The 56,453-nt window shown below is 49.8% G+C and carries 58 protein-coding genes, 1 tRNA gene and 1 other RNA gene (2 of these 60 running past the window's edge); 33 read left to right on the top strand and 27 right to left on the bottom strand.

Annotated features, from left to right (window positions below; all coding sequences use genetic code 11):
• Window positions 1-1,042, top strand: the 3' portion of a protein-coding gene (gene bamB, locus LG200_RS06545) for an outer membrane protein assembly factor BamB (RefSeq protein WP_226756770.1). The gene continues 125 nt to the left of window position 1, outside the view; 1,042 of the gene's 1,167 nt are visible here — the last part of the coding sequence; its start codon lies off the left edge, out of view; the stop codon is at window positions 1,040-1,042.
• Between the two features lie 4 nt (window positions 1,043-1,046).
• Window positions 1,047-2,549, top strand: coding sequence for a ribosome biogenesis GTPase Der (gene der / locus LG200_RS06540; RefSeq protein WP_226756769.1), 1,503 nt, complete (start codon window positions 1,047-1,049; stop codon window positions 2,547-2,549).
• Between the two features lie 60 nt (window positions 2,550-2,609).
• Here der and LG200_RS06535 read toward each other — a convergent pair whose 3' ends face one another.
• Window positions 2,610-3,413 carry an outer membrane protein assembly factor BamD gene (locus tag LG200_RS06535; RefSeq protein ID WP_226756768.1) on the bottom strand — a complete coding sequence of 268 codons (804 nt, stop codon included), beginning with the start codon at window positions 3,411-3,413 and terminating at the stop codon, window positions 2,610-2,612.
• Window positions 3,414-3,512: 99 nt separating this feature from the next.
• Here LG200_RS06535 and rluD point away from each other — a divergent pair, with 99 nt between their 5' ends.
• Together rluD and pgeF are read left to right on the top strand one after the other, a co-directional pair.
• Entirely contained in the window at window positions 3,513-4,571 is a 1,059-nt protein-coding gene (gene rluD / locus LG200_RS06530; RefSeq protein WP_226756767.1) for a 23S rRNA pseudouridine(1911/1915/1917) synthase RluD, read from the top strand.
• Window positions 4,561-5,295 carry a peptidoglycan editing factor PgeF gene (pgeF, locus tag LG200_RS06525; protein WP_226756766.1) on the top strand — a complete coding sequence of 245 codons (735 nt, stop codon included), beginning with the start codon at window positions 4,561-4,563 and terminating at the stop codon, window positions 5,293-5,295. Before rluD ends, pgeF begins: the two co-directional genes overlap by 11 nt.
• Before the next feature lie 10 nt (window positions 5,296-5,305).
• On the opposite strand, the gene LG200_RS06520 is transcribed toward pgeF, so the two are convergent.
• From LG200_RS06520 to LG200_RS06460, 13 genes are all read right to left on the bottom strand, one after another.
• Window positions 5,306-5,701 (bottom strand): cupin domain-containing protein, encoded by a 396-nt coding sequence (locus LG200_RS06520; protein ID WP_226756765.1) that lies wholly within the window; start codon window positions 5,699-5,701, stop codon window positions 5,306-5,308.
• A gap of 108 nt (window positions 5,702-5,809) precedes the next feature.
• On the bottom strand, window positions 5,810-6,175 hold the full coding sequence (locus tag LG200_RS06515; protein WP_226756764.1) for a VOC family protein: 366 nt from the start codon (window positions 6,173-6,175) through the stop codon (window positions 5,810-5,812).
• A gap of 10 nt (window positions 6,176-6,185) precedes the next feature.
• Window positions 6,186-6,974 carry a heme ABC transporter ATP-binding protein gene (locus LG200_RS06510; protein ID WP_226756763.1) on the bottom strand — a complete coding sequence of 263 codons (789 nt, stop codon included), beginning with the start codon at window positions 6,972-6,974 and terminating at the stop codon, window positions 6,186-6,188.
• A 9-nt stretch (window positions 6,975-6,983) separates the two neighbouring features.
• Window positions 6,984-8,084 (bottom strand): FecCD family ABC transporter permease, encoded by a 1,101-nt coding sequence (locus tag LG200_RS06505; RefSeq protein WP_226756762.1) that lies wholly within the window; start codon window positions 8,082-8,084, stop codon window positions 6,984-6,986.
• On the bottom strand, window positions 8,081-8,920 hold the full coding sequence (locus LG200_RS06500) for a heme/hemin ABC transporter substrate-binding protein (RefSeq protein WP_226756761.1): 840 nt from the start codon (window positions 8,918-8,920) through the stop codon (window positions 8,081-8,083). The genes LG200_RS06505 and LG200_RS06500 overlap by 4 nt, the downstream gene beginning before the upstream one ends.
• An 18-nt stretch (window positions 8,921-8,938) precedes the next feature.
• The gene (locus LG200_RS06495; protein WP_226756760.1) at window positions 8,939-9,982 is read right to left on the bottom strand and encodes a hemin-degrading factor; all 1,044 of its coding nucleotides are present in this window, start codon (window positions 9,980-9,982) and stop codon (window positions 8,939-8,941) included.
• Window positions 9,983-10,019: 37 nt separating this feature from the next.
• The gene (locus LG200_RS06490; RefSeq protein ID WP_226756759.1) at window positions 10,020-12,299 is read right to left on the bottom strand and encodes a TonB-dependent receptor domain-containing protein; all 2,280 of its coding nucleotides are present in this window, start codon (window positions 12,297-12,299) and stop codon (window positions 10,020-10,022) included.
• Window positions 12,300-12,429: 130 nt separating this feature from the next.
• Entirely contained in the window at window positions 12,430-13,056 is a 627-nt protein-coding gene (locus tag LG200_RS06485) for a PEP-CTERM sorting domain-containing protein (RefSeq protein ID WP_226756758.1), read from the bottom strand.
• A 40-nt stretch (window positions 13,057-13,096) separates the two neighbouring features.
• Window positions 13,097-13,720 (bottom strand): PEP-CTERM sorting domain-containing protein, encoded by a 624-nt coding sequence (locus LG200_RS06480; RefSeq protein WP_226756757.1) that lies wholly within the window; start codon window positions 13,718-13,720, stop codon window positions 13,097-13,099.
• An 81-nt stretch (window positions 13,721-13,801) separates the two neighbouring features.
• Window positions 13,802-14,461, bottom strand: a complete 660-nt coding sequence (locus LG200_RS06475; protein ID WP_226756756.1) for a PEP-CTERM sorting domain-containing protein — start codon at window positions 14,459-14,461, stop codon at window positions 13,802-13,804.
• A 149-nt stretch (window positions 14,462-14,610) separates the two neighbouring features.
• Window positions 14,611-14,829, bottom strand: a complete 219-nt coding sequence (locus LG200_RS06470) for a hypothetical protein (protein ID WP_226756755.1) — start codon at window positions 14,827-14,829, stop codon at window positions 14,611-14,613.
• 107 nt (window positions 14,830-14,936) lie between these two features.
• A complete protein-coding gene (locus tag LG200_RS06465; protein ID WP_226757318.1) occupies window positions 14,937-17,192 on the bottom strand; it encodes a TonB-dependent receptor domain-containing protein in 2,256 nt (751 codons plus the stop codon).
• Between the two features lie 142 nt (window positions 17,193-17,334).
• Window positions 17,335-17,985, bottom strand: a complete 651-nt coding sequence (locus tag LG200_RS06460; RefSeq protein ID WP_226756754.1) for a PEP-CTERM sorting domain-containing protein — start codon at window positions 17,983-17,985, stop codon at window positions 17,335-17,337.
• Between the two features lie 279 nt (window positions 17,986-18,264).
• Between LG200_RS06460 and LG200_RS06455 the strand changes: the two genes are divergently transcribed.
• Complete coding sequence (locus LG200_RS06455; RefSeq protein ID WP_226756753.1) at window positions 18,265-19,062, top strand: ZIP family metal transporter; 798 nt, start codon at window positions 18,265-18,267, stop codon at window positions 19,060-19,062.
• A 91-nt stretch (window positions 19,063-19,153) separates the two neighbouring features.
• The gene (gene rimO / locus LG200_RS06450; RefSeq protein WP_226756752.1) at window positions 19,154-20,479 is read left to right on the top strand and encodes a 30S ribosomal protein S12 methylthiotransferase RimO; all 1,326 of its coding nucleotides are present in this window, start codon (window positions 19,154-19,156) and stop codon (window positions 20,477-20,479) included.
• Between the two features lie 57 nt (window positions 20,480-20,536).
• Here the strand turns inward: rimO and LG200_RS06445 are convergent, their stop codons facing one another.
• Together LG200_RS06445 and LG200_RS06440 are read right to left on the bottom strand one after the other, a co-directional pair.
• Window positions 20,537-20,866: a hypothetical protein gene (locus LG200_RS06445; RefSeq protein WP_404809788.1), complete on the bottom strand. Its 330-nt coding sequence runs from the start codon at window positions 20,864-20,866 to the stop codon at window positions 20,537-20,539.
• A 100-nt stretch (window positions 20,867-20,966) separates the two neighbouring features.
• Complete coding sequence (locus LG200_RS06440; RefSeq protein ID WP_226756750.1) at window positions 20,967-21,587, bottom strand: TetR family transcriptional regulator; 621 nt, start codon at window positions 21,585-21,587, stop codon at window positions 20,967-20,969.
• 106 nt (window positions 21,588-21,693) lie between these two features.
• Between LG200_RS06440 and LG200_RS06435 the strand changes: the two genes are divergently transcribed.
• From LG200_RS06435 to LG200_RS06345, 19 genes are all read left to right on the top strand, one after another.
• Complete coding sequence (locus LG200_RS06435) at window positions 21,694-22,911, top strand: efflux RND transporter periplasmic adaptor subunit (protein WP_226756749.1); 1,218 nt, start codon at window positions 21,694-21,696, stop codon at window positions 22,909-22,911.
• Between the two features lie 12 nt (window positions 22,912-22,923).
• Window positions 22,924-26,037: an efflux RND transporter permease subunit gene (locus LG200_RS06430; RefSeq protein ID WP_226756748.1), complete on the top strand. Its 3,114-nt coding sequence runs from the start codon at window positions 22,924-22,926 to the stop codon at window positions 26,035-26,037.
• Complete coding sequence (locus LG200_RS06425; protein ID WP_226756747.1) at window positions 26,034-27,479, top strand: efflux transporter outer membrane subunit; 1,446 nt, start codon at window positions 26,034-26,036, stop codon at window positions 27,477-27,479. Before LG200_RS06430 ends, LG200_RS06425 begins: the two co-directional genes overlap by 4 nt.
• 138 nt (window positions 27,480-27,617) lie before the next feature.
• A complete protein-coding gene (gltX, locus tag LG200_RS06420) occupies window positions 27,618-29,012 on the top strand; it encodes a glutamate--tRNA ligase (RefSeq protein WP_226756746.1) in 1,395 nt (464 codons plus the stop codon).
• Window positions 29,013-29,271: 259 nt separating this feature from the next.
• Window positions 29,272-29,517: an RNA chaperone Hfq gene (gene hfq / locus LG200_RS06415; RefSeq protein ID WP_226756745.1), complete on the top strand. Its 246-nt coding sequence runs from the start codon at window positions 29,272-29,274 to the stop codon at window positions 29,515-29,517.
• Between the two features lie 22 nt (window positions 29,518-29,539).
• On the top strand, window positions 29,540-30,667 hold the full coding sequence (hflX, locus tag LG200_RS06410) for a GTPase HflX (protein WP_226756744.1): 1,128 nt from the start codon (window positions 29,540-29,542) through the stop codon (window positions 30,665-30,667).
• A 24-nt stretch (window positions 30,668-30,691) separates the two neighbouring features.
• Window positions 30,692-31,867: an FtsH protease activity modulator HflK gene (gene hflK / locus LG200_RS06405; RefSeq protein WP_226756743.1), complete on the top strand. Its 1,176-nt coding sequence runs from the start codon at window positions 30,692-30,694 to the stop codon at window positions 31,865-31,867.
• Window positions 31,867-32,748, top strand: a complete 882-nt coding sequence (gene hflC / locus LG200_RS06400) for a protease modulator HflC (protein ID WP_226756742.1) — start codon at window positions 31,867-31,869, stop codon at window positions 32,746-32,748. Before hflK ends, hflC begins: the two co-directional genes overlap by 1 nt.
• 17 nt (window positions 32,749-32,765) lie before the next feature.
• Window positions 32,766-32,951, top strand: coding sequence for a DUF2065 domain-containing protein (locus LG200_RS06395; RefSeq protein WP_226756741.1), 186 nt, complete (start codon window positions 32,766-32,768; stop codon window positions 32,949-32,951).
• A 30-nt stretch (window positions 32,952-32,981) separates the two neighbouring features.
• Window positions 32,982-34,154 carry an ATP phosphoribosyltransferase regulatory subunit gene (locus LG200_RS06390; protein WP_226756740.1) on the top strand — a complete coding sequence of 391 codons (1,173 nt, stop codon included), beginning with the start codon at window positions 32,982-32,984 and terminating at the stop codon, window positions 34,152-34,154.
• An 18-nt stretch (window positions 34,155-34,172) separates the two neighbouring features.
• The gene (locus tag LG200_RS06385) at window positions 34,173-35,495 is read left to right on the top strand and encodes an adenylosuccinate synthase (RefSeq protein WP_226756739.1); all 1,323 of its coding nucleotides are present in this window, start codon (window positions 34,173-34,175) and stop codon (window positions 35,493-35,495) included.
• 9 nt (window positions 35,496-35,504) lie between these two features.
• Window positions 35,505-36,053 carry a flavoprotein gene (locus LG200_RS06380; protein ID WP_226756738.1) on the top strand — a complete coding sequence of 183 codons (549 nt, stop codon included), beginning with the start codon at window positions 35,505-35,507 and terminating at the stop codon, window positions 36,051-36,053.
• Window positions 36,029-37,522, top strand: a complete 1,494-nt coding sequence (locus LG200_RS06375; protein ID WP_226756737.1) for a DUF6513 domain-containing protein — start codon at window positions 36,029-36,031, stop codon at window positions 37,520-37,522. Before LG200_RS06380 ends, LG200_RS06375 begins: the two co-directional genes overlap by 25 nt.
• Window positions 37,519-38,094, top strand: coding sequence for a DUF447 domain-containing protein (locus tag LG200_RS06370; RefSeq protein WP_226756736.1), 576 nt, complete (start codon window positions 37,519-37,521; stop codon window positions 38,092-38,094). The genes LG200_RS06375 and LG200_RS06370 overlap by 4 nt, the downstream gene beginning before the upstream one ends.
• On the top strand, window positions 38,091-38,801 hold the full coding sequence (locus LG200_RS06365) for a (5-formylfuran-3-yl)methyl phosphate synthase (protein ID WP_226756735.1): 711 nt from the start codon (window positions 38,091-38,093) through the stop codon (window positions 38,799-38,801). Before LG200_RS06370 ends, LG200_RS06365 begins: the two co-directional genes overlap by 4 nt.
• 81 nt (window positions 38,802-38,882) lie before the next feature.
• A complete protein-coding gene (locus tag LG200_RS06360) occupies window positions 38,883-39,974 on the top strand; it encodes an OmpA family protein (protein WP_226756734.1) in 1,092 nt (363 codons plus the stop codon).
• A gap of 58 nt (window positions 39,975-40,032) precedes the next feature.
• Window positions 40,033-41,409, top strand: coding sequence for a TRZ/ATZ family hydrolase (locus LG200_RS06355; RefSeq protein WP_226756733.1), 1,377 nt, complete (start codon window positions 40,033-40,035; stop codon window positions 41,407-41,409).
• Window positions 41,376-42,095, top strand: a complete 720-nt coding sequence (gene ubiG, locus LG200_RS06350; protein WP_226756732.1) for a bifunctional 2-polyprenyl-6-hydroxyphenol methylase/3-demethylubiquinol 3-O-methyltransferase UbiG — start codon at window positions 41,376-41,378, stop codon at window positions 42,093-42,095. Before LG200_RS06355 ends, ubiG begins: the two co-directional genes overlap by 34 nt.
• 3 nt (window positions 42,096-42,098) lie before the next feature.
• A complete protein-coding gene (locus tag LG200_RS06345) occupies window positions 42,099-42,785 on the top strand; it encodes an HAD family hydrolase (RefSeq protein ID WP_226756731.1) in 687 nt (228 codons plus the stop codon).
• A 53-nt stretch (window positions 42,786-42,838) separates the two neighbouring features.
• Here the strand turns inward: LG200_RS06345 and recR are convergent, their stop codons facing one another.
• From recR to ffs, 4 genes are all read right to left on the bottom strand, one after another.
• Window positions 42,839-43,438: a recombination mediator RecR gene (gene recR, locus LG200_RS06340; protein WP_226756730.1), complete on the bottom strand. Its 600-nt coding sequence runs from the start codon at window positions 43,436-43,438 to the stop codon at window positions 42,839-42,841.
• 17 nt (window positions 43,439-43,455) lie between these two features.
• Window positions 43,456-43,782 (bottom strand): YbaB/EbfC family nucleoid-associated protein, encoded by a 327-nt coding sequence (locus LG200_RS06335; RefSeq protein WP_226756729.1) that lies wholly within the window; start codon window positions 43,780-43,782, stop codon window positions 43,456-43,458.
• A 27-nt stretch (window positions 43,783-43,809) separates the two neighbouring features.
• Window positions 43,810-45,606 carry a DNA polymerase III subunit gamma/tau gene (gene dnaX, locus LG200_RS06330; RefSeq protein ID WP_226756728.1) on the bottom strand — a complete coding sequence of 599 codons (1,797 nt, stop codon included), beginning with the start codon at window positions 45,604-45,606 and terminating at the stop codon, window positions 43,810-43,812.
• A 151-nt stretch (window positions 45,607-45,757) separates the two neighbouring features.
• An RNA gene (gene ffs / locus LG200_RS06325) (signal recognition particle sRNA small type) lies at window positions 45,758-45,855 on the bottom strand.
• 143 nt (window positions 45,856-45,998) lie between these two features.
• On the opposite strand from ffs, the gene LG200_RS06320 reads away from it, so the two are divergent.
• Together LG200_RS06320 and LG200_RS06315 are read left to right on the top strand one after the other, a co-directional pair.
• Window positions 45,999-47,252, top strand: coding sequence for an adenylate/guanylate cyclase domain-containing protein (locus LG200_RS06320; RefSeq protein ID WP_319004540.1), 1,254 nt, complete (start codon window positions 45,999-46,001; stop codon window positions 47,250-47,252).
• Between the two features lie 396 nt (window positions 47,253-47,648).
• Window positions 47,649-47,894, top strand: a complete 246-nt coding sequence (locus LG200_RS06315; RefSeq protein WP_226756727.1) for a hypothetical protein — start codon at window positions 47,649-47,651, stop codon at window positions 47,892-47,894.
• A gap of 25 nt (window positions 47,895-47,919) precedes the next feature.
• On the opposite strand, the gene LG200_RS06310 is transcribed toward LG200_RS06315, so the two are convergent.
• Complete coding sequence (locus LG200_RS06310; RefSeq protein WP_226756726.1) at window positions 47,920-48,090, bottom strand: hypothetical protein; 171 nt, start codon at window positions 48,088-48,090, stop codon at window positions 47,920-47,922.
• A 509-nt stretch (window positions 48,091-48,599) separates the two neighbouring features.
• Window positions 48,600-48,689: transfer RNA gene (locus tag LG200_RS06305), tRNA-Ser, on the bottom strand.
• A 152-nt stretch (window positions 48,690-48,841) separates the two neighbouring features.
• On the opposite strand from LG200_RS06305, the gene LG200_RS06300 reads away from it, so the two are divergent.
• From LG200_RS06300 to ykgO, 4 genes are all read left to right on the top strand, one after another.
• The gene (locus LG200_RS06300) at window positions 48,842-49,426 is read left to right on the top strand and encodes a Yip1 family protein (RefSeq protein ID WP_226756725.1); all 585 of its coding nucleotides are present in this window, start codon (window positions 48,842-48,844) and stop codon (window positions 49,424-49,426) included.
• 98 nt (window positions 49,427-49,524) lie between these two features.
• The gene (locus LG200_RS06295; RefSeq protein ID WP_404809787.1) at window positions 49,525-50,040 is read left to right on the top strand and encodes a glutathione peroxidase; all 516 of its coding nucleotides are present in this window, start codon (window positions 49,525-49,527) and stop codon (window positions 50,038-50,040) included.
• A gap of 86 nt (window positions 50,041-50,126) precedes the next feature.
• Window positions 50,127-51,131, top strand: a complete 1,005-nt coding sequence (locus LG200_RS06290) for a serine/threonine protein kinase (protein ID WP_226756724.1) — start codon at window positions 50,127-50,129, stop codon at window positions 51,129-51,131.
• Window positions 51,132-51,217: 86 nt separating this feature from the next.
• On the top strand, window positions 51,218-51,343 hold the full coding sequence (gene ykgO / locus LG200_RS06285; protein WP_226756723.1) for a type B 50S ribosomal protein L36: 126 nt from the start codon (window positions 51,218-51,220) through the stop codon (window positions 51,341-51,343).
• Between the two features lie 64 nt (window positions 51,344-51,407).
• Here the strand turns inward: ykgO and LG200_RS06280 are convergent, their stop codons facing one another.
• On the bottom strand, window positions 51,408-52,664 hold the full coding sequence (locus tag LG200_RS06280; protein ID WP_226756722.1) for a CynX/NimT family MFS transporter: 1,257 nt from the start codon (window positions 52,662-52,664) through the stop codon (window positions 51,408-51,410).
• Between the two features lie 145 nt (window positions 52,665-52,809).
• On the opposite strand from LG200_RS06280, the gene LG200_RS06275 reads away from it, so the two are divergent.
• Window positions 52,810-53,106, top strand: coding sequence for a hypothetical protein (locus LG200_RS06275; protein WP_226756721.1), 297 nt, complete (start codon window positions 52,810-52,812; stop codon window positions 53,104-53,106).
• Between the two features lie 50 nt (window positions 53,107-53,156).
• The gene (locus LG200_RS06270) at window positions 53,157-53,672 is read left to right on the top strand and encodes a hypothetical protein (protein ID WP_226756720.1); all 516 of its coding nucleotides are present in this window, start codon (window positions 53,157-53,159) and stop codon (window positions 53,670-53,672) included.
• Between the two features lie 77 nt (window positions 53,673-53,749).
• Here the strand turns inward: LG200_RS06270 and cyoE are convergent, their stop codons facing one another.
• The 4 genes in view from cyoE to cyoB are tightly spaced (at most 12 nt apart) and all read right to left on the bottom strand, a layout consistent with a single transcriptional unit that may run on beyond the window.
• Entirely contained in the window at window positions 53,750-54,670 is a 921-nt protein-coding gene (cyoE, locus tag LG200_RS06265; protein WP_226756719.1) for a heme o synthase, read from the bottom strand.
• 12 nt (window positions 54,671-54,682) lie between these two features.
• Window positions 54,683-55,015, bottom strand: a complete 333-nt coding sequence (locus tag LG200_RS06260) for a cytochrome o ubiquinol oxidase subunit IV (protein ID WP_226756718.1) — start codon at window positions 55,013-55,015, stop codon at window positions 54,683-54,685.
• Entirely contained in the window at window positions 55,016-55,633 is a 618-nt protein-coding gene (locus LG200_RS06255) for a cytochrome o ubiquinol oxidase subunit III (RefSeq protein WP_226756717.1), read from the bottom strand.
• 2 nt (window positions 55,634-55,635) lie between these two features.
• Window positions 55,636-56,453: the final stretch of a cytochrome o ubiquinol oxidase subunit I gene (gene cyoB, locus LG200_RS06250; RefSeq protein WP_226756716.1), read on the bottom strand. It continues 1,162 nt past the right edge of the window; the window shows 818 of its 1,980 coding nt (coding positions 1,163-1,980); the start codon falls outside the window, past its right edge — the gene reads right to left on this strand; the stop codon is at window positions 55,636-55,638.

Raw genomic sequence — 56,453 nt, 5'->3', positions numbered from 1 at the left:
GCTGGTTGACTTCAAGGCAACATTACAACCCAAGATTGTCTGGTCTGCACGCGTAGGAGAGGCAGGAGATGCTGATTTTACCCCGGCCAACGACGACGGCTTTGTCTATGCAGCCGGTAGCACAGGGGAGATATCCAAGCTTGATGCCATGAAAGGCAAGCAGGTTTGGCGTATCAATGCTGGTGAGAAATTGTCTGGCGGAGTAGGGCTGGGTGGCAACCTCGTCTTGGTTGGCACGCCTAAAGGCTATGTTCTGGCCTACGACCAGGCCGGCAAGCTGCTGTGGAAATCCAAGGTAAGCAGTGAGGTGCTGAGTGCACCACAAGTCGATAATGGCGTCGTCGTCGTGCGTTGTGGCGACAGCCGGATTTTTGGCCTCAATGCCAAGGATGGTGCGCGTAAATGGGTTTATGAGCGTGCCACGCCCACCTTGAGCCTGCGCAGCAGCGCAGGCGTGGTGATCAACGATGGCGCTGTATACGCTGGTTTTGCCGGTGGCAAGTTGGTAGCCTTGCGTGCCGAAGACGGAAAGATTGTATGGGAGGCTTCTGTTGCCCAGCCTAAAGGTACGACCGAAATTGAGCGTATAGCAGATATCACCAGCCTACCTGTTGTTGATGGATCATTGGTTTACGCCGCCGCCTATCAGGGTCGAGTAGCGGCAGTTGAACGCAGCACCGGTCGCGTGAGCTGGAATCGGGATATTTCAAGTTATACAGGGTTGGGGGCTGAAGATGCCCGCGTCTATGTCTCTCATGCTACAGGCGCAGTCTTTGCCCTGGATTATTCCAGCGGCCGTACGTTCTGGCGCCAGGCTGACCTCAAGAATCGCCATTTAAGTGCACCGTTGCCAATGGGCGGCGTGGTTGCCGTAGGCGACGTTGAGGGCTATGTACACTTGATGGAGCGTGACGATGGCTCGTTTGTTGGTCGTATCCGTACCGAGGATAGTCCGGTCATGGCACAGCCGGTGGCGCTGGGAACTAATGGTTTCCTGGTTCAAACCCGTAAGGGCGGCTTGTTTGCCGTATCTATAAAGTAATTTCATGCTGCCAACCATAGTACTCGTGGGCCGACCAAATGTCGGGAAATCCACATTATTCAACCGCCTGACCAAGACACGTGATGCCTTGGTAGCGGACCTTCCTGGCCTGACGCGTGATCGCCATTATGGACGCGGCGTGGTCGGCAGCAAACCTTATCTTGTTGTAGATACTGGTGGTTTCGAGCCACTGGTGGATAGTGGCATCCTCAAGGAAATGGCACGCCAGACATTGCTGGCCATTGATGAAGCCGATGTCATCATTTTCCTGGTTGACGGACGCAATGGCTTGGCACCCCAGGACAAGGTGATTGCAGACCGGTTGCGCAGAAGCCAGCGGCCTGTCTTGCTTGCGGTCAATAAAACCGAAGGTATGCAACGTGCCATTGTGAGCGCCGAGTTTCATGAACTGGGCCTTGGTGATCCGCTTTCAATCTCCTCGGCGCATGGCGAAGGCGTGCGTGACCTGGTTGAGCTGGCGCTTGAAGGATTTTCCGAGCCGGAAGAGGATGAAGAAGAGGCTGCCGGCAAGGTGCCCAAGGTGGCAATTGTTGGCCGGCCGAATGTAGGAAAATCTACGCTGGTGAACGCCTTGCTTGGTGAAGAGCGCGTCATTGCCTTTGACCAGCCGGGCACCACGCGTGATTCGATTTATCTGGACCTGGAACGCAACGGCAAGCATTACACCATTATTGATACCGCTGGCGTACGCAAGCGCGGCAAGGTGTTTGAGGCGGTTGAAAAGTTCTCTGTCATCAAGACCATGCAGGCCATTGAGGAGGCCAATGTGGCCATTCTTGTGGTAGATGCCCAAGAGGGCATTACCGAACAGGATGCCCACGTTTCAGCCTACATTCTTGAGTGTGGCCGGGCCCTGGTCGTGGCCGTCAATAAATGGGATGGCCTGGAGGAAGACAAGCGCGAGTGGGTGAAGCGCGAGATTGACCGCAAATTGCAATTCCTGGATTTTGCCAAGTTCCACTATATTTCAGCCTTGCGCAAGAAAGGCCTGGGGGAGTTGTTTGGTTCTGTGGACGACGCTTACAAGGCGGCGATGGCCAAGCTTTCCACACCGCAACTGACCCGTGTGCTGGCTGATGCCACGATGCAGCATCAGCCTCCCATCAGCAAGGGGATACGTCCCAAGTTGCGTTATGCACACCAAGGGGGCAGCAACCCGCCTATTGTGGTTATTCACGGTAACCATGTGCAAGGCATCAAGGATAGCTACAAGCGTTTTCTGGAAGGCATATTCCGCAAGGCGTTCCAACTGACGGGCACACCCTTGCGGGTGCAGTTCAACCAGGGTGAAAACCCGTTCGCCGAACCCGATGCACGCAAGCAGGGCGAGGGAATTGTCAGCATGCGCAGACGCAAGACAGCCGAACGCGCGGCCTTGAATGCACGCAAGAACGAGGAAACAGGCAAGGTGAAGAAAAAGCCTGGTGTGGTTGCCAGCGCCCGTAACCTGCCTGCCACAAAGAGAAAGCCGGCCCCCAAGAAGTAATCCTGGGTCCCGGCTTTATAAGGATCAACTGAAAAGAGCGGCTAAGCTGCCCTCTGCGTTTTAGTACAGGCTCTCCCAGAATTTCCACCATACTTTTTCATCTGTAGGCACATTGTTGCCGAGCATGGGGCTGTTAGGATAGTTCTGCGCGAGTACACGACGTGTGTCATCGCGGAGGTCATTCATATTCATCAGGTCATAGGCGCTGATCAGGATGACCAAGGCTTCTTCGATGTGCGGGCTGTCAGGGTAGAATTCCAGCACGTATTTGCAGCGGTTTGCCGCAGCTACATAAGCCTGGCGCTTCATGTAATAACGGGCGACATGCAGTTCATGCTGTGCCAGTGAGTTGACCAGATAGCTCATGCGCAATGTTGCATCTTTAACGTAACGGCTGTTTGGATAGCGGTTTACCAACTCCTTGAGAGACAGAAAGGACTCACGCAGCGATTTGGGATCACGATCACTAATCTGCTGCTTGGTCAGTTTTTCCACAACGCCGCGCTCATTGAAAGTGGCCAGGCCTTTCATGTAGTAGGCATAATCAACATTTGGGTGGTTGGGATGCAGTTTGATGAAACGGTCTGCTGCTGCCATCGTGGATGCAGGGTCGTTTTTCTTGTAATGGGCGTAAATCACTTCAAGTTGGGACTGGGTGGCATAACGCCCGTGCGGGTAGCGGGACTCAAGAATCTGGAAATACTTGATGGCTTTTTCATAATCGCGGGTGTTCATGTTTTCTTCAGCCGCGGCGTAGATACGTTGTACAGGCCAGCCCTTGGTTTCATCCAGTTCTGTAGGAGCGCCGAAAATGGCGCAGCCTGTGAGCCAGAGTACTGCAATTAACGCTAAACTATGCTTCATTTACCAAAGTCCATGTGTAAGGTTTGTGGATTTCATTTTTCATGCTTCATGACAACTGATCACCCTGGAGTCCAGGGCGACATTTTTTGATTATAACCGATGAGCCATTCCACTACTCCTATTACTCTCACAATTACTCAAGAGCTCGGCGGCCTGCGCCTGGACCAGGCCCTGCAGAAGCTGATGCCTGAGCATTCCCGCTCGCGCATACAAGGCTGGATCAAGGATGGCCTGGTGACGATTGCCAATGAAACACCGACGGCAAAATTAAAGGTGTGGGGCGGAGAAAAGATAGAGATTATTCCTCAGGCGACCCCTGAATCTACGGCTTTCAGTGCCGAGGATATTGCCATAGATGTAGTCTATGAAGATGACCACATTATAGTGATCAATAAACCGGCTGGCCTCGTGGTTCATCCGGCAGCTGGTAACTGGGAGGGCACTTTGCTCAATGCATTGCTGCACCACGCACCGCAGCTGAAGGATATTCCACGGGCGGGTATTGTGCACCGCCTGGACAAGGATACCAGCGGCTTGTTGGTCGTTGCCAAGACATTGGCCGCCCAGACCCATCTGGTACGCCAGTTGCAGGCCCGCACAGTGAAGCGGGAATACCGTACGATAGTCTGGGGGCAGGTCTGGCGCAATGGCAAGATAGACCAGCCGATTGGACGCCATTCTCATGCCAGGACCAAGATGGCGATCAATCGCATGGGCAAGCCTGCCGTCACCCAGTATGAAGTGCTGGACCGGTTTGGCGTGCATACCTATATGCGGTGCATGCTGGAAACCGGCCGTACGCACCAGATCCGCGTGCACATGCAGCACCTCAAGGCCCCTATAGTAGGAGATCCGGTCTATGGTATTCGCGGCATATTGCCTTTACGCCATATGTCACAGAACTTGCGTGAAGTATTGCTCAATTTCAAGCGACAGGCATTGCATGCCATTCGCCTTGGCCTGATTCATCCTGCTACAGGTGAGCCCATGGAGTGGCAGGTGGAGCTGGCTGCCGATATGAAGATCCTGTTGGAAGCCATGAGACAAGAGAATCTGCCACAAGAGGAAGCAGAGACTGTCTTTGTCTATGAGTATGACGAGGATGAGGCATATGCAGATGATGAAGAGTGGCTAGACGAAGACGAAGATGCTGAGTGAATATAACCTGATCATTCCCGACTGGCCTGCGCCTGCAAATATAAAAGCCGTGCAGACCACGCGCCTAGGCGGTATCAGTCAGTTTCCTTACCAGAGTCTGAATCTTGGCATGCATGTGGGCGACAATGCCTTGCATGTTGCCGCCAATCGCCAGTTGCTCAATATTCATGTGCCTACTGAGCCAGTATGGCTTAACCAGGTGCATGGCATACGCGTGATCGATGCAGCTACTGCTAATTGTGTCCCGGATGCCGATGCCTCCTTTGCCAGAACCAGAAACACGGTGTGTGCGGTGATGACAGCAGATTGTTTGCCTGTTTTGCTTTGTGATCAAGCAGGTAGTGTCGTTGCGGCGGTGCATGCTGGTTGGCGAAGTTTGCTGGATGGGGTGATAGAGGCATCGGTTGCTGCCATGGCTAGTCCTGGAACAGAGCTTTTGGCATGGCTTGGCCCTGCCATCGGCCCGGAGGCTTTTGAAGTGGGGGATGACGTCAGGCTGGCTTTCATTGCCAGGGATGCGGCGGCAGAGCAGGCATTCAGGCCAGGCTCAGAAGGCAAGTGGCTGGCCGATATTTTTATGCTGGGAAGGCAACGCCTTGCGAATGTTGGTGTGACCAGAGTATATGGAGGAGGTCAATGTACCTACAGTCACCCGGAACGCTTTTTCTCATTCCGCCGTGATCAGGCGACTGGCCGTATGGCCAGCCTGATCTGGCTTGAATGAAAGTGGGAAGTTATTGTTGTTCTACCAGGGGAATACCTTCCCCCCCTGCATAAAATACAATCAGCTCCGCTGGACTATTTCCGGTATAGCCACGGTGCACGCTGTGCACCATTTCTGGCAAGGCATCACCTTGTTTCAGATGCATGGTCTCCCCAGTGGTCTGTTTTTCCACCGTAATTTCACCGGAAAGAATGTAGGCGACATTAGGTACGGGATTGCTATGCCAAGGCAGAGATGTGTTGGGCGGTATGACATATCGCAACACGCTTAACTCTGGTTTTCCACCAGGATATTTGGCATAGGATCTGCCATCCCAGGCAGTAAAGCTTCTCAGTAGCGGTTCGACTTTTAACTCAGGCTGAGCTTCAGCAGCGATCACATTACTGCCCATAAAAAGTGCAGACATGCACCAAAATGACCATATCGTTTTCATCAGGCCTACTCCTTTATGTTGATGCCATGCGATCATGGATATACATAAGGGAAGTAAGCAAGGATCAAGCCATAAAATGAGTCATATATTTTGGCCGATTCGCCACAACACGCCGCTTGGATCTGAAAACACAAAGTCACGCATACGCCAGGGTTGATCTACCAGATCTGATATTTTGCTGCCATATTTTTCTGTAATGCCTGATTGCTGGATGTGTTCGTACCAGGCGGAGACATCCTCCACTAGCAAATGCATCATGAAATTGTCGGCATATGGCTGGACATAAAAATCCTGCAGCAAGAAGGCGCAATGTTCAAAACAGAAGTAAGCGACACCACCGCCTTCTGAGCGTTTTTCAAAGCCAATATCCTGATAGAACTGTTGTGAAACGACAAAATCCCTAGCTGGGACGAATGTCTTGATTTCGACAGCTTTCAAATTGCTCATTTGCCTGCCTTCAGTGATTGCGCCTGGCGGCTATCATGGGTGTGCCGCCATCGGGATGTTTGAGTAAAACGCATGGCAGGTCAAAACATGCCTCTACCGCGTCCGGATTCATGACAGCCTCTACACCATCCATTTTTTGAAGCCTGCCATCACGCATTAATGCGATGCGGTCGGCATACTGCGCCGCGAGGTTGAGGTCATGCACGATGGCAACCACTGCGACATCGCCTTTATTGGCCCAAGTTCTTGCGATGCCAAGGATGCGATGTTGCTGACGCGGATCCAGTGCCGCTGTTGGCTCATCCAGCAATAAGAGCCTCGGGCCCTGTGCGGCTTCCCAGATTTGGGCAAGTACGCGAGCCATTTGCACTCTGGCCTGTTCGCCGCCCGACAAAGTGGAATATATCTGATGGGCCAAGTGAATGGCATCCACCTCAAACAGGGCAGCCTCTGCAATCCTGCTGTCCATTTCTCGGGCGGCACCCTGGTGATGCGGGTGGCGGCCCAGTAATATGACTTCAAGAGCCGTATAGTCAAAACCTACTTCGCCACGTTGCTGCATCAGCGCACGTTGACGAGCCAGTTGCAGCAGATTCCAGTCATGCAGAGCTTTGCCATTCCAGCGCACTTGCCCACGAGTGGGAGGCAATTCGCCGCACATCAGGCGAATCAGTGAACTCTTGCCTGCCCCATTAGGGCCACAGATGGCGACGAATTCGCCAGGGGCAATCGTAAAGCTGATGTTGTCCAGCAGGGTTTTTCCGCCAATGTCCAAACCGGTGTCGATGATTTCCAGCATGTTGGTTTCCTATAACCCTATCTTGCGCCGCATGCGGAAAAGCAGAGCCAGGAAGAAAGGTACGCCGAGCAGGGCGGTAATGATACCTACGGGGATCTCAGTAGGGGCTGCAATCGTGCGGGCCAGCAAGTCAGACAGCAATACGAGAATAGCACCGACCAAGCCGCAGGCAGGCATGACAACACGCTGGTCTGGGCCAACGGCAAGCCTGACAAGGTGTGGTGCCACTAAGCCGATAAAGCCTATGATGCCAGTCACTGAAACGACAGCTCCCACGGCAAGTGCAATGCAGGTGATGCAAACCTGGTTGAGCTTGCGTACGGAAACTCCCAGCAAGCTGGCTTGTACTTCACCTAATGCCAGAGTATTCAACGCACTGGCCTGTTTCAGCAGGATAATGACTGATGCGCCACCAAGGCAGGATACCATGCCTACCATAGGCCAGGTGGCGGCGCCCAGGCTGCCTAGCGACCAGAAGTTGAGCGAACGCATTTGCAGGTCTGAGGCGATGAAGGTCATCAGTCCGATCAATGCGCCGCATAGTGAGCCTATGGCAATGCCTGCCAATAGCATCAAAGCAATAGAGGTACGGCCCTGACGTGTTGAGATGATAAAAATGAGTATGGTCACCAGCAGGCTGCCGATAAAGGCAAAGATAGGCAGGGCGAACTCACCTATGCTTTGTTGTAGCGCTAGCATCCAGCTTCCACCCAGTACGATGGCAAGGGATGCAAACAGTGCCGCGCCTCCAGAAACACCAACCAGGCTAGGCTCAGCCAGGGGGTTACGTAGCAGGGCCTGCATGGCTGCGCCAGAAATGGCAAGTGCCATCCCCGTCAGTATGCCCAGCCCCAGGCGGGGCAGGCGTATATTCCATAATACCATCGCCTGCTGCATATGCTCTTGCGGGATATCCTGCCATGCCGTGGAGAATGGCGGGGTTACTAATAGTTTGATAACCAGCAGAGGTGGGATCTGTACGGCCCCAGTACCTGCTGCCAATACGATAATCACGAACAGTACCAATCCCAGGGCCAACAATATTTTGCTGCGAGCGTGAACGCTGCGTGTCGCCCTTAAGGAAAGTGGCATGGTACTGGCACTACTCATGGTTTGCGTATGGCGTGCGCCAGTTCTGTTACGGCTTCAGGCAGGCGAGGGGTGAAGCCAAGCAGATACTGGGTATCCATGCTGATAATCCTTCCTGCTTTGCCAGCTGGAGTCATGCTGATGCCTGGCGTCTTGAGGAAATTCTGCAAGCCGCCGCTGGCTTCCAGGCCTTCCCTGGTAGTGACAATGACATCAGGTGCCGCTGCTACCAGTGCTTCTACGGTAAGAGGACGATAACCTTTATATTGGCCTGCCATCACATTTTCGCCGCGGGCAAGCTTGATCACAGCATTGGCAGCGGTTTCATCACCTGCTACCTGTGCACCCCGGCCTGAGTTGTTCATGATGAACAGTACTCGTGGATGACCTTGCAAGGCTGCCAACTTGTCTTCCGCATTTTTCCAGGCAGCTTCATATTGGCTGGCCAGTTTTTCTGTATTGGCTGCGTTCAGCTCCTTGCCTATTGTACGAATGTCGGCGGCAACCTGTTGTGGCGTATGGCTACCATCAGTCAGCTGCACCACCTTGATACCTGCGCCACGTACTTGATCTAATACATTACGTGGGCCGGCCCCAGCTTCGGCAATAATCATGCTGGCATTGGTGGAAACCAGGCCTTCTGCGGAAAGGGTGCGCATATATCCCACTTTGGGAAGCTTGAGGGCTGCCTCTGGATAAACACTGGTGATGTCGTTGGCGATGACTTCATTTCCTTTGCCTAAAGCATAGACAATTTCGGTGACAGCACCGCCTATGGTCAACAGCCGTTCAGCAGCCTGTACTATAGGGCTGGTTAAAGAAATGCTAATGGCTAATACGATATGCCAGAGTTTCATCCACGCTCTCCGTTAGTTTCAGGCCAGTACAGGGAGCTGGGCAACGATATTGCGCCAGGCTTCAAGCTCAGGCTTGCCGGGCTTACGTTCGCCAAAGAATTGCGCCATGATTTCGCCATCCTTATCGAATACTTCCAGTGATGTGACAATGCCATCTTCCGTAGGCTTCTTCACTATCCATGACTCTACGATAAGATCTGTACGCAGGTGCAGGTTGAAGCTTTCATCCAGCACATTGATCCAGGTGCCAAGCTCCTTCACATTCTTGATCGGGCCGGTATGGATCTGGATATTACCCGGGTTGCCGACAAAGCACATGATGCTGGTGCCATCTGAAGCGGCCGTTTCCAACATTTGTTTGGTGGCATTGTTGTCTACTTTGTAAGCATGGCCTTCAGGTGCTAAGCGCAAACCCTGAATGCGTCCTACGCCAAATTTGCGCAGCAGCATGAAGAAATCATGAGTATCCTTCATTGCCAGCCAGGCAGCAGCAAAACCAGCCTGGTCAATCTCGGTGTCTGGCTTCAGGGCAGGAGCAGGTTTGGCCGCTTCGACTTCCTGGCCAGGAGCCTGGTCATCACTGCGGTACTTCTGCACTAACTCATTCCAGCCGTCTACATTGCTGAAATCCTTGAGGTGAATCTTGTGAATGGCAGTACCGGTGGCATCATAAAACTGCAGGCTGCGTTGCGTACCTTTCTCTGTTTCCTCAGTGACGGCATAACCATGCTTCCATTGGGAATAGAAAATACGCAGGTCGATATCGGGACCAACAACCAGGCCGACGTGGTCAAAAGACACATTCTCATAAGTGCCGACTTTTTCATGGACGGTGCTTTCATTGCGTGTCAATGCCATCACACGCCCCAGCTTTGGTACATCGGCGATGATTTCGTTGAAAGGGCCGTGCAAGCGTACTGCTTCGTGACCAATGGCATTGGCAATGGCTTGCCCTTCGCTAATGCCAATCGCTTGAGCCGCCTCGCGGTTACGCAGTTTTTGCTCTTTCTTTGCTGTATGGAAAGCTTGATATTGCTGTTCTGTTGTAGCCAACTGATTCATGGTGACTCCTTTTATTGAGGATAGATTGATAATACGGCTAGTAAATGAGTTCTGTATAGAATTTGATGTTGCGGCCAGGACCTGGAAGGCCGAGGTCTCCTGCAAAGCCACCATCCAGGTTATATTCTTTGTTGCCTAGATTCTCGCCAATCAGGCGGAAAGTAAGATGTGTGTTGGGGCTCCAGCGGATACCTGCATTAAAAATCTCATACCCATCCTGGGTGCCGAAGCGTGCATTGGGACCTGGTACATCATTGAGATAAAGTTTGTCCGATACGCGGCGGTAATTGATGTTGATGTCCAATTCCCGGCCCAGATTTGCACCAAGAATCACATTAAAGGTATTGCCGGGAATGGTATAGATAGGGCCGCTGCTGTCAACGTTGGGGTATATGATTTTGCCTGCAATACGCGAATAAGACGCTTGGGCAAACAACATTTTGTAATTGAGATTGTTTTCAAACTCCCAGCCGTTCCTGATCTGGGTGCCATAGATGGGCGTGATTTTGCTGGTGCCAGCGACTGTAGCGGTCCCCAGCACAGAGTTGCTGGTATGGCTGTGGTAAAAGGTGGCTTTTGATGTGATGCTAATGTCGCTACCAAAAAGCTTGGGCGTTGTATAGGTCAGGCCAGCTTCGGTATTTTCCACCCGCTGCATCTGATATACGTCATCACATGATGAAAAGTCCTGAGGACATAAGCTTTGACTGTTGAGCTTGCCGTATTTATCTCCCCAGAAGGTACTGTTGTACCTTCCACTATTGGCGAAAATTGTGCTCAATGGGACTGGACGGAAACCCTGACCATAATTGCTGAATACAGTCAGAGATTCCGGAATGATCTCAAACGCCAGCCCCAGGCTGAAAATTTCCTCCTTGAGGTTTACCTTGTGGGCCTGATTGGCAATATCCAATCCATCACGGCTAGCGTCAATTGCTTCGATTTTGACGAAGTCCTTTCTATATCCTGGTGTGATGGAAAGGCGGTCGAGCGTTAGCGATGGTTGAATGTAAAATGCGGTGTTGGTCTGGGCGCCGGAAGCAGGTTCCTGTGCTGCGCTGGCGAACAATGAGTTTGCATTCCCATAGCTTCGTGCCAACTCCCGTTTTTGCTTGGCATATTGTATGCCGATCAATAGGCTGAGCTTGATCTTATCGTCTTGGTAAAGCCTAGCGGTATTGGCAAGATCGAAGTTTGTATTCTTGAAGTTGTAGGCATCGAGCCTATCACCGGGACAGAGTGTTGCAGCCATCGTGGCTGGCTGACTCGCATTAGTTGCCCGGTTCCGTAGTGTATAGCCATCGCAATACAATGTTGGAAAACTAGAGATGAGGTTGTTGCCCACCCAGCCAGAGGGAAGGCTTTCATCCTGTTTGGTATGTCCTGTCCCGATACTGGTGCGAAGGTTGATCAAGGGGTTATCTGGTGTGAAGGTAATGACCTGGGAGATCGTTTCCTCATCAATTGCCCTCATGACGTAAGGAGGCGTGAAATCGATATTCGTGGTGGTGTCGAACCTCTGCCGGGTGGGACTTTGCTCTAGTTTGGCCAGCGAGGTAGAGATTTTCAGCGACTCAATTGGATAGAGAGTGATCTTGAACAGTTCCGAGACAGTACCGACATTGGAAAACTCCAGTTTGTCGCCATTGCCTTGGGTGATATTGTTGGATTGACGATTGCTGTAGTTATATAGAAGATCAACGTGCTCATTTGGCCTAGCATAGGCGAGGTAAGAACGCAGGTATTCATCGTTATTGTTGCCATAGCTGAACTTGATGCGGGAGCCCACTTTTTGGCCGGGGCGAAGAAAATCTTCGGCATCCTTGGTGGTGGTGATTACTGCCCCGCCCAGGTAGCCAGAATTGCTATTGATCTGTGGACCTCGCCTGATTTCTATACTCTTGAGTAAATCAGGTTCGATGTAGGTTCCTTTTGAGCGGTATTTATCATAATTCTTCAACACCCCGTCTACCGAAATCGCCACATCCTCATCGGTATATCCCCGGATGTTGAATGACATCCCGTTCAAACGTGGTCCGCCATCTATACTGACACCAGGTGTGCCGCGTACTACATCAAATACATTGGAAGCCTGTGTTCTTTCCAGGTCTTGTTGCGTGATGGTTGTAATAGATTGTGTCTTGTTGATACGCTCCTGCTTGATCCGGCTGGAGGAAACACTGATATCAGGCAAGATAGTAGTGGCAGGAGATTGTTTGGAAGTCGGACGGGTGGTCGTAGGCTCATCCTGATTTTGATTAGACTCTGCAGTTTCAGCCGCAATCAAGGGCAAGGGGATCATGCTGGTGATTGCCAAAACCCATATGATGATATTGCACTTTGTGTGCGGGAAATGTCTTTCATCTATCTTCATATGGACGCTGACTCTGGGGAAATATCGGCCCTGGTATTCATTTATCCCAGGGCCTGAGGCTTGATTTATTTTTTTACTTGGTTTGCTTCTTGTTGCGACGGCTGCTTACACCCAGCAGACCTAGGCCCAGAGCTAGCATGACATAGCTGCTAGGCTCAGGAACAGCAGTGACGGCTACAGTGGCTAGTGCTACCTGGTCGATCAGGATGTGGGCTTCAGCAGCCTTAAACTGGAAGGTATACAAATCAGCGCCTGCTACATTGTTCCAAACCCAATATAGTTCTTGTTCTTCACCACTGCCCAAATCAGCTGTGCCGGTATAAGCCAGAATGCTTGTTGCATTGACACCGTTGAGGGTAGCGTCACTTGCCAATAGATTGCCTTGGGTGGCAACACGCAAGTACACATCAAACAAACCCGCTGTGCCAGCCAGCGTAGCTGTGATGGTTGGGATACTATTCAGGGTGTAAATGTCATTGCCGAAAGGAACGGCGCCAGCAGGAGACAGGCTGATTGAGCCTGCGCCAATATCAGGGGTATTGTCGAACACAGGCGAGCCAAAAGTGTTCCATTCTGTAAACTGGGCTAGTTCAGTATCACTCCATGGTGCCGCTGAATCCCAAATACCGCCAGCTGCCAACGCAGAACCGCTGAAAACCAAAGAAGTTGCCAATGCAATTGAAGATAATGTTGTGTTCATTTTTTAAATCCCTAACTATAAAATAATCTGAAGGCTTAATTTACTTACGAGCGCGGCGGGCAGCAGCTCCGAGAATACCAATACCCAATGCCAGCATTGCGTATGTGCTTGGTTCTGGTACGGCGGTGACGACCGCCAATGCGAGTTGATCCAGGCTCAGGTGGGTTTCAGCAGCGCCGAAATTGAACACATAGATACCAGAAGCAGAAACATCGCTCCACTTCCAGTAAACTTCTTGTTCCACGCCACGGCCTGAAAGAAGGAAGGTCTCTACGGATGTGGCTGCAATACCATTCAGCGTGGCTTCTGTGCTAAGCAATGTACCTGTAGTCGCTGCACGCAGGTAAACATCAAATGTGCCTGTGGCAGTCGGTGAACCCAGCAGGGTAGCGATGAAGTTGCTGACGCCAAACGAGTTGTAAATGTTTTGGGTACTGGTCAATGATGCCAACGTGCTAGTTTCTGTTAATGTGGCGCCTGTGCCATATTGTGCAGTGCTGTTGTGGAATGAGGATGTGAAGTCATCCCAGGCTGCGTATTGTGCAACCAGTGCGTCGCCCCATGGTGTAGCTGAATCCCAGACGTTGCTTGTGGCAAATGCGGAGGTTGCGAAAGACATGCTTGCTGCCAGTGCAATGGCAGAAGCCTTGATAGATAAAGACATGATTTTATTACCCCGGTAAATGAATTAACTTTAGCCCGCTTGTATTGAGCGGGCTAAAGTGTTGTTTGCTTGTTATTGATTTTAGGCGTTGTTCTTGCGTGAATGGCGACCAGCAAACGCGAGTACACCCAGGCCCAGTGCCAGCATGCCATAGGTGCTTGGTTCAGGCACTGCAGCAACAGCTACTGTAGCCAGTGCTAGCTGATCCAGGCTGATATGGGCGGTAGGATCGGCCCAAGAGAAGTTGTAAAGCGCGGAGCCGCTAACGCCAGACCATACAAAGTAGAATTCACGTTCTGCATCATCAAGGCCAAACTGAGTGCCGTTGGATTGATAGAAAGTTTCTACAGCGGTTGCTGCGACACCATTCAGGTAGGCCGTGGTCGAAGGGGCGAGGCCAGCGGTTGCAACACGCAGGTAAACATCAAAGACGTCGCCAGTGCTTCCAGCCAGGGAGGCAGTATAGGAAGTGGCAGTATTGGTTGGGCTGTAGATATTGAATGAGGATATGACGGATGGAGTACCTGTGGCGGTCAGTGAACCGCTTCCGGCAATATCAGGTGTGGCATCTGTGAAGCTGGAACCATTGATGCTATCCCAACCGAAGATATTCCATTCGGCATAGTTGGTTACAGTGGCAGAGCCCCAGGGATTAGCTGTGGTGTCCCAGGAGTTGACGGTGGCAAATGCAGACGAACTGAATGCCAAACCGATTGCGAGAGCTAAAGCTGAAGTTTTCATGATGTGAATACCCTAATTAATTTGAATGCTTGAAACCCCTTCCTCTTGAAGGCGAAAGCACTCAATTCAACATTTAGGCTCACGGACCCACACCGTTGAGCAATTTAATGGTTTGCGCCCTATGAGCGAGCGAAACCATAAAAACCAATTCAATTAATCGGCTGTACTGTATTGTTTTTGTCTTCAGAGGCTGTAGGCTGGAAATCCACTACAAACCGGTATTGCTTGCCGCAATCAATAATTATTTCTTTCTGCCCCCGACGGAGCAGGCGTATATCCACCTTTAGGCTGCCGAAGCCATCATGTGCGATCAACTCATCCAATAGGGTGATCAAGCAGGTCTTAACAGGGGCTTTGGCTGGCAGCATAGGTTTAAGCTTTAATTTGCTTTTGATTTATTAATTTCATTGAACCAAAATGATAACAATTATCATTGGGTACTGCAATAGCAATATACATACATTTACATTTGCATTTAGAAACTTATCTCCGTAATAAAACGGATATTGCGGCCCGCAGCGCGGTTGCCAATTTGCCATGGCATATCTCCAGCTGCATTAAGGTTGTAATCTCTGTTTTTAAGATTTTCTCCTACCAGTCTGAATGTTAAGTTGTTGCTTGCAACCCAAAATGCTCCTGCATTAAAAATTTCATAACCATCCTGGGTGCCGCCAGCAATAAGTCTTTCAGAGACTTTGCGGTAGCTGGCATTGATTCCCAGGCTACGGGTAACTTGGGTGCCAAGGGTGATGTTAAGGGTATTGCCAGGCACTGTATAAATGGAAACTGCGGATGGATCTGGGTTGCTTAAGGAGCGCTCAAATATTGATCCCCAAGTTCGCGAGTAAGCTATTCGAACATATGAGTCACGATAAAGCAGACTGCTTTCAATCTCTGTACCGTAGCGTTTTTCCCACGCATCTTGAGGAAGGTTGGGAACGGCTGGGTCTGTGGGGTCAGCGGTATTGAGATTAAAGCTTCGTAAAAGATGCTCTGTCTTGATATGGAAATACGTAAATTTTGAGATGAGCTGGATATCATTGCCAAATAGCCGGGGAGTCTGGTAATGCAGGCCAATCTCCTTGGATGTGGAGGTTTGCAGCTTGTAGACATCGCCGCATAGAAAGTTTGTTTCAGGGGTAGCGCAACGACCAAAACCCCCTCCATATCCGCTTCCCAGCCCTGTTATATATTTTGGGAAGCCGGGAATGCCTGGAGGGTAGGGGGAGACACGTTCATTGCCAGCGAAGTTTTGAGCGTAACTGAAGTACTCATCAATGGATGGTGGTCTGAAACCTTCTCCGTAATTGCTGAATATGGTGAGCTGCCTCGGAATCAGGTCGAAGGTTAGGCCTAGACTATAAGTTTTATGGGTAAAACTGATTTGATCAGGTAAATTTTTCTCTTTCAGGTGGTTTTCCACTCTGCGCTCATTGGTCGAAATGTCGTAAGCGTCAACGCGTATGCCTGGAATGATGCCCAAGCGGCCATATTCGATGCGCGGCTGCAGGTAAAACGCTGTAAAAGTTTTTTCACCTGCCACTACGGCAGGGTTGAATCCATCATCATTGACCGTTCCAGGCATGGCCATATTGGCGGTTTTTGATACCTCCCTGCGCATGCTGTTGTATTGCAGGCCAGTCAATAGCCTGATGTTCAAAGCATTGCTGTCATAGATATTTGATGTATTGGCGATGTCGACTGTTTGGCTAGAATATTTATAGTCATCATATATTGTCCCGGTCGTGGATCTGTTGAGGCCAAAACCGGGGGGAGACGTATCTTTAAGCTTGGTGTGGCCTTTTCCGATAGTGGCGGTAAGGTCTATCCATGGGGTGTCTGGAGTCCAGCGTATTGTTTCTGAAATGCTCAGATCGTCAATTTCTCGAATCAGGTTGCGAAAAGTGGTGCCTGGATTACCTCCCGTTGCATCGTATGGTTGGAGGCCACTATCCTGAAACAATATGATGGATGTTGTAAGCTGCAGGGTGTCTGTGGGAAATAAGCTAAGTTTGAAAAGTTGGGATTGGGAGTTAATTGCTGAGCTTTCTAGTTTTGAGCCGTCGTTATGGGTTATATCGTTTGATGTGCGGTGGGAACGATGATAAAGGATATCGACCTCATCAATAGGCCTGGTGTAGAACATATAGGAGCGCTGATACTCATCGTTATTGCTGGCATAACCAAATTTTAGGCGTGCGCCATAACGTTGCCCGGGCTTTAAGAGGTCAGCCGCATCTTTGGTCTTGGCTAAGACCGTGCCTCCTAAGGAACCAGACCCACTGGTAATTTGCGGGCCTCGTTGAACTTCAATTGATTTGAGAAGTTCTGGTTCCACAAATGTGCCGCCGAAACGATATTTTTCGAATCCTTTTGGCACATTGTCCACACGTACAAGAACGTCCTCCCCGTCATTGTAGCCACGCACATTGAATGTCATGCCACTAGGGCGTGGCCCTCCCTCAATGGCGACACCAGGCACGTCCTTGATAGCATCAAAAATAGTAACAGGTTGTGTTCTTTCTAGTTCTTTGGTTTCTATAGTGGTAATGGTTCTTGTGCGATCAATCGATACAGCATCTTGCTTAATGCGGCTTGCACTGACTCCTACTTCTGGCAATACGTTGAGTTTGATGGCGGGTGTCTTGCCTGCTGATGTAGCCTGCGTGTTCTTGGATTCTGATACTAAGTTTTCTGTGGCGCTGACAGGTAGGTTGCAAGCTAGCAGCATCAAGGTGAACAAGGCTGGAGATGGCGTGGGCTTGCCCCTATATATGGCTGGTTTCATTGTTTGTTCTATTGGGAAAACAGGCACGCGACAAGGGCGTGCCTGCTAGATTGATGTGCTTAAGCCTATTGTTGATTGAGAGGCTTTAGCCGATTTGGCGTTTGCGTTGCCTGCCTATGAAGCCGATCAGGCCCAGGCCAATTGCCACCATGCCGTAAGTGCTGGGTTCCGGTACGGCAGCAACTGCAACAGTTGCCAGGGCCAACTGATCAAAACCGGTATGTGCATTGGCATTGAGGTTGAATACCAACCAGCCATTGGCGGTGCTGACGTTTTCCCACTTCCAGTAGCCTTCCTCAAGATAACCGCCACCAAAGCCGCCGAATTCCTGTGTGGCATAGTATGTCTGAACAAAAGTGGCTTCAATGCCATCCAGGGTAGCAGGGCGCTGGAAAGTCGAACCTACAGTGGCGACGCGCACGTAGACATCAAATACGTCACCTATTGCTACATCGCTTAATGTGATGGTGTAGGCTGTCGATCCGCTGAAACTATAAAGATTGCCAGTACTGGCGACAAATGCACGGCCTGTCGTTTCGTACACGGCACCATTTGCGCCAAAGTCCGGGGTGCTGTCGGCTGTGCTATCGAAAGTATGCCATTCAGCATAATCGGACAATGAGCTGCTATCCCATGGAGTACTGGAAATCCAGACGTTATCAATCGCAAATGCGGAGCTACTGAAGGCCGTGCTGGCCAATAATGCCAGGGCAGAAAGTTTGGTTGTTAAAGTCATTATTCATCCTTTATTGAGAGCAACCCTGATAACCCTTCCCCTAGAAGGCGCGAGCGCTCAATCGATATGAAACCCACGGACTCCCACCGTTGGGGGTTCTATAACGTCACTCTATGAGCAAGTGCCGTTATGAATCTGAATTTTGCCAGGCTTTAATATTATTAGTTTTTATTAATATTTAATAATGAAAATCATTAACATTAAAATTAACATAGTATCCTTAAAAAAAGCAATACCTGTCGAAATTAAAGTGCGCCACATCCCGTATAATTCGCGCTTATGTCTATATTGCTAATGATTATTTTGGTCAGCTTTGCTGGTGGAGTATTGAGCGTTCTGTGTGCGGCTTTTTTTGCCTTGAATGCCAAAGCTGCGTGGGTGCCCATGCTGATCAGCTATGCAATAGGGGCTTTGCTGGGAGCTGTATTCCTGGAAATTCTGCCTCATGCTTTTGAGGTAGCAAGCAGCGTCGAAGCCATGTCTGCCACGATCCTGCTGGGTATATTGCTGTTTTTTGTACTGGAGAAATTGGTGCTTTGGCGCCATTGTCATGGTGAGGAGTGCGAAGTTCATGCTTCCGCCCATGAGCACCATGGCGGTCATGCTCATGCTGGTCATGATCATGGTCGTAGCGGACTCATGATCATGATAGGCGATACTTTTCACAACTTTGTGGATGGTGTGCTAATTGCTGCAGCGTTCATTGTGGATGTCCGGTTAGGAGTGGTAACTGCTGTGGCTATCATTGCCCATGAGATTCCGCAAGAAGTCGGTGACTTCCTTATCCTCCTGCATTCGGGGTATAGCAAGAAACAGGCAGTGATATTTAATCTGGTTTCCAGTATGGCAACGCTAATAGGTGGGGTTATCGCTTATTTTGCCTTGCAGTCAATCCAGAGCTGGATTCCTACCATATTAGGGCTCGCAGCAGCCAGCATGATTTATGTGGCAGTGGCGGACCTGATTCCTGGATTGCATAAACGTACCGAGCTGCGTGCTACCTTGCAACAAGCTTTGCTGATCGGGCTGGGCATAGCCTCAATCTGGGTAACAGGGCTACTGCTGCATGAGGCCTGACCACATGAGATTCCATTCATTTATATCTAAGCTGTTATTTCTTAATTAAATATAAATTCCTGTCGTGGCAGGAGCTGATTTACATCACATTATGAGCTTGCAGACCCCAAAAGTTGGTTTTGTTTCCCTGGGATGCCCTAAGGCATCCTCTGATTCTGAACGTATTCTTACTCAATTGCGCGCAGAAGGTTATTCAATTTCAGGTAGTTATGATGATGCTGACCTGGTGGTTGTAAATACTTGTGGTTTTATTGATAGTGCGGTTGAAGAGTCCCTGGATGCGATCGGCGAGGCGCTGGCGGAGAATGGCAAGGTCATAGTGACTGGTTGCCTGGGGGCAAAAAGTGATGTGGTGAAGCAGGCGCACCCTGGGGTGCTTGCTGTTACAGGGCCACATGCCCTTGAGGAAGTAATGACGGCTGTGCATGCTAGCTTGCCAAAACTCCATGACCCCTATACTGATCTGGTTCCGCCACAAGGCATTCGCTTGACGCCGCAGCATTACGCTTACCTTAAAATTTCGGAAGGCTGCAACCATAGGTGCAGCTTCTGCATTATTCCGTCCATGCGTGGTGATCTTGTCAGCCGCCCCATCGGAGATGTGATGAAAGAGGCAGAAAGCCTTGTCAATGCGGGTGTTTCAGAGCTGTTAGTGATTTCGCAGGATACCAGTGCTTATGGGGTGGATGTGAAATATCGCACCGGGTTCTGGAATGGCCGCCCCATTAAGACACGCATGACAGAACTTGCCAAGGCGCTCGGTGATCTTGGTGTTTGGGTACGTATGCATTACGTTTATCCATATCCCCATGTGGATGAAATCATCCCACTGATGGCTGATGGCCTGATCTTGCCTTACCTAGATGTGCCATTTCAACATTCCAGCCCTCGTATACTGAAAGCTATGAAGCGTCCTGCCAATAGTGAGAGCAACCTTGCCCGGGTGAATGCATGGCGCGAGATTTGTCCTGATATCACGATTCGCAGCACGTTCATTGTGGGATTTCCCGGTGAAACAGATGAGGATTTTGAACACCTTCTTGATTTTCTGCGCGAGGCGCGATTGGACAGGGTGGGATGTTTTGCTTATTCACCGGTTGATGGTGCACCAGCAAATCAGTTGGATAATCCTGTGCCTGAATCGTTGAAGCAGGAAAGATTGGCGCGCTTTATGGAGGTACAGGAAGCCATTAGTGCCGAGAAGCAACGCAATAAGGTTGGGCGGATTGAAACTATCCTGATTGATGAGGTTGAGGGAGATGGTGCTGTTGGACGTACTGCAGCAGATGCGCCAGAGATCGATGGCGTGGTGTATCTTTCCGGGGCTGATGGCCTGCAGCCAGGTGATCTGGTTGAGGCGCAGATCGTGGGTTCAGATGGCCATGACTTATGGGCGGCGCCTCCCGAGCGAAATTAGTGCAATGGTTCAAAATAAACAGGCAGCGGAATGCCTGTTTATTTTTGAGGGAGGCGATCAGCTTGCTTGGCTGAATAAATCTGGCACTATAGGAGCTGGCCGCTGAGAGTCGGCGCGATCTTCTAAAAAATCCAAAGTGTAAGGGCAACGGCTGGGCTTGCGAATGGATTTACGCTTTTTTCCTGTTGAAGCAGTATTGATGTAAGGGGTTTGGCTGATACGGACATAACCAGCAGATTGTAACTTTACCGGTGTGGTTTCAAACAAACTCAGCGGATTGTCTATATTTTGCAGGGTGATGACGTTTTTGCTCACCTTGAGCACGTTATACATGACGAATCTGCTGCCAGATTGCTTGCCGTAAATTTCGCCAGTAAGGATATCCAAGATTTGCCTTTCGTTATACGTTTTCAATCATAACGTTATGATTGAAAGTTGACAAGGCTAGTGAAATTAATTATTTCGTTGTAACTATTAATTATTAATATCAGATTGCCCGGCGTAGGCGCATATGGTTTTTGATGAGTTGTAGGGCTTTTGCTCTGAATAGCGAGTTTTCGTCATCCTTGATCCACATGTGGAGGAGGCCTGAAAAAAATAAATGGGTGTCCATTGCGAGGTCCGCAGGATCATGTGTTGGATGTAATTGACCTTTTGCTTTCGCGCGTTCATAGGTCAATTGAAATTTCTCCATAAAGTACTGACAATTGGTAATAATTTGTTGCAGCACGGTTGCGAACTCATCGACGTATTCACATTTAACCATCATGATCTCGTAAATCTGCCGGGTAGCGAGGTCGTCTGTCAACATTTGGATAATGGTGCAGAAGAATTGTTCAATGGATGAGAGAGGGTCTTCAGGGTTTTCGTCCAGTGTGGCAGCGTCTAAATGATCTATGAATGGGAGAAACGCCTGGTCCCGCATGGCATAAAAGATTTCCATTTTATTCTGAAAATGCCAATAGAAAGCTCCGCGCGTTACTTGGGCATGTGAGGCAATGTGTTCTATTGTGGTACGGCTGACGCCTCGCTTTGCAAATACTTCGCGAGCAGCGTTGATAATGCGTTGACGAGTGAGTTCAGCGTCTTCTTTAGTTTTACGGGCCATCTTTAAACCTTTGAAAAACTTATTTACATACATTCATGTTTGTATATAATATACATTCGATTATGAATGTAAGCAAGTATTTTGTTTATAAGACATGGAGTTATATATGGGAGTGCGTGTGACCAATCAAGGCAATATCAATAGCAAAGGGCTCGGGTCTAGCAAAAAAATAGTTGTTGCCATGATGGCGGCGTTGGCCCTTGTTTCCTGTGGCAGGACCGAGCAGCAGGCTGGAGCCCCAGGTGGTAACCAGGCGATGCCGGTTACAGTCATATCTCTTGAGCCAACCAGCGTCCCCATCAGTGCTGAAGCTGTTGCACAAACTGAAGGCGCACGTGAAGTTGAAATCCGCCCTCGCGTAGGCGGTATCCTGTTAAAGCGTTTGTATGATGAAGGATCTTCTGTAAAAGAGGGGCAGGTCCTGTTTCAGATTGATCCTGTCCCTTATCAGATTGCCCTTGCACAAGCACAGGCGCAGCTAGCACAACAGAAAGCCAAAATCGAGCAGACCCAGCGTGAGGCTGATCGCTTGCAGGGATTGTTGGAGTCGAAGTCCATCAGCCAGCGTGAATATGACAATGCAGTGTCGGATAACTATGTTGCCAAGGCTGCCATGCAACAGGCTGAAGCCAGTGTGCGTGAGGCGGAGTTGAATCTTTCTTATACCAAGGTGACAGCTCCTGTTGGCGGTGTTTCCGGGCGCTTCCAGTTTTCAGAAGGCGCACTGGTTTCCGCCAATGATAGCCTCTTGACTACTGTAGTTCAGCTTTCCCCCATCTGGGTTCGTTTCAGCTTGTCGGACAATGAATTGGAGCAATTGGGAGGCCGACTCACTGAAAAGAATGTACAGAAAATTAGCCTGACCCTGTCTGATGGCAAGGAATATAACGAAAATGGCAAACTGAATTTTGCAGCCAGCCAGATTGACCCTACCCTTGGAACCCAACAGCTACGTGCGACTTTTAATAATGCAGACAGACAATTGATCCCTGGCCAGTTTGTACGTGCCAAGGTGACTGTTGGTCAGCGTGACGGGGTATTCCTGGTTCCACAGATTGCTGTCATGAACTCCCAGCAGGGGCGGTTTGTTTATGTGGTGAATGAGAAGAATGAGGCTTCTGTGCGCCCTGTAGTGACTGGCAACTGGATAGGCACCAACTGGGTAATCCTTAAAGGTTTGAACGCAGGCGAGAAGGTGGTTATTGACAACCTGATCAAGATACGTCCAGGTGCGCCTGTACAACCACATCCTCCTGCAGAAACACCTGCTGCTGAAGGTGCACCGCAAAAGGCTGCAGCTAATTCTTCAGGCAAACTGGCTTAAGCGAGTGCAAATATGACAAGATTTTTTATTACGCGACCGATATTTGCTTCGGTAATATCGATCATTATAGTGCTGGCAGGGCTTGCTGCTGCTTTCCAGCTTCCGATTGCACAATATCCCCAAATCGCGCCGCCTACTGTGATGGTGACGGCAACCTATCCAGGCGCTAGTGCAGAAACACTGGCAAAGACTGTTGCTGCCCCTATCGAAGAGCAGCTCAGCGGGGTTGAAGGCTTGTTGTACTATCAATCAAGTGCTGACTCCAGTGGCACTCTGACGATTACTGCAACATTTGAAACGGGCACGAATGTTGACCAGGCTACTTTCAATGTCAGTAATCGCGTCAATATTGCCTTGCCCCGTTTGCCGGATGATGTGCGCCGTACCGGTTTGGTCGTGCAGAAACGTTCCAATGACATCCTGATGGCATTGATGCTGGTTTCTCCCAATAAAACCTATGATCCGCTATTCCTGAGTAACTACGCCACGCTCAACGTGATTGACGAGCTTAAGCGGGTAAAGGGCGTGGGTGACGTGACCGTGTTTGGTACCCAGGATTATTCCATGCGCATCTGGTTGCGTCCTGACCGTATGGCCCAGCTTGGGGTGACAACCAGTGATATTGCAGCTGCAATCCAGGCGCAGAATGCCCAATATGCTGCTGGTAAAATTGGTCAGGATCCTGCCCCGGATGATCAACAGATTGTCTATACGGTTACCGCCAAGGGGCGTCTGATAGAGCCGGAGCAATTTGCCAACATTATTGTCAAGGCGAATGGCCCGCGCGGTGTGTTGTATCTGAAAGATGTAGCCCGTATTGAATTGGGCGCGCAGAATTACAATATCCGTACAACGCTGGATGGTCAGCCTGGTGTAGGTATTCCTGTGTTCCTGCAAACCGGTGCCAATGCACTGGATACTGCCAATGCCATCAAGGCCAAGATGGATGAGCTCAAGCAACGTTTCCCCGAAGACATGGATTATCGCCTGCCTTATGACACCAGCGATTTCGTTAAGGCTTCAATTCAAGAGGTAGTCCATACCCTGGGTGAGGCGATGATCCTAGTCGTGCTTGTTGTGTTCCTGTTTTTGCAAAGCTGGCGCGCTACTTTGATTCCTATTATTGCAGTGCCTATTTCGCTGATCGGTACTTTTGCCGGTTTATGGATGTTCGGCTTCTCCATTAATACCTTGACACTGTTTGCGATGGTGCTTGCAATCGGTATTGTGGTCGATGATGCGATTGTGGTGTTGGAAAATGTCGAGCGCTTGATGAGCCAGGAAAAACTTTCGCCGCTCAATGCTGCAATCAAGTCCATGGAGCAGGTGTCCAGTGCTGTGGTAGCAATTGTGCTGGTGTTGTGTGCGGTATTTATTCCAGTAGCCTTTATGGGTGGTATTGCCGGTGAGCTGTATCGCCAGTTTGCCGTGACAGTGGCTGTGGCTGTTGTGATTTCAGGGATTGTGGCATTAACTCTGACTCCTGCGCTTTGTGCCATCCTGCTCAAGCATGTACACGGCGAATCTCGCTTCTTCCGCCCGTTTAACCGCGGTTTTGAAAAATTCACCAATTTCTACACTTCCACTGTCGGCCTCACCCTGCGTCACCGCATTATTGGGGCTGTAGTGTTTGTGGTGATTATTGTGGCAGGGGTTTACCTCTTCAGGACCGTGCCCGGCAGTTTTGTTCCGCCAGAAGATCAAGGCTATGTTGTGACTGCGGTGATCATGCCTGATGGTTCTACTTTGAGCCGTACAAGCAAAACCATGGAAAACGTGCGAAAGGCAATTGCTGAAGATCCTGCAGTTGCGACCCAGTTCGTGATCAATGGCTTTGATTTGATCGGTGGTGGTAACAAGGCGAGTGCGGCTACCATGTTTGTGCGCATGAAGGATTGGGATGCGCGTACAGCAACGGCGGACGATATTGTCAAGCGATTGTTCGGCATAGGCATGATGCAGCCGGACGGGATGGCGATTGCGTTTAATCCGCCTTCCATTCGCGGCCTAGGCAGTTCAGGCAGTATGGAAATGTATATCCAGAGCCGCACCGACACTGACCCCTTGCATTTGTCCGAGGTTGTCAACAACTTCATGGACGCGTTGCGCAAGGAATCACGGTTGGCCGGGATCAATACATTCTTCCGTCCGACAGTACCGCAGTTATTGATTGAAGTCGATGAAGCCAAGGCCTTGTCGCTGGGAGTGCCGATCTCTGATATCTATGCCACGCTGCAGAGTACGATGGGAACGTTGTATGTCAACGATTTCAACCGTACTGGTCGTACATATCGAGTACAGTTGCAGGCTGAGCCAGCGTATCGCATGAAGCCAGAAGACTTGGGCCGTGTATATGTCCGCTCCGCTTCAGGTGGCATGGTGCCCATGTCAGCCTTGAGCAAGGTGAGCAATATTATCGGTGCTGAACAGCTGGAGCGTTATCAGGGTCTGCTGTCTGCCAAAGTGCTGGGTGGTGGTGCCTATGGTGTGAGCTCTGGTGATTCAATCAAGCTCATTGAGAAGATTGCCAAAGAGACTTTGCCGGAAGGGTACCAATTGGCATGGACAGGCCAAGCCTATCAGGAAAAGCTCACAGGCTCGGCTGCGATCTTTGCCTTCAGTTTTGCCATCATCATGGTATTCCTGATTCTGGCAGCGCAATTTGAAACTTGGACTTTGCCGCTGGCTGTCATCATGGCAGTGCCTTTTGCGCTGGTGGGGGCTTTGCTTGCTGTCCTGTTCCGTGGCATGCCGAATGACATCTACTTCCAGATCGGCCTGGTGACCTTGGTGGGACTTGCGGCCAAGAATGCGATTCTGATTGTGGAATTTGCCAGCCAGAAGCTGGAGGAAGGGTTGCCGATCAAGCAAGCCGCAATTGAAGCTGCACGCTTGCGCTTCCGTCCTATCGTCATGACCTCTATGGCGTTTGTGCTGGGTATCGTTCCTCTGGTGATTGCAACCGGTGCAGGAGCTGCAGCGCGTCGCTCTATGGGTACGGGTGTATTTGGCGGCATGTTGCTGGCTACATTTGTTGCGACTATTTTCATCCCGATGTTCTTTACCTGGTTGTCAGGTAATACGAGCAATCGGTCGCATCACGACGAAAAGAAGGAATCAGCATGATGAATCGTCTCAATTTAATTCATGTTGCAGTAGCACTTGCACTGACAGGTTGTATGGTGGGACCTGATTACCATCGTCCCGATGCCCATTTACCGACATCATTTGGCGACACCAGTGCTTCAAAGGATGCTTCCGAGGCGGCTCTGAATACTGATCGCTGGTGGGAAAAATTTCAGGATCCGGTGCTGAATGACCTCATGCAAAAGGCATTTGCCGGAAACCTGGATATTGCCAGGGCTGTTGCACGTATAGAGGAAGCAGACGCTGCCATGCGCGAGGCTGGCGCAGCATTGTTCCCACAGGTTGACTTGACTGGCAATGGTGTTCGCCAAAAAGTTACTGAAACCGGCGCATTCCCGTTGCCATCCTATGTGCCTGCGATTCGCGAAAACTATAATATACAGTTGGGCACCAGCTTTGAGCTTGATTTCTGGGGCAGGTTACGCCGCGCCCGTGAAGCCGCGCGAGCCCAGGCATTAGGAACTTACTTTGCCAAGGATACTGTCAGCTTATCGCTGTCGGGACTGGTTGCCAGTAATTACCTGCTGTTGCGGAGTCTGGAAGCCCAGGTGGCCGTTTCACGCGATAGCCTCAAGAGTCGGGAGGAGAGCCTGGCATTGACCAAACGGCGTCTTGAAGGCGGCATCACCTCTATCTTGGATGTACATCAGGCTGAAGTGGCCAACTCCAACCTGGTGGCCCAGATTGCTGACTTGGTGCGCCAGCGCGAAATCGTGCAGCATCAACTTGCTGTCTTGACTGGCGACTTGGAACTCAAGGTGCCTGAAGGCAATATCCATCAACTGCCTTTGCCGCCGGTACCGCCTGAAGGATTGCCCTCAGCTTTGCTGGAGGCACGTCCTGATATACGCCAGGCAGAGCAGGACCTGATATCGCAAAATGCACAGATTGGGGTTGCCAAGGCAGCATTGTTCCCATCTATCAGCTTGACGGCTAACTATGGCGGCGAGAGTGCGGACCTGAACCGTATTTTTGAGTCTCCTTCACGCATCTGGGCGTTGGGGCTTGGCTTGAATCTGCCCATATTCAACGCAGGCCGCTTGTCCGCCCGGGTTGATCAGGCAACGGCACAGCAGAAGCAGGTGTTGGCTACTTATCAAAGCTCTGTCCAGACTGCTTTCAAGGAGGTGAAGGATGCGTTGGTGACAGTGCGACAAAGCCGTGAACGCGAAGATGCACTGAATTTCAGTCAGGAGGCGGCGAAGAAAGCCCTCGATGTATCTGAGAACCGTTACAAGTCTGGCTATTCCGCTTATCTGGATGTGCTGGATTCGCAGCGTGTATACAATGATGCTGCGTTGGCTTTTATTCAGAGTCGGCAGGCAAGGCTGACAGCCACTGTTGATTTGTTCAAGGCGTTGGGTGGCGGCTGGAAAACTGCTGAGGTATATAACAACGCTTCTAATGAGATAAAGCCATAAGGTGTTGATGTGTTCACTGCAGAAGGCCGGTCTATACCGGCTTTCTTTTTGCATATCCCTTGGCAAAGCCAATAGTCATGAGCCATGGCAAGGTTCATGCATGTTAGAATACGGCGTTTATATCTTCTGCTATCAGACATGACAGTTCGCACCCGTTTTGCCCCCAGTCCTACCGGTTTTCTTCATATTGGCGGTGCACGTACAGCCTTGTTTTCCTGGGCCTATGCCCGCAAGCATGCAGGCCAGTTTGTGCTGCGTATTGAGGATACAGACGTAGCGCGCTCAACACCGGAAGCTGTGCAGGCCATATTGGATGGCATGAACTGGCTTGGCTTGGATTGGGATGAAGGCCCGTTCTATCAGATGCAGCGTATGGATAAATACACGGCAGTCATCAACAATTTGCTGGATAAGGGCCAGGCTTATTACTGTTACTCGACCAAGGATGAGCTTGACGTTTTGCGCGAGCAGCAAATGCGAGAAGGTAAGAAGCCTCGTTATGATGGCCGTTGGCGACCTGAGGCGGATAAGCAATTACCTGCCGTGCCGGTTGGGGTTACCCCTGTCATCAGGTTCAAAAATCCATTGTCTGGCAATGTGGTATGGAATGACTTGGTCAAAGGGCAGATCAGTATTGCCAATGAGGAATTGGATGACTTGATCATTGCGCGTGCAGATGGAACACCAACTTATAATTTCTGCGTGGTGGTAGATGACTGGGAAATGGAAATTACCCACGTGATTCGCGGCGATGACCATGTGAACAATACACCACGCCAGATTAATCTTCTGCAGGCATTGGGTGCCACCATTCCCCAGTATGCCCATCTTTCAATGATCCTGGGCGATGATGGCCAGAAGCTTTCAAAGCGGCATGGTGCGGTGAGTGTCATGCAATATGATGAAGACGGTTATCTGCCAGAAGCGGTGCTGAATTATTTGGCGCGGCTCGGATGGGCGCATGGCGATGACGAAATATTCAGCACAACCCAATTCTGTGAGTGGTTCGACCTTGACCACATTACGCCGTCAGCGGCCCAGTTCAATACAGAAAAGTTGAACTGGCTCAATGCCCATTATATCAAACAGGCCGATCTGGCTTTCTTGGCCACGGATATGGCCAAACGTCTCTCTGCCAAAGGAGTCGTCGTGGCGGATCAGGTTGATGCAAAGGCAGTGGTTGCACTTTATCGTGATCGTGCCAATACGCTAAATCAGCTTGCTGACAGTATCGCCTATTTTTACCAGCACCCCGAAATTGACCAGTCTGCATTAGAAAAGCACGTCACTCCAGAGATTGTCCCTGCCTTGCGGGGGTTGTTCAGCCAGTTAGAGACTATTGAATGGACTGTGGAAAACCTGCATGCTGCAATTGAACGTGCTGTGACCAGTAATGAATTGAAATTCCCAAAGGTGGCAATGCCTTTGCGCGTCATGCTGACAGGCGGAGCGCAGTCACCCAGTATAGATGCTGTAATGGCATTGCTTGGTAAAAGTGTCGTGCTAGAGCGGATGAGGCGTTTTGTTGCATAGTTAATTTCTGCAAAAATGCATTCAGATAGAACGAATTGAGCTGCGGATAGTCCTAATTATGGACTTGGATGCCAATTGATGGCAGGATTATTGTGCTGTCGTCACTTGTTTTTCTTGCGAGCAATCCCCATTGATGTAGCATCGGATTCTGGGTGCTAAGGAAGCTCCAGGTTTTGGCTTGGGAATAGTTTTTCATGTGAAGTTGGTTAAGAATAAAACTCCCTATATATTTAGAATTACAAGTTAAAGGAGCACGAAAATGAGCGTTAAAGGGCAGATGTTACAAGACCCGTTTCTGAACACGTTGCGTAAAGAGCACGTGCCCGTATCAATTTACCTAGTGAATGGTATCAAGTTGCAAGGTCAGGTTGATTCTTTCGATCAATATGTCATCTTATTGAAAAATACCGTGACCCAGATGGTGTATAAGCACGCAATATCTACCATCGTTCCAGGTCGTGCAGTTTCCATTCCCCATGGGCCGTCCTCCTCTGCTGAAGATTAATCTTTGATAAGTTTCTATCTATATGTTTGATCGGCCAGGCGGTGGATATGCTTCCGTACTGGTGAGTGTGGATTTTGGCGATCCTGGGTACGAGGATAGCTTGCAGGAGCTTCGTCAGTTGGTCATCAGTGCCGGGATGGAGATCAAGTCAACAATTGAAAGTCGTCGTCCCAAACCTGATCCCAAGTATTTTATTGGGAGTGGTAAAGCGGAGGAGCTGTCGGCTACGATGAAATCCAGCGAGTCCCAGGTAGCCATTTTCAATCATGACCTGAGCCCATCCCAGCAACGTAATCTTGAGGGTTTGCTTGAGGCCAGGGTGGTGGATCGCACAGGCCTGATCCTGGATATATTTGCCCAGCGTGCTCAAAGCCATGAGGGCAAGTTGCAGGTTGAGCTTGCCCAGCTGGAACATTTGTCTACGCGCTTGGTGCGCGGATGGACTCACTTGGAGCGCCAAAAGGGTGGTATCGGCGTGCGAGGCGGTCCTGGCGAAACGCAATTGGAACTGGATAGGCGTATGTTGCGTATCCGGGTTAAGCAATTGCGTGAAAAGCTGGATAAGCTCAGGCAGCAGCGTGGCATGCAACGCCGGTCACGACGTCGTTCCCAGGTCTTGTCGGTGTCTTTAGTAGGGTATACCAACGCTGGCAAGTCAACCTTGTTCAACAGGCTGACCCAATCTGGAGTCTATGCTGCTGATCAGTTATTTGCGACATTGGATACTACTTCTCGCAAGGTTTATATTCCTGAAGGTGGTCCGGTGGTTGTCTCGGATACAGTGGGATTTATCAAGCATCTTCCACATGCGTTGGTCGAAGCTTTCGGAGCCACTCTCGAAGAGGCTGCTCAGGCAGATTTGCTTTTGCATGTTGTTGATGTTGCCAGTGAGAACCGGGATGACCAGGTTGAGCAAGTGAATCTGGTGTTGAGGGAAATTGGCGCAGACAAGGTACCTCAGGTGCTGGTTCTTAATCAGATTGATCGGATGGGAATCCCGGCCGGGCTTGAGCGTGACGAATATGGTAGAATCTCCAAAGTGCGTATTTCTGCCAAAACAGGCGAGGGACTGGACCTGTTACGTCAAGTGTTGTTGGAACATCAGCAAGGCCTGAATGAGAAACTGGCTCAATCCACTATAAACGCATAATTTTTTGATTTTTCGGAGTAATGCATGGCTAACGATCCCGGTTGGGGCAATCGTAATAACGATGGTCCGCCCGATTTGGACGAAGTGTTTCGCCAGTTCAGCCGCAAGCTGAATGGCCTGTTTGGCAAGGGTTCCAGCAATGGTTCGCCTGAGCCAGAGTCACGGACTATTCCTATTCTTCCTGTAGTTGGCCTAGTGGCAGTTATCTGGTTCGCAACGGGGTTTTATATCGTAGATCAAGGTTCTCGTGGCGTTGTGTTGCGCTTTGGCAAGCATGTTGAAACTACGATGCCTGGCCCGCGTTGGCACCTTCCCTATCCGGTTGAGAGTGTGACCGTGGTGAATATGGAACAGGTACGGACGCTGGAAGTCGGCTACCGCTCTGCCGAAGGTGGTTCTGGTCGAGGTCGTGAGCTGCGTGAATCCCTTATGCTGACGGATGATGAAAACATTATTGATCTTCAGTTTGCCGTGCAATACAACCTCAAGAGCGTTGAAGATACCCTGTTCAATAACCGGTTTGCGGAAGAGTCGGTGCGTGGCATTGCTGAAACTGCCATTCGTGAGATTGTGGGTAAAAGCAAGATGGACTTTGTGCTTTATGAGGGGCGGGAGGAAGTCGCAGTTGGCGCCAAGCAATTAATGCAAGAGGTGCTGGATCGATATTCCACCGGTATTAACATCGTGAATGTTACGATGCAGAATGCGCAGCCACCAGAGCAGGTGCAGGCGGCATTTGATGATGCGGTCAAGGCGGGGCAGGATCGTGAGCGTCAGAAAAATGAAGGCCAGGCTTATGCCAATGATGTTATTCCGAGAGCAGAGGGTACCGCATCTCGGTTAAGGGAAGAGGCTGCTGGTTATCAGGTGCGTGTTGAAAATGAGGCTCAGGGTAATGCAAGCCGTTTTGACCAGATATTGACACAATATCAGCGTGCACCTGAAGTGACTCGTCAGCGCCTGTATCTGGATGCCCATGAGCAAATTCTCTCCAGCGTAAGCAAGGTGATCGTTGATCAAAAGGGCGGTAACAGCCTGCTGTATTTGCCTTTGGATAAGTTGCTTTCAGCGTCCGGCAATAATACATCTGCCGCACCGGGTGCAGTGCAATCAGTGGTTCCAAGCACGTTGCCTGATATTGATCCTAATAGCCAGCGCTCACGTGATGCTTTCCGTAGCCGTGATCGGGAGAGTAGATAATGAAAAATGTTGGAACAGTACTATTAGGCTTGATCGCAGCCCTGTTATTGCTGAGCCTGTCTGCATTCAGCGTGGATCAGCGTGAGTTTGCCCTTGTGTTCCGCTTAGGCGAGATCGTGGCGGTCAAGAAGGACCCTGGTCTTTATTTCAAAGTGCCCTTGGTTGACAATGTGCGTTACTTTGATCGTCGCACCCTTACTTTAAACTGGGTGGAGCCTGATCGTTTCCTGACCAGTGAGAAAAAGAATGTGTTGGTGGACTCTTTCGTCAAGTGGCGCATTATTGATCCAGCCAAGTATTATGTTTCCGTCAAAGGTGATGAGCTGCAGGCTGAACGCCGCCTTTCCCAGACAGTGAACGACGGCTTGCGCGCCGAGTTTGGTAAGCGCACCATTCATGAGGTGGTCTCTGGTGAACGAAGCAATATTATGGAGATATTGCGCCAGCGTGCTGACCGGGATTCGCGTCAAATGGGCATTCAGGTGCTGGATGTGCGTTTGCGCCGTGTGGATTTGCCTCAGGAAGTCAGTGAATCTGTCTACCAGCGTATGGAGGCTGAACGCAAGCGCGTCGCCAATGAGTTGCGTTCAAAAGGCGCCAGTGAAGCAGAAAAGATTCGTGCTGATGCTGACAGGCAACGTGAGGTCATCATTGCAAAAGCCTATAGTGAAGCTCAGCAGTTAAAGGGCGAGGGCGATGCAAAAGCGGCAGAGATATACTCCAAGGCTTATGGCAAGAATCCCGAGTTCTATGCCTTTTATCGTAGCTTGGATGCCTACCGTAATAGCTTCAAGAGCAAGAGTGATGTTTTGGTCTTAGAACCGGGCTCTGATTTCTTCAAGTACATGCGGAATTCTGGCCGTGCTACACCCAGTAAGTAATTAGAGATAACGCTATCTTGAACTCGACATTGTTGCTTGCTTTCGGTCTTGTGCTGGTGATTGAAGGGGTGCTGCCACTGGTGGCGCCCAAGGCCTGGAAGCAGACATTTCAACGCATGGTTGAAATGAAGGACGGACAGTTGCGCTTTGTCGGGCTTGCTTCCATGTTGGTTGGGCTGTTGATTGTGCTGTTTGTGCATTAACAGCACGCCATCTTAAATTTAGAAAATTTTATGCTTAACTGGTTACTTCCTGAATACATCGAAGATGTACTGCCGGCGGAGGCCGCTCGTGTTGAGCTGTTGCGTCGACGTTTGCTTGACCTGTTCAAAGTGCATGGCTACCAATATGTCATTCCTCCCATGCTGGAATATATGGAGTCATTGACCACTGGTATCGGGCATGATCTGGATATTGTTACTTTCAAAGTAGTGGACCAGTTGACCGGCAAGTTGATGGGCATACGCGCCGACATCACCCCGCAAGCTGCCCGTATAGATGCTCATATGTTGAATAATCAGGGCGTGAGCCGCCTTTGTTACGCTGGCAGTGTGCTGCGTACCACCCCTGATGGGTTGGCGCGCAGTCGCGAGCCATTGCATGTTGGCGCCGAGATTTACGGTCATCCCGGCGTTGAGAGTGATATCGAAATTCATCGTTTGATGGTCAAGGCTCTCCAGCAAGTCGGCCTCAGTACACTTTATATTGATATCAGCCATGTCGGTATTTTTGCGAGTTTGTTGAGCGATGCTGGCATCACCGAGGCTTTGGAGCAGGAGCTTTATGCTGCACTACAGAGCAAGGATCAATCCGCTGTGCGCAGCCTGGGCAAGGATCTGGACAAAGTAACGTTGGATGCATTGTGTAGCCTGACTGAATTGAACGGGGATGTTTCCGTGTTGGATGAAGCAGCAAAACGTTTGCCTGCAACAGAGAATATCCAGCAAGCCTTGAATGATCTTAAGGCTGTTCATGCAGGACTGTCTGATCTTGATGTTAAAGTCTGTTTCGATCTGGCTGAGTTGCGTGGTTATCATTATCACAGCGGCATAGTGTTTGCTGCTTATGCACAAGGCTATGCAGGGCCGTTGGCGCGTGGCGGGCGTTATGATGAAGTGGGAGCAATATTTGGCCGTGCTCGCCCTGCAACCGGGTTCAGCCTGGATTTGCGCGGTGTCGTCAGTTCATTGCCTGCCATAGAAACCTCTAAGGCAGTATTTGCACCTGCTGATCATGATGATGGCTTGGCACAAGCCATAGAAGGATTGCGTGCTGAAGGTGAAATCGTTATTCAGGAATTGCCGGGACATGAAGTTCACCGCCAGGAACTTGGTTGCGACCGCCGACTGGTCAAGCAGGATGGTGCGTGGATAGTTGTTGTCGCTCCAGAGTTATCAAATCAATAAATTTATTTAGGTCTATTCATGAGTAAGAATGTCGTCGTTATCGGTACCCAATGGGGTGACGAGGGTAAAGGTAAGATTGTTGACTGGCTGACGGACCACGCCCAGGGCGTTGTACGCTTTCAGGGGGGGCATAATGCCGGCCACACTCTGGTAATCGGACAAGGTGCTGCGCAGCGCGAATATAAACTTAACCTTGTTCCTTCAGGCATTGTCCGTGAAGGCGTGAAATGCTATATCGGCAACGGTGTGGTACTGGATGCCGCTCACTTACTCTATGAAATTGACGGGCTGGAAAAAGTTGGCCTTGAGGTGCGTAATCGGCTTAAGGTCAGTCCTGGTTGCCCATTGATCCTTGATTATCATGTACGTTTGGACAAGGCGCGCGAAGCAGCGCGGGAGCCAGGCCGCAAAATTGGTACGACTGGCAAAGGCATAGGCCCGACCTATGAAGATAAGGTCGCCAGGCGCGCCTTGCGCGTGTACGACTTGTTCTATCCCAAGCAGTTCGCTGACAAGCTGGCAGAGGTGCTGGACTATCACAATTTTGTGCTCACTAAATATCTGAATGTGGAAGCGGTTGATTTGCAGGAGCAACTGGATTCTGCATTATCAAAGGCTGAGCTTTTGAAGCCAATGGTCACGGATATTTCCGCCGCCCTCTATGAAGCCAACAAGGCAGGTGAAAACCTTCTGTTTGAGGGAGCACAGGGAACATTGCTGGATGTTGATCATGGCACCTATCCATATGTGACATCTTCCAACTGTATCGCCGGACAGGCTGCTGCTGGTACTGGAGTAGGGCCCAGCATGCTACATTATGTGCTGGGTATTACCAAGGCCTACACCACACGGGTTGGCGGCGGGCCATTTCCCAGCGAGCTGGATATTGAATGCACAGAATCCCCAGGTTTCCAAATGTCTGACAAAGGCCGGGAAATCGGGACAGTCACCAAGCGTAAACGCCGTTGTGGCTGGTTTGATGCGGCTGCCTTGCGTCGCTCTGCGCGTATCAATGGCCTGACAGGTCTTTGCATCACCAAACTGGATGTACTGGATGGCATCAAGGAGCTGAATATCTGTACCGGCTATGAACTGGATGGCAAGTCTGTTGATTTGCTGCCGATAGGTGCGGATGATGTTGCACGTTGCAAGCCTGTATATGAAACCCTGCCAGGATGGGATGAGAGTACATTCGGCATCCACCGCTGGGAAGATTTGCCTGCCAATGCGCGGGCTTACCTCAAACGTTTAGAGACATTATGTGAGGTGCCGGTGGATATTGTTTCTACAGGTCCTGAACGTGACGAAACCATTGTTCTGCGTCATCCGTTTGAAGCTTAAGCGACTGCCGTGAAAAGTGTAGAAAAACCAAGGTTGGCGTGGGCGATTACTGGTTCAGGGCATTATCTGCGCGAATGCCTGGATATCATCGATCAACTTGATGATGTCGATCTTTTCCTAAGCCGTGCTGCCTCAGAAATTCTTCAGCAATACGGTTACAAACATCGTGTTGCAAAAGTATTTCAGGACAAGACGGCCAGTTCAGTGCCGGTGGAAATGTTTTATTACGGCAATTACCATACTGTAGTGATCGCCCCTGCAACTTCGAATACAGTTGCCAAAATGGTTAGCGGTATTTCGGATACTTTGGTAACTAATGTCTATGCCCAGGCTGGAAAGTGTCGTGTGCCAAGTATAGTATTTGCCTGTGATACCGAGCCCGAGGTAGAGTCTGAAGCGCCCCGTGAAAATATGGTCAAGGTCTATCCACGGCGCATAGATCTCGAGAATATGGAAAAGCTCAAGACCTTTGAGGAAACTACTGTGGCAAGTGATATGCAGCAATTGCAGGCAGCAATTCAGGCTAGGCTCGCATGTCTGAAAACATCTTATTCCTGACGGGAAAGCTCGCAGAAAAAAGCCTGCATAAAGTCTTGGAAGATATGCAGCCCACTGAGTTTAATTACCGGGTGGCCCAGCTCGGTGTTTCTGTTGCTGCATTACTTACTCCCCAACTGATTATGCGGCGCTTGCCTGATGCAGGTGATGCGCATCGTATTATTGTCCCTGGTCTATGCAAGGGAGATCTGGATATGTTGGTGGAAAAGTACGGTATCCCTGTGGAAAGAGGCCCGGATGATCTGAAGGATTTACCCCAGTTTTTTGGCAGGGGAGGCCGTGAAGTGGATTTGTCCATGTACGATGTCAAGATATTTGCCGAGATTGTTGAAGCGCCACAATTGACTGTGGAAGGTGTGCTTGCCCGGGCGGAAGAGTTTCGTCGACAGGGGGCTGACGTTGTCGACCTTGGGTGCCTTCCCAATACGCCATTTCCTCACCTTAAGGATTCCATTCAGGCACTTAAGCAGGAAGGGTTCAAGGTCAGTGTGGACTCTTTGAATACGGATGATCTGCTATTGGCAGGCCGGTCAGGTGCCGATTATCTGCTGAGTTTGACGGAAAAAACCTTATGGATTGCCGATGAGGTTGAATCCACGCCTATCCTGATTCCTACTGCACCAACCAATTTTCGGTCGCTTTACCGCGCTATAGAGGGAATGTTGAAACGTGGCAAGCCATTTATTGCCGATGCGATTCTGGATCCTATTCCGTTCGGATTTGCCGAGTCCATTGTGCGTTATCAGCGCCTGCGCAAGCGTTACCCAGACATAGACATCATGATGGGCGTGGGTAATCTGACAGAACTCACCGATGCGGATACGACAGGCGTGAATGCCATGTTGTTTGGCATTATTACTGAACTCAAGATCAATGCCGTGCTTGCAACCTCGGTGAGTACACATGCTACTTATGCTGTAGCGGAAGCCGATATTGCGCGCCGCATCATGTATGCAGCGCGCGAGGAGAATCGCCTGCCGCGGGATTACAGCAATGGCTTGTTGGGACTCCATGACAAACGTCCATTCACCTATACTCCGGAAGAGGTTGAAGAGCTTGCTGCGCAGATCAAAGATCCCAGTTTCCGCATCATCATCAGCAAGGACGGTATGCATGTATTCAATCGGGATGGAATACATTGCGATATCGATCCGTTCAGGCTTTATCCGCACCTTAATGTGGATAATGATGGATCTCATGCCTTCTACCTCGGGGTGGAATTGGCGCGTGCGCAAATTGCATGGCAATTGAAGAAGCGTTACAGCCAGGATGAAGAGCTGGAGTGGGGATGTGCCACACCAAGTAAAGACCAGGATGGCAGGGTGGCGCACCGTGATGCTTCACTCAAGGAGAAGCGTGAGAAGCGAGTTGAAAAAGAGGCAGAGACTATCTGCGGCCCACGCAAGGCTGAAACTGATACCGAGCCTGCTTGCGGCCCTCGGAAGTTAATGAAAGCGCCTGACGCATGATTTATGAAAGCATATTGACATCGCTAAGCCATGAAGGAAAACCGCATATTGCGCCTTTTGGCGTCAGGGAGCGCGATGGCTTGGTGTTGATTGCACCATTCAAGCCATCTTTGACTCTGGAGAACCTGCTGGCTACTGGTCATGCCGTGCTTAATTTTACCGACGATGTACGAGTATTTGCCGGCAGCCTGACCGGGCACGGAACATGGCCTTTACGCAAGGCAAGCAAGGTGAATGGCTATGTACTTGAGTCAGCGCTGGCGCACCAGGAGTTGGAACTGGTTGATGTCAGGGATAATCCGCAGCGTCCCGAATTGTATTTCCAGGTGCGGCATATTGAGACACATGCGCCATTCCGTGGCTTCAATCGTGCTCAAGCAGCCGTGATTGAGTTGGCCGTACTGGTCAGCCGTTTACATATGTTGCCTATTGAAAAAATTGATGATGAGATTCGATATCTCCAAATCGCTATTGAAAAGACTGCTGGCGAACGTGAGCAGCAGGCTTGGCAGTGGTTGATTGATAAAGTGGAAAACCATAAAGCTGAGATCAATGGGGAAAATCAGGCATGACCAAACTCCTGGTAAGTGTGACTAATGCTGAGGAAGCCTTGCAGGCGGTAGAGGCGGGAGCTGACATCATAGACTTGAAAAACCCGCTGGAGGGTGCTCTGGGAGCCTTGCCCTTGAGTGTAATTGAGGGGGCGGTGCTGGCGGTTGATGGAAGGCGTATTACCAGTGCAACCATTGGAGACCTGCCAATGGATCCTGACCTTGTCTTGGAAGCGGTAAAAGCGGTTGCTGCTTGTGGTGTTGATATCGTCAAGGTTGGATTTTTTGGTACGGCCTCACAACACCAGGAATGTATTGCTGCCTTAAAGCCAGTGGTCAGGCAGCATAATGTCTCGATCGTGGCCGTACTAATGGCGGATATGAGTCCTGATTTTGAAATTGTGCAAACGCTCAGGCAAGCTGGCTTCTTTGGAGTGATGCTTGATACTGCTCGCAAGGACGGGAGGCATTTGTTGAATCATATGTCGCTATGTCAGCTGCAGGATTTTCTGGAATCTGCACATGGTTTGCAAACAGGCTTGGCAGGCTCCTTAAAAATGGAAAATATAGAACAATTGAAGAAACTGAAACCCTCTTATATCGGGGTCAGGGGGGCAGTTTGTGAGAGTTTCAACCGTGTTGCAAAGTTGAGTAAAGCACAGGTGTCAGCGCTTAAATTTGTGTTGCATAATAACAACACACCCGCTGAAAATGCTGATCTGGTTTGATTTCAGCGTTTTCTACGTTGCGTGGTTTATATGCATTGGGTATAGTCTAGTCGTCCGTTAGTCATCCAGGAGTGAAATCGAATGAAAAAAAATCTGATTAGCCTAGCAATTGCAGGTGCATTTGCATTTGGCGCATCTGTAGCTACAGCTGATGAAGTCGCTTACGATGGTGCTTGGTATGCATTGCCAGGTGTCAACGTCATGCATGCAGACAGTGACCTTGACGCCAAGCCTCGTAGTGTAGGTGGCTTCCTGAAGTTTGGTAAGGAAATCAGCGAGCACTGGGATGTTCAAATTGGCTTGAGCCACAACCGTGCTGATAACGACCTTGACGGTGTGAGTGGTAAATACCGCCAGACGCTGTTTGGTGTAGATGCCTTGTATCTGTTCAGTCGTGACAAGTTCCGTCCATTCTTGCTGGCTGGTGTAGGTGCAGCACGCAATAATGTTGATTACACTAACGCTGCCGGCGCCGACCTTGGTGACAAGAAAACTTCATGGATGGCAAACGTGGGCTTTGGTGCACAGTACCTGTTCAATGAATCTTTCGGTTTGCAAGCTGACTTGCGCCATGTTTGGAGCCGTGCTGAGTTTGCAGGTTCAAGTGGCGATATCAGTTCACACACCGTTGGTAACACTTATCTGAACTTGGGTGCTATCTTCCGCTTCGGTGCTCCTAAGCCAGCGCCAGTTGTAGAGCCAACTCCAGAGCCAGTTGCCGCTGTAGAGCCAGCTCCAGAACCAGTTGCTGAACCAGCACCAGCCCCAGTTGGTCCAGCTGAGCCAGCGTTTGAGAAGGTGACCCTGTCTTCTGAAGTTCTGTTCGGTTTCGATAAAGATAACCTGAAAGAAGAAGGCAAGACTGCTCTGAATAATGATGTTGTTGAAAAGATGAAGGCTCATCCAGAAGTTGAGCTGGTACTGATCACCGGTCATACTGACCGCATTGGTGATGCATCTTACAACCAGAAGCTTTCTGAGCGTCGTGCCAATACAGTCAAGAAATACTTGATTTCACAAGGTATTGAAGAAAGCCGCCTGCATGCAGTTGGCAAGGGCGAGTCCGAGCCTGTTGCTGAGTGCACTGGTGTACGTGGCAAGCAGGCTATTGAATGCCTGCAGCCTAACCGCCGTGTAATAGTTGAAATTGAAGTACAACGTGCTGGCGAATAATTAATCGCTGCCGTTGAAAAAGCCCCGCTTTGCGGGGCTTTTTTATGTTGTTAATCAGATGAATACAAATCACCAGAATAATTCAAGGCAGAATTCCCCGATCAAGGTACAGGCAGCGATAGAAGCACGCTGGGTAGTACCTGCCGTACCAAGTGGCGCATACTTTGAATTTGCTACGGTCATTATTGATCAGGGCGTTATCATCGACATCCTGCCGACTGAGCAGGCTAGGCAAGGTTATGCTGCCTTGCAAGTTATTAGGCTGGATGAGCATGTCCTGATTCCAGGATTGATTAATTTGCATACGCACGGTGCAATGACATTGATGCGAGGTCTGGCAGATGATTTGCCGTTAATGAGCTGGTTACAGCACCATATCTGGCCAACAGAAAAACAGTTTGTCTCGCCATCGTTTGTGCACGATGGCACGCTGTTGGGGTGTGCTGAAATGCTGGCCGGTGGAACCACTTTTTTCAACGACATGTATTTTTTCCCGCGAGCTATCTCGGAAGCCGCCATGCAAGCTGGAATACGCGCCAATGTAGGCCTGGTGGTGATGGAGTTTGCTACCACTTATGCAAATGATGCCGAAGATTATTTGCAGAAGGGGCTGGAAGCCAGGGATAGTTGGCGAGACAATCCATTGATCAGTGCCAGCCTTGCGCCTCATGCACCTTATACGGTTGAAGACAAGACGTTCGTCAATATCATTACCTATGCAGAACAACTAGGTCTGAATATCCATACACATCTGCATGAAAGCCGCGAGGAGATAGCGCAAAGCCTGGCCAAGTATGGCATGCGCCCATTGCAGCGTCTGGAGCAGCTTGGATTATTGGGGCCTAACCTGATTGCCGCGCATGGAGTGCATCTTGAGCTGGAAGAAATGTCTGTCTTGGCGAGTTATGGCTGTCATATTGCTCATTGCCCGGCATCCAATCTCAAGCTGGCAAACGGTATAGCCCCAGTGGCAGGTTTATTGAATGCGGGGGTGAATGTCGGGATAGGAACGGATGGAGCAGCAAGCAATAACCGCCAGGATATGTTTGCCGAGATGCGTTTGGCAGCATTGCTGGCAAAAGGCATCAGTGGTGATGCATCAGCAGTGCCGGCCGCACAGGCTTTGGAAATGGCAACAATCAATGCTGCCAGGGCTTTAGGGCAGGAGAACAATGTAGGTTCTCTGGAAATTGGTAAATTTGCGGATATTGTTGCAGTCAAAGTGTCGGCCAATGAAGTGCAACCCTGCTTTAATCCTGTTTCACATCTGGTGTATAGCTTGGGGCGTGAGCATGTCAGCCATGTGTGGGTGGCAGGTGAGTTAAGATATCAAAAGCTTGAAGGACAGGATGGCATTTATGCCAATATTGAGCCTGCAGAATTAAAGGAGATCAGTACCGTATGGCAAACCCAATTGAGTCAGCACAGGGCCTGAATGTAGATCAGTCTGAGTTGCAGAAGTTTGCTGACCTGGCACATAAGTGGTGGGATAAGAATAGTGAATTCAAGCCTTTGCATGAGATTAATCCTCTCAGACTTGATTATATCGATAGCCATGCGTCACTTTCTGGTAAAAAAGTGCTGGATGTAGGGTGTGGTGGCGGTATTCTTTCCGAGTCCATGAGCGAGCGTGGTGCTGATGTGACGGGGATAGACCTGGGGGAGAAAGCGCTAAAGGTCGCGCAGCTGCATCGTTATGAAAGTGGCGTGAAGGTTGATTACCGGTTGATTTCGGTGGAAGACTTGGCCAATGAAGCCCCTGAGAGTTTTGATGTAGTAACCTGCATGGAAATGCTGGAGCATGTACCCGATCCTGCAGCAGTCGTAAGGGCATGTGCCAATTTGGTCAAACCGGGCGGAAAGGTGTTTTTTTCTACCATCAACCGTAACCCCAAGGCCTATCTGTTCGCCGTTGTTGGCGCTGAGTATGTCTTGAATATGCTGCCGCGCGGCACCCATGAGTATGCCAAGTTCATCAAGCCGTCAGAGCTCTCATCGTGGGTGCGCGCCGCAGGACTCGATGTTATTGGTTTCAAGGGCCTGGGCTACAACCCGCTGACCAAGGTGTACAAACTGAATGACGATGTTTCCGTCAATTACATCCTGCAGACCGTGAAATAAGCGATGAGTCAATTGGTTCTGTTTGACCTTGATGGCACGCTTGCTGATACAGCGCCTGACTTGGGACTGGCCCTCAATATACAACGTCAGTGTCATGGCCTGCCTGAGTTGGATCAGGCGGTTATACGGCCTTATGCTTCCCATGGATCAAAAGGGTTGCTTGGTATCGGTTTTGGACTCACACCAGCTGATGAGGATTTCAATGCCATGCGGGAAGAGTATCTCGCGCTTTATGACGAAGTCTTTGTTACTGCGCCCAGCCTGTTTAATGGTATGGGTGAAGTGTTGGCCGAGATAGAGCAGTCAGGGTTGCGGTGGGGTGTTGTAACGAACAAGCCCAGGCGTTTTTCCGAGCCTTTGATCGCTGCGTTAAACCTTGAACAACGTCTTGCATGCCTGGTCTGCGCTGATGATGTCTCGCTCCCTAAGCCTTATCCTGACTCCATGCTCATGGCATGCGAGCGGGGAGGCGTGAAGCCAGATGCATGTATTTATATAGGGGATGCCGAGCGCGATATACAGGCTGGGCATGCTGCAGGCATGCCTACGGTTGTTGCCTTGTATGGTTATCTTGATGAAGCTGACAGGCCACTCGAATGGGGGGCAGATTATGCTGTTGATTCTCCGCTGGAGATTATTCCTGCACTTTCCTGCTGGCGTTCACTTATTGCAGAGCGCTCGCTGATATAAGTTTTCTATTAGCCTGGCGCTATCTGTCGCAGTGCATTCAGGACAGGATATATTTAGCGTACGCTGCGACGTTCAAGCATGGCTTGGGCAAGTGTGCCGCTGTCTACATGCTCAATTTCCCCACCCATGGGTAGCCCTCTGGCTATCCTGCTGACTTTTAATCCTCGTGAGCGCAGCAACTCACTGACGTAATGTGCTGTTGCTTCACCTTCAACCGTGTAGTTGGTGGCGAGTATGACTTCCTCTGTATATCCGTCTTGCGCGCGCTTGATCAATTTATCCAGATGAATATCCCGCGGGCCTATGCCATCCAGCGGAGACAGGCGCCCCATCAGCACAAAGTACATACCCTGATATGAGTGGGTTTGCTCCAGCATCATCAGGTCGCTGGGCATCTCCACAACACAGAGCAATGATTTATCGCGGTTCTCAGATGCGCACAGGGGGCAGATGGGGTGTTCACTAAAGTTATTGCACAGGTTGCAATGGCTGACCACCTGAAGTGCCTGGTCCAGCGATTGCGCTAATAACCCAGCTCCTTTGCGATCACGTTGCAGCAAGTGATAGGCCATACGCAATGCTGATTTTGGTCCGACACCTGGCAAGCAACGCAGGGCTTCGACCAATTGCTCCAGGGCAGGCGGGTTGCGCATGAACGTAATTAACCTTACTAAAAAGGGAGTTTCATGCCTGGAGGGATAGGCATGCCGGCCATCAAGCCGCTCATACGCTCCTGCGATGTGGCTTCCGCCTTGCGTACAGCATCATTGAATGCAGTTGCAATCAGGTCCTCCAGCATGTCTTTGTCATCGCTTATCAGGCTGTCATCAATACTGACACGGCGCACTTCATTACGGCAGGTCATCACTATCTTGACCAAGCCTGATCCAGATTGCCCTTCAACCTCTACATTGGCCAGTTCCTCCTGGGCGCGCTTCATATTGTCCTGCATTTGCTGGGCCTGTTTCATCAGGTTGCCCAAGCCGCCTTTCATCATGTCTTTATTCCTTTAACTAGATTGAGTTTATTGAAGGGGTTTAATGCTGGACGGGATAATATGAGCGCCGAAGTCTTTTACCAGAGCCTGTACAAACCCGTCGTTGTTGATCGCGTCTTCTGCATCAGATTGCAATGCTGCTTTTTCCTGGCTTATCTGTTGAGCTGGCGTATTTCCGCTGCCCCCAACCGCAAATTGCAGTTTCACTTTTCTGCCAAAATGCTGCTCTACTGCTGCTTGCAGTTTCTCTTCATATCCCATGCCTAACAGGTGTTTCTGGGATGGGGGAACAGAAAGTGCAATCTGCTGTTCATCGAAGTGTGACAATTCACAGTTTTGTGCCAATGCACGCGCCAATCCCAGCTTCAGGCGGTCAACCAGGGTACGCCAGTTGCCATCAAAGCTTCTGGCGATTGATGGAGGTTGAGCCTCTGCAGCCGGCTGGCTAGGCAACCCAGCATTAATATGCTCGCGCTCCTGAGCCTCTTCTTTATAAACGCTAGCATGCTGTTGGGAAGCAGGCCCGTCTTCAATTGCCGTAGTGAAAACAGGTGTTAGAGATGCTTCCGCTGTCTGTAGCGGCTCAGCGACTACTGAAGGCTCAACAGGAGAAGGGGCGTGTTTTACCCCATGCGTGCTTTTTCCTATAGACAGAGCCGCACTGGCATCACGCTTTGTTTCTGAAGATTCTGTAGTGGTGCGATTGATTGGAGTGTGAGTTCGAGCAGATGTTTTCTGTTCACCAGGGTTGAAAGCCAGCATGCGCAGCAGTGCCATGGTAAATCCGGCAAACTCATCTGGCGCCAGCCCAAGATCCCGACGAGCCAACAGGGTGATCTGGTAATAGAGCTGCAATTCCTCTGCCCCAAGTTTTGCAGCAAGATCAAGCAGGGCAGTGCGTTCTGGATAATCGTTGGCAATGCTTTCAGGCACGGCCTGGGCAATGGCGACCTGGTGCAGCAGGTTGGCGAGGTCGTTAAGTGCGGCATCAAACGAGATGGCGCGTTGCTCCATGGCATGTGCCTGGCTCAAGAGCGAAGTACCATCATGGTCAATCAGCGCGTTAAGCAAGTCAAATAGGTAACTCTGGTCTATAGCGCCTAGCATGGCGCGTACCTCTTTTTCATTCACGCTGTTCCCACCATAGGCAATGGCCTGATCCAGGAGTGAAAGCGCGTCTCGCATGCTGCCATTGGCAGAGCGGGCAATCAATTGCAGGGCAACAGATTCTGAGGGAATGCTTTCTTGCGCGAGTACGTGCTGCAAATGCTCAGTGATGCTGCTACTGGACATTTGGCGCAGATTAAACTGCAGGCAACGTGAAAGGATTGTGACCGGGACTTTCTGAGGATCGGTTGTTGCCAAGATGAATTTGACATGCTCAGGTGGCTCCTCCAGTGTTTTCAGCATGGCATTGAAGGCATGTCCTGTCAGTTGATGCACCTCATCCAGCATATAGACTTTGTAGCGGCCTTGCGTAGGGGCATAGACCGCTTTCTCCAACAGCGAAGTCATGTCCTCCACACCACGATTGGAAGCGGCATCCATTTCCACGTAGTCAATAAAACTGCCTTTGTCGATTGCAATGCATGCTGCACATATGCCGCAAGGGCTTGCTGTGATGCCGGTTTCGCAATTCAGTGATTTAGCCAGGATGCGGGAGAGGGTAGTCTTGCCTACGCCACGTGTACCAGTAAACAGATAGGCATGATGCAGGCGTTGTTGCTCAAGGGCATTACTGAGTGCACGTACGACATGCTCTTGACCTACGAGCGCATCAAACGATTTGGGGCGCCATTTTCGGGCAAGAACCTGATAGCTCATGGGCTTGTAAACTCAATGGGTGTCATGCGTTATGTGGATCTGCATAGTTTCGGGCCCAAAGTTACTCCCTGCAGAGTAAAGCCGGAAACAAAACGTTTAGGCCTAAAGCAGTACTGATGAATTAGAAATCCATCAGTAAGTCAGTATCTTAAGAGGCGAGCCAAACCCCCGGCACTTGCTTCAATAGTTGTGGCTGCTTCCTTCCGGACCTGACCAGGTTGGCTACTTTGCAATGCGGGGAGGCCCGCCAGACAAGATTCTACCTCAATTCGCTAATCAACAGCCAGTGCTTTGAGCAGCTATATGTGGAGTAAAGATATGGCTTATGGCCAAGGCTTCATATATATTGTGATGATTAGTGGCATGATTAAAATAAAAAAAGAGAACATTCAATGCTTCAAATTGACCGTTATTTGATGCGGTTCCTGCGGCCTTTATTGGGGAATGCTTTTGGCACCGACTCTACCGTGGTGCTGGGGACAGTTATATTGTCGTTCCTGGTACTTGCCGAAAGCCTGGTGTGCGTGTTCTGGATATTTGCCTTGTCCAGCCTGGGAGAAGGCTATGCGTTCATGGCCGCAATCCCTTATGTCTACATCATCATTTCCTACAGCAGCCTGTTGATTTTCTACCGCCTGAAGCGTTTTGATTCATTTACCTTCACCCAACTGGTGATGTTGCTGGTCATCCCGTTTTTCATGCAATGGGTCATTGGCGGGTTCCAGGCTTCAAGTGGCGTGGCTTTCTGGGCAATCCTTTCACCGGTCGGCGCACTGATGATCCTGGGGACAAAGCAATCTACTCCGTGGTTCTTGCTGTTTACAGCGCTTGCCGCCATATCTTGGTATTTGAACGCTTTGTTTGCGGATCATGCATTACCTATCCCCGAGCATCTAAAAAATGGATTTTTTGTGATTAATATGGCGGGCGTTGCCACCATACTTTATATCGCCATGCGATATTTTCAGTCGCAAAAATCTAAGGCCATGGAAGCACTTGCACTGGAGCAGGCGCGTTCCGACCAATTGTTGCGCAGCATTTTGCCAGGGGCTGTTGCCGACAGGTTGCGAGGCGGCAATCAGCGAATAGCCGACAGCCATGATGCTGTAACTATCATGTTTGCGGATCTGGTTGATTTCACACGGATGTCGGCTGATTTGCCTCCTGCTGAAGTGGTTGACTTGCTGAATATGGTATTTCTAAGATTTGATCAACTGGCTGAGAAGTATGGAGTAGAGAAAATCAAGACGATAGGGGATGCCTACATGGTGATTGCGGGTGCTCCTGACGCCAGGCCTGATCATGCCCATGTTATTGCTGACATGGCACTTGAAGTGCCTGAAGTGATAGCCGATCTTTCCAAAACGCTGGGCCAGTCTTTTGCCATGCGCATTGGTATCAATAGTGGCCCTGTGGTTGCCGGTATTATTGGTAACACACGTTTTAGTTACGATTTATGGGGTGATGCCGTCAATGTGGCAAGTCGGATGGAGCATACAGGCTTACCGAATGAAATCCAGGTTTCAGCGGCGACGTATCATTTATTGAAAGATGACTATCTGTTTGAGTCAAGAGGGCTCATTGACGTCAAAGGCAAGGGATATGTAGAGGCTTATTTGCTCAAGGCCAAACGCATTAGGCAGTAAGCATGGCTATTTCAACATTGATCATTATGCCGTAATAGTGCAACAGGGATTGGGCCGATAAGCGCGCGGGCTCTTGCAAAGTCTTCGTCAATGTCTGGTGTACTTCATGACGAGGTTCGCTATGAACGGAATCTTCTTGCCATTGCTGCACATATGCTTGATTTTTTGTTGGACTATGTTTTGCTTGTACGTTCTGAACTCTGCTGCATTGCACGGGTAGCAGCTCATCAACAACCATTCTCTGTTCGTTTACCCCTTTAAGTTTTTATTAAACTTTTCTCCAAAAACTTGTTCGTACATTAAGATGCTTCCTAAAAAGCGTCTAACCCGACCATAGACCCCGCCTTAAAAGAATTTCCCTTGCACTTTATTTAATCATTAAAGGAGAAGGTGAACATGAGAGCAAATCTACTTGTGGTACTGGCGCTAACAGCAGCATTCCCCGCAACAGCAGAAATGTCTGACAACAACTTTGTAGTCGCAGGTGCGACAGGTACTGGAACGACAGGTGCTGATCCTACAGGTACCGATCCAACTGGTAATCCCGCTGGCACCAACCCAACTGGCACAGGCACCACTGGCACAGGCGGTGGTACAGGCGGTGGTACAGGCGGTGGTACAGGCGGTGGTACAGGGCCTTAAAGCAGGAGTTTATTGCTCTGCTTTATTACCAGGCCAAGTGGCGGGTAAAGCCTGTGTTGGAGATTGAATGGGTTGCCCTGACAATTGTCCAGTCCGCGCTGCCGATTGAGGATTTCCAGCCAGTGGTTTCTGCTGGCTGTTCTGGATACGGCTCACCATGCCCCAACAAAGCTAGGGTAATGCTGAAAGTGGCCATCTAATCACCATGCGTGGTATCGGCTTGGCATCCTTGACGCGATGGTATGGTGTAGCGTGCACATGACGCAAAATGCGGATTTGTCACCACTTGATCGCAAAACATGTCCGTCTTGGACAGTAGTTGGGTGAGTTATAGACCCGGCAACTCCACCGCAAAATCTAACTTGCTGACAACGTCCATTGGTGGCCCTAGAAATATGCAGGCGAAGGTGGACTTTGCCCTGCTGGGGCTGAGCCTTGAAGGCAGTTTACAGTAATGCGCCAAATGAACAGCCATGCGCTATATATTGGTCTTTAAGCTGAAAGTCTTGAGGGTTACTTACCTTTGGCATAGTGTGGGACATCATCGGGGATACGATGGTGAAAGTAGTAGGTGCCGCCACGAAGGTGGGATATTTGCCGGTATTCATGAAGGCTCCATAGGGGTGATGTATACACCTATGGAGGCAATCAGTTGTATAAAGCCTCTGGGGCCTGCCAGCAGTATCATGACTTAGAGCCATGATGTGGCGGAGAGGGAGGGATTCGAACCCTCGACAGAGTTGCCCCTGTGCCACCTTTCCAGGGTGGTGACTTAAACCACTCATCCACCTCTCCGCGAATGGAGCGCGGATTATATATCAAGTATTTCCACAAAACCAAGTATTTTGCAGAATTTCCTGGGGAGGTCGACAGCGTAGCATGGTTTTATAGGCATATACTTGCACTAAATACAAAGCCTTATCCATGGAATGCTGGAGGAGATCGTCATGAATCCACTCAAGTTGCTCAAGTTGTTGGTTTCACCTAATGCAGGTTGGAGTGAGTTGGTTGAAAGTCAACCAAGTCTGCATCGTCTCTACTTATTGCACGTAGTCCCATTGGCATTGATTCCCGCGCTGGTTTTATACACAGTCAGCAGATATCAGATGCAAACGACTTTGTTGCATCATGAGGTAGTGATGATGGCACTTGCGGTTTTTCTGGTGCAGTTGGTGGTAATACCAGCAATGGCTTCCATAGTACGGCAGCTTGCAGAGGTGGCGGAGATATATCCTTCGTACCGTCAGGCATTTACATTGACAGCTATTGCGCCTACACCATTATGGATTGCGACATTGTTCTGCCTCCTTCCTAATCTTGCCTTGAATATTTTCATCACTGTATTGGCGATGATTAGCTCGGCCATGCTGGTTTATTGTGGAGTACCGGTGATTTTTAATATTAGCGACAAGAAAGATGCGCTGTTACTGTTCGGTGCTATTGCCATGGCCGGGATTATCGCCTGGAGTTTCTTGATGGTATGCACGCTCATGGTATGGGGGAGTCTGCAAAGCCTGCCATTTGCTGGTTAAGGCTTATCTCGCGCAAGCAAGAGAACATTTATGACATTGCCTGGTCATAACTGGCGAGTATTGTTAATGATAAAGGTTGTGTTGATATGAGGTTTTTTTTGCTTGCGTTATTTGGATTCATGGCAAGCCAGCAGGCAACCGCTGCCTGTGAAGGAGTTTATAGCCATAAGATCAATACATTGCAGGGCAAGAAGCTAGATCTGTGCCAATATCAGGATGTGCCTATCCTCATTGTAAATACGGCCAGCAAGTGCGGTTTTGCGCCGCAGTTTGAGAAGCTGGAGGCTTTATCTGCACAATATAAGGGCAAACTCTTGGTGCTAGGGTTTCCTTCCAATGATTTCCAGCAAGAGCTTGGCACCAATAAGGAGATAGGGGATTTTTGCAAACAAACCTATGACGTGACGTTCCCGATGGCAATTAAAAGCTCAGTGGTAGGGGCTAATGCTAATCCGTTGTATAAAAAGCTTAATGCGCTGACCCATGAGCCACCCCTATGGAATTTCCATAAATACCTGATATTGCCGAATGAGTCAGATGTTTACTCTTACAGCAGTGATGTCAGTCCCGATTCGCCAAAAATCATGCATGTGCTTAAGCCATATCTAAGGTGATTTGATTAATAATTTAATTAACATTCTGATTTTAAATTTGATTATATAAATCAATGGGGCTTGACATGACATTGTAGAATAATGATATGTCTAATATATCCGCTCCATTTTCCAGCCTCACTCCCGACCTCATTCTTGATGCAATGAGCAGTGTCCATATGATGGGTGACGGTCGTCTTCTTGCTCTTAATAGTTATGAAAACCGGGTTTACCAAGTGGGGATAGAAGACGCCCCGGCAGTGATTGTAAAGTTCTACAGACCACAGCGCTGGACCGATGCGCAAATTATGGAGGAACATCAGTTCTCTTTACGTTTGGCAGAGCAGGAGATTCCCGTTGTTGCGCCCTTGATAATTGCAGGAAAAACCCTGCAAGAATATGGGGATTTCAAGTTTGCCGTTTTTCCAAGACGAGGAGGCCGTATCCCAGAGTTGGATCAAGAAGGCCGGTTGGAATGGATAGGGCGTTTTCTTGGCCGCATTCATTCTATAGGCGCCCTTGAAGCGTTCCAGCATAGGCCGCCACTTGATATTGCCAGTTTTGGTGAGGAACCGGCTGCTTGGCTGTTGGCCAATAATTTTATTCCAGCAGACCTTGAGGCCGCTTATCGAAGTGTGGTGGAACAGGCACTTGAGGGAGTGAGGCACTGCTATGCCAGGGCTGGCAAGGTAAGTCATCTGCGTTTGCATGGAGATTGTCATCTGAGCAATTTGTTGTGGACTGATGAAGGTCCACATTTTGTCGATTTTGATGACAGCCGTACTGGCCCCGCGATACAGGACTTGTGGATGCTGCTTTCAGGTGAGCGTGCTGATATGAACATGCAACTGGCAGAATTGCTGGGGGGGTACGAATGTTTTTATGAATTCAATCCTGCTGAACTGCATCTTGTTGAGGCGCTACGTACTTTGCGGTTGATTCATTATTCAGCCTGGATTGCCCGGCGCTGGAATGACCCTGCATTCCCCATGACATTTACCTGGTTCAATACACAGAAATACTGGCAGGACAGGATTTTGGAATTGAGGGAACAAATTGCCTTGATGGCGGAGCCGCCATTGAATGTAACAAATGGCAATAGCTGGAATTAACAGCGACGCAGTATTAATTGCAACATTGTTGCGTTTTTGAATAAAAACATTGATAATGGCAAACATTCTCAATATGAGGTTTGTCCATGAAAATACTATCTTCGCTCAAGTCTGCCAAAGCTCGCCACCATGATTGCAAAATTGTGCGCCGTCATGGCAAAGTTTTTGTGATCTGCAAGAGCAATCCTCGATTCAAGGCCCGTCAGAAATAAAACAATCAAGCTGGATGGATATGTATCGACAAAAGGGAAAGCATGCTTTCCCTTTTGCATGTTTTTATCCGGCATCCGGCTTTTTCTCTAATACCAAGCGGTTTGCCCCAGCTTGAATGCCAAAGTAAATTCCTGCGAGGGCAATCGCGGAAAGTAGCCAGCCTATCGTATGCCAGCTTCCACTCATTTCATGCATTACCCCCATGAAATAAGGGCCAAGCGATGCCATGGTATAGCCTACTCCTTGTGACATGCCCGATAATTGGGCTGCTACAGCTGAGTTGGGACTACGCAGCACAATCAATGCCAAAGCCATGGCAAATCCGCCCCCCTGTCCTAATCCCAGAATGATCATCCATACCCAAAAACCTTCAATTGGCGCATAGACCGATCCCATCAGGCCAGCGTAGATCAATAACCACATCAATGTGATGATGAGTTTCTGGTCACGGAAAAATGAAGATAGCCAAGGCACAGCCAGGGCTGAAAAAACCTGCACCATCACCGAAGCTGAAAGATAAATGCCAGACTCCGCTGGAGAGGCGCCACGCTCTTGCAAAATTGACGGTAACCAGCCAAACACGCCATATGCCAATGAGCTTTGCAAGCCCATGAACAGGGTGACTTGCCAGGCCAATGGGTCGCGCCACAGCACACGGGTATTGTGGTGGGGTTGACTATCTTGCAAGCTGCCTTGTTGACGGAAAGGCCACCATAGCAAAGCTGCAAGGATTGCTGGCAATGCCCAGAAACCAAGGGCGATATCGAGGCTATTGAACATGATCAGCACTGGCACTGCAAATCCTGCGGCCAGTGCCGCTCCCAGGCATAAGGCCATGGTGTAGACGCCCATCATGAGTGTTGCCTGGTGGGGAAATTCGCGCTTTATAATGCCTGGAAGCAATACACCTATCATGCCTATACATAGGCCTGCCAGAAAAGAGCCGCCAAATAGGCCGACATTACCTAGAGTGCCTCGTAACGCAATTCCTGTTGCCAGCAGCAAAAGTAGCGGTACCAGCATGCGTTCAGCAGTCAGCCTTCTGGATAAAATCGGCGCAAACGGAGCAAAAAGGCCCAGGCAGGCAACGGGTAATGTAGTCAATATACCCGCCATGCTGCTGTTCAACCCGTTATGTAATCTGATTTCTGCGAGTATGGGAGAAATGCTGGACAAGGCAGGGCGCAAATTCAGCGCCACCATGATAATCGCCAGAATCAATAGCAGGCGCTGGTTGCGGTTTAACCTTTCCGCGGCGCTAGCCTCTTGTTCTTTACCAAAAAGCTTGGCAGCGGATTGTGGATCGGATTTTGTTTTCATGCACAAGGTCAGTCTTTGTCTGACGTGGGTTTAGGAATGTACCGATATTACTTTCATACTATTGAGATTATCGTATAGATAGGGCACTTGGATCTTGGAAGTGTGAGTTTTATATCAGTGATTGTCCAAATCAATGGAGGACGCCATGCGTAAGCTCGTTGCAATGTTGTTAATAGGTATTTCTTACTCTATTTCTTATCCTGTTTTCTCTGCAGAAATTGATTTGGATAATCCGATTGCCCCTGCTGAGCAAAAGCCAAGGGTTAAACCCGACATCAAGTTACCGTCACCTGGCAAAGTTGATCCATCCAAGAATGAAAAAGAACGTTCAAAACGGCCAGATGCCAACATGGAGCCTTCAAGGGAAAGATTGGAGGGCAATCCTCCTGCCTTGGATCCAGATGCTGAACAGATCAATCGAGGTTCTGTGAGCCCTAATTAGGCAATAAACAGAAGGTGTATCTATGCATAGCGATGACAGGAGTTTTATAAATGATTCAGAATACAAAAGAGACAGAGGACTATTTGGATAGTGTCACTGGGATTTATCCCACTTTGGAAGACGCGCACGAAGTGGCCAGGCAACTGATTGCTAAAGGTATCAGCAAGGACCAGATTCAGATTGCTGGGGCTCGCACGGATGATATGAAAAGCGATGAAGACAGCAATGAAGTGTTGAAAAACGTAGTGGTAGATAGTGCGATTGGCACTACGCTAGGAGCGGGTGTGGGTGCTCTGGGGCAGATTGCTATAGTGGCTGCCAACATCAGCTTGTTTGTAGCCAGCCCATTAATGGCCCCTTTGGCCATGATTGGATGGGGTGCCATGGTAGGCGGCTTTATAGGGGCTGCTAATGGCATCTCCAACCAGGATAGGCATTTTTCAGATTTGGTTAAGGACGCTGTTAGCCAAGGACATTCTGTACTGATCAGTAACACCCGGACAGCGCAGGAAACGGAAGTTGCCAGGGCGGTCATTGGCCAGTCCATGCAAGCACATGTTAAATGAAGGCAATTGTTAGCAGCCATGAAGGAAAAAGCCGTTGCATGCAACGGCTTTTTATTTGTCAATCCGATATTATGAGCTCAATCAACTTTGACTTCTTGCGTGGCAGAGGAGGCCGAGTGTGCCGTTAGCCATAAACTTCGTTCCTCGGGCTGCTTGAAATCTATGGACATCATGATGCTCAAGGCGGTAATGGTGACAATGGAAAACATAAACAACTTCTTCGCCCAGACCTGATCATTGCTGGTTTTGTAACCGGCAAGGGCCATACCTAGCCAGTAGATGCTGATTACGCCTGCTACCACCAAATAGCTGTTGCCGGTATAACCACTCAGGGTGAGCATGACGGCAGCAATCACAAAGGCAATGATGTAGAGCACGATGTGCTTTTTCGTTGCCAGTATGCCTTTTTTAACTGGAAGCACAGGAATCGAGGCAGCGGTGTAGTCCTTGAGACGAAAAATGGCAATGGCATAAGAATGAGGCATCTGCCACAAACTGAAGATCACCAGCAGGATGACAGCCCCCATATCAAACTCATTGCTTACAGCACAGTAACCGATCACGGGAGGCGCAGCGCCAGATAGGCTGCCAATCAGCGTGCCATATACTGAATTGCGCTTGAGATAGAGGCTGTAGGCGCCTACGTAGATAGCAAAGCCAAACAAGGATAGCCAGACGGTGAGCATATTGGTGGCGGCATACAGGAGTGCAATGCCAGCTAAGCCCAGTATGCATCCATAGATAATTGCATTATTTGCCGGAATCAGCCCTCGCACCATCACACGGTTGCGAGTCCGCTCCATCATGCTGTCTATATCGCGGTCTATATAGTTGTTCAGCACACAGCCAGAGGCAATGACTAAGGAAATGCCGATGGCTGTTGCCAGAAACAGGGCGAAATCAATCTCGCCCCTGGATGCCAGGAAGAAGCCTCCGGCAACTGAAATCAGGTTGCCGAAGATGATGCCAGGCTTGGTGATGAGAAGATATTGCTTCATCAAATTGGCTTTTTAATGCCTCATCATATTGTGGTTCAAGTGGAACATGATCCACAGAGAACCAATCACCACAATCGCAATGATCAGGATTGTGAAGATGAAGGCCATGACATTCCAGCGTTGTTCCGAGGAACTGTTCATGTGCAGGAAGTACACTAGGTGTACGATGATCTGCACGACAGCAAGTGCCAGAATACTGATCAGTATGACGCCAGGAGCGAGAGTGGGGTACATCACCAGCGCAAATGGAATTACCGTCAGAATGACAGAAAGAATAAAACCGATTACATACGTCTTGACGCTGCCGTGGCTGGCGCCAGAGTGATCAACGTGCCCGTGTGACATTTACAGCACCCCCATCAGATAAACAACAGTAAATACGCAGATCCAGACAATATCCAGGAAGTGCCAGAACAGGCTCAGGCACATCAGGCGGGTATTGTTGGTCGTGGTCAGGCCCTTGGATGCGACTTGTGCCATCATGACGGCCATCCAGATCAGGCCGCAAGTGACGTGCAGGCCGTGTGTGCCAACCAGCGTGAAGAATGCGGACAGGAAGCCGCTGCGGTCAGGGCCAAAGCCTTCATGGATCAAGTGATAGAACTCATTGACCTCCATGACGATGAAGCCAAGGCCAAACAGGAATGTCACTGCCAGCCATTTAAGGACGCCCTGTTTATTGCCTTTGTGCTGGGCAATCATGGCCATGCCGTAGGTGATGCTACTGAACAGCAGCAGGAAGGTTTCGCCCAGGACATAGTCCAGTTCGAAAATATCCTTGCCGGTGGGGCCACCGGCAAAGCTGGTGCTCAGTACTGCATAGGTCGCGAAAATGGTCGCGAACAGAATGCAGTCCGTCATCAGGTAAATCCAGAATCCAAATATCTTGGTAGATTCTGCGTCGTGATGGTGCTCATGCTCCTCGGCATGAGCGTGCTGTGTATTTAAGGTTTGACTAGACATGTTTACGCCTGACTCGCTTGTTTAGCTTGAATATGTTTGGTTTCAATCGCTGCCACTTCTTCAGCAGGCACGTAGTAATCAATATCACTGTTGTAGCTACGTGCAATGAAGGTGACCAGCATGGCAATGGTGCTGACGATGGCCAGCCACCAGATATGCCAGATCATCGCAAAACCGAATACCAGACTGAATGCGCTGATGATCAGGCCTTCAGAGGCATTTTTCGGCATGTGGATCTTTTCATATTTGGCAGGAACCTGGTTGGCTGTGCCATCCTTCTTCATTTCCCAGAATGCATCCAGTTCCTTCACTTCGGGTACTTTGGCGAAGTTATAGAACGGTGGCGGGGAAGAAGTTGACCATTCCAGAGTGCGGCCACCCCATGGGTCGCCTGTAAGATCGCGGTTCTGATCACGGTCGCGGATGCTGACGTAAAGCTGCAGCAACTGGAACAGGATGGCTGCACCAATGATGAATGCGCCCACCAATGCAATTGCCAGCAATGGAGTCCAGGCTGGGTTGTCATAGTTGTTCAAGCGACGTGTCATGCCCATGAAGCCCAGCAGGTAGAGCGGGACAAAGGCCACGAAGAAACCACTGATCCAGAGATAGGCAGCGATACGGCCAAGTTTTTCATTCAGCTTGAAGCCGAATGCCTTGGGGAACCAGTATACAAAACCGGCCAGATAGCCAAATACCACGCCACCAATAATCACGTTATGGAAGTGGGCGATCAGGAACAAGCTGTTATGCAATACGAAGTCGGCACCTGGGACAGCCAGAAGAACACCAGTCATGCCGCCAATGGTAAAGGTAATGA

Origin of the sequence: Methylobacillus caricis (assembly GCF_020532705.1) — a bacterium.
In the GTDB taxonomy this organism is placed as follows: Bacteria; Pseudomonadota; Gammaproteobacteria; order Burkholderiales; family Methylophilaceae; genus Methylobacillus; species Methylobacillus caricis.
The sequence above is the reverse complement of the archived record's forward strand: the minus strand, read 5'-3'. Positions and strand labels throughout refer to the sequence as shown.

Coding starts and splice junctions, on each gene's coding strand:
- der (WP_226756769.1), top strand. CDS start 1,047: ATGCTGCCAACCATAGTACTCGTGGGCCGACCAAATGTCGGGAAATCC.
- LG200_RS06535 (WP_226756768.1), bottom strand. CDS start 3,413: ATGAAGCATAGTTTAGCGTTAATTGCAGTACTCTGGCTCACAGGCTGC.
- rluD (WP_226756767.1), top strand. CDS start 3,513: ATGAGCCATTCCACTACTCCTATTACTCTCACAATTACTCAAGAGCTC.
- pgeF (WP_226756766.1), top strand. CDS start 4,561: ATGCTGAGTGAATATAACCTGATCATTCCCGACTGGCCTGCGCCTGCA.
- LG200_RS06520 (WP_226756765.1), bottom strand. CDS start 5,701: ATGTCTGCACTTTTTATGGGCAGTAATGTGATCGCTGCTGAAGCTCAG.
- LG200_RS06515 (WP_226756764.1), bottom strand. CDS start 6,175: ATGAGCAATTTGAAAGCTGTCGAAATCAAGACATTCGTCCCAGCTAGG.
- LG200_RS06510 (WP_226756763.1), bottom strand. CDS start 6,974: ATGCTGGAAATCATCGACACCGGTTTGGACATTGGCGGAAAAACCCTG.
- LG200_RS06505 (WP_226756762.1), bottom strand. CDS start 8,084: ATGAGTAGTGCCAGTACCATGCCACTTTCCTTAAGGGCGACACGCAGC.
- LG200_RS06500 (WP_226756761.1), bottom strand. CDS start 8,920: ATGAAACTCTGGCATATCGTATTAGCCATTAGCATTTCTTTAACCAGC.
- LG200_RS06495 (WP_226756760.1), bottom strand. CDS start 9,982: ATGAATCAGTTGGCTACAACAGAACAGCAATATCAAGCTTTCCATACA.
- LG200_RS06485 (WP_226756758.1), bottom strand. CDS start 13,056: ATGAACACAACATTATCTTCAATTGCATTGGCAACTTCTTTGGTTTTC.
- LG200_RS06480 (WP_226756757.1), bottom strand. CDS start 13,720: ATGTCTTTATCTATCAAGGCTTCTGCCATTGCACTGGCAGCAAGCATG.
- LG200_RS06475 (WP_226756756.1), bottom strand. CDS start 14,461: ATGAAAACTTCAGCTTTAGCTCTCGCAATCGGTTTGGCATTCAGTTCG.
- LG200_RS06470 (WP_226756755.1), bottom strand. CDS start 14,829: ATGCTGCCAGCCAAAGCCCCTGTTAAGACCTGCTTGATCACCCTATTG.
- LG200_RS06465 (WP_226757318.1), bottom strand. CDS start 17,192: ATGCTGCTAGCTTGCAACCTACCTGTCAGCGCCACAGAAAACTTAGTA.
- LG200_RS06460 (WP_226756754.1), bottom strand. CDS start 17,985: ATGACTTTAACAACCAAACTTTCTGCCCTGGCATTATTGGCCAGCACG.
- LG200_RS06455 (WP_226756753.1), top strand. CDS start 18,265: ATGTCTATATTGCTAATGATTATTTTGGTCAGCTTTGCTGGTGGAGTA.
- rimO (WP_226756752.1), top strand. CDS start 19,154: ATGAGCTTGCAGACCCCAAAAGTTGGTTTTGTTTCCCTGGGATGCCCT.
- LG200_RS06440 (WP_226756750.1), bottom strand. CDS start 21,587: ATGGCCCGTAAAACTAAAGAAGACGCTGAACTCACTCGTCAACGCATT.
- LG200_RS06435 (WP_226756749.1), top strand. CDS start 21,694: ATGGGAGTGCGTGTGACCAATCAAGGCAATATCAATAGCAAAGGGCTC.
- LG200_RS06430 (WP_226756748.1), top strand. CDS start 22,924: ATGACAAGATTTTTTATTACGCGACCGATATTTGCTTCGGTAATATCG.
- LG200_RS06425 (WP_226756747.1), top strand. CDS start 26,034: ATGATGAATCGTCTCAATTTAATTCATGTTGCAGTAGCACTTGCACTG.
- gltX (WP_226756746.1), top strand. CDS start 27,618: ATGACAGTTCGCACCCGTTTTGCCCCCAGTCCTACCGGTTTTCTTCAT.
- hfq (WP_226756745.1), top strand. CDS start 29,272: ATGAGCGTTAAAGGGCAGATGTTACAAGACCCGTTTCTGAACACGTTG.
- hflX (WP_226756744.1), top strand. CDS start 29,540: ATGTTTGATCGGCCAGGCGGTGGATATGCTTCCGTACTGGTGAGTGTG.
- hflK (WP_226756743.1), top strand. CDS start 30,692: ATGGCTAACGATCCCGGTTGGGGCAATCGTAATAACGATGGTCCGCCC.
- hflC (WP_226756742.1), top strand. CDS start 31,867: ATGAAAAATGTTGGAACAGTACTATTAGGCTTGATCGCAGCCCTGTTA.
- LG200_RS06390 (WP_226756740.1), top strand. CDS start 32,982: ATGCTTAACTGGTTACTTCCTGAATACATCGAAGATGTACTGCCGGCG.
- LG200_RS06385 (WP_226756739.1), top strand. CDS start 34,173: ATGAGTAAGAATGTCGTCGTTATCGGTACCCAATGGGGTGACGAGGGT.
- LG200_RS06375 (WP_226756737.1), top strand. CDS start 36,029: ATGTCTGAAAACATCTTATTCCTGACGGGAAAGCTCGCAGAAAAAAGC.
- LG200_RS06370 (WP_226756736.1), top strand. CDS start 37,519: ATGATTTATGAAAGCATATTGACATCGCTAAGCCATGAAGGAAAACCG.
- LG200_RS06365 (WP_226756735.1), top strand. CDS start 38,091: ATGACCAAACTCCTGGTAAGTGTGACTAATGCTGAGGAAGCCTTGCAG.
- LG200_RS06360 (WP_226756734.1), top strand. CDS start 38,883: ATGAAAAAAAATCTGATTAGCCTAGCAATTGCAGGTGCATTTGCATTT.
- LG200_RS06355 (WP_226756733.1), top strand. CDS start 40,033: ATGAATACAAATCACCAGAATAATTCAAGGCAGAATTCCCCGATCAAG.
- ubiG (WP_226756732.1), top strand. CDS start 41,376: ATGGCAAACCCAATTGAGTCAGCACAGGGCCTGAATGTAGATCAGTCT.
- LG200_RS06345 (WP_226756731.1), top strand. CDS start 42,099: ATGAGTCAATTGGTTCTGTTTGACCTTGATGGCACGCTTGCTGATACA.
- recR (WP_226756730.1), bottom strand. CDS start 43,438: ATGCGCAACCCGCCTGCCCTGGAGCAATTGGTCGAAGCCCTGCGTTGC.
- LG200_RS06335 (WP_226756729.1), bottom strand. CDS start 43,782: ATGATGAAAGGCGGCTTGGGCAACCTGATGAAACAGGCCCAGCAAATG.
- dnaX (WP_226756728.1), bottom strand. CDS start 45,606: ATGAGCTATCAGGTTCTTGCCCGAAAATGGCGCCCCAAATCGTTTGAT.
- LG200_RS06320 (WP_319004540.1), top strand. CDS start 45,999: ATGCTTCAAATTGACCGTTATTTGATGCGGTTCCTGCGGCCTTTATTG.
- LG200_RS06315 (WP_226756727.1), top strand. CDS start 47,649: ATGAGAGCAAATCTACTTGTGGTACTGGCGCTAACAGCAGCATTCCCC.
- LG200_RS06310 (WP_226756726.1), bottom strand. CDS start 48,090: ATGGCCACTTTCAGCATTACCCTAGCTTTGTTGGGGCATGGTGAGCCG.
- LG200_RS06300 (WP_226756725.1), top strand. CDS start 48,842: ATGAATCCACTCAAGTTGCTCAAGTTGTTGGTTTCACCTAATGCAGGT.
- LG200_RS06290 (WP_226756724.1), top strand. CDS start 50,127: ATGTCTAATATATCCGCTCCATTTTCCAGCCTCACTCCCGACCTCATT.
- ykgO (WP_226756723.1), top strand. CDS start 51,218: ATGAAAATACTATCTTCGCTCAAGTCTGCCAAAGCTCGCCACCATGAT.
- LG200_RS06280 (WP_226756722.1), bottom strand. CDS start 52,664: ATGAAAACAAAATCCGATCCACAATCCGCTGCCAAGCTTTTTGGTAAA.
- LG200_RS06275 (WP_226756721.1), top strand. CDS start 52,810: ATGCGTAAGCTCGTTGCAATGTTGTTAATAGGTATTTCTTACTCTATT.
- LG200_RS06270 (WP_226756720.1), top strand. CDS start 53,157: ATGATTCAGAATACAAAAGAGACAGAGGACTATTTGGATAGTGTCACT.
- cyoE (WP_226756719.1), bottom strand. CDS start 54,670: ATGAAGCAATATCTTCTCATCACCAAGCCTGGCATCATCTTCGGCAAC.
- LG200_RS06260 (WP_226756718.1), bottom strand. CDS start 55,015: ATGTCACACGGGCACGTTGATCACTCTGGCGCCAGCCACGGCAGCGTC.
- LG200_RS06255 (WP_226756717.1), bottom strand. CDS start 55,633: ATGTCTAGTCAAACCTTAAATACACAGCACGCTCATGCCGAGGAGCAT.